The organism is Massilia sp. TSP1-1-2, assembly GCF_049896185.1.
Classification (GTDB): Bacteria; Pseudomonadota; Gammaproteobacteria; order Burkholderiales; family Burkholderiaceae_D; genus Telluria_A.
In genome coordinates this window covers 1-57,671 of record NZ_JAFCTU010000033.1, presented here as the reverse complement: position 1 = coordinate 57,671, position 57,671 = coordinate 1, and the positions used below count along the sequence as shown (strand labels likewise).

Below are 57,671 nucleotides of genomic sequence, written 5' to 3'. Positions count from 1 at the left end.
GATGGTCACGCACGACCCGGAACTGGCGGTCCGTTCGCAGCGCAACGTGCACATCATCGATGGCCAGGTGTCGGATTTGGTGCGCAAGACGCCCACGCTGTTCGATGCGGCTTCGCGTGCGAACGCGTCGGCCACCCACGGTTAAGGAGCGCACATGTTCAAGTATTACTTCATGCTGGGCCTGCGCAGCCTGCGCCGCAACCCGGCACTGACGGCGCTGATGGTGCTCACGCTAGCCATCGGCGTGGCCGCCAGCGTTTCGACGCTGACGATTCTGCACGTGATGTCGGGCGACCCGATTCCGCACAAAAGCGAGCGTCTGTTCGTGCCGCAGTTCGACGTTGGTCCGCTCAAGGGATACATCCCGGGCGAAGAAGCGGGCGACCGCCAGATGACTTATCCGGACGCGGTCAACCTGCTCAGGGCCAAGGTCGGCGAGCGGCGCACGGCAATGTTCGGCATCTCGGCGCCAATCGAACCGCAGCGCAAGGACCTGGGGGTATTTCCTGCCAATGGCCTGGCGCTCACGCGCGACTTTTTCGCCATGTTCGACGTGCCCTTCCTGCACGGCCAGGCATGGAGCGAAGACGACGATGCGGCAGGCGTCAATGTGGTCGTACTGAGCCGCCAGATCGCGGGCAAGCTGTTCGGCCAGGCTAATCCGGTCGGGCAGCGCATCATCATGCTGGGGCAGCCGTTCCAGGTGGCCGGCGTGCTCAATGACTTTGCGCCCCTGCCGCACTACTACCGCCTGATCGGCGGCGAGGGTAATTTCGGCAATGACGAAGACGTCTACATCCCTTTCGCCACAGCGGCGCGCCTGAAATCGAGCCCCCAGGGCAGCATGAATTGTTCTGCCACCCCGGGGCCAGGCTATGAAGGCTTGCTCGCCTCCGAGTGCACCTTCATCCAGTTCTGGTTCGAGACCAAAACCGCGCGCGAGCGCACCGAGCTCCAGGCTTATCTCGCCAACTACTCGGCCGACCAGCGCAAGCTCGGGCGTCATCAGCGGGCGGTCGCGCCATCGCTGTACGACGTGAACGAATGGCTGGTCTTCATGAAAGTGGTCGGCAACGACAACAAGCTGTCGGCCTGGCTCGCCTCCGGCTTTCTGGTCCTGTGCCTGGTCAATACCGTTGGCCTGCTGCTGGCCAAATTCTCGGTGCGCGCGGCCGAAGTTGGCATCCGCCGCGCGCTGGGCGCCTCGCGTCAGCACATCTTTCGCCAGTTCCTGGTCGAGACGGCGGTCATCGGCCTGGCCGGCGGCATCCTTGGCCTGCTGCTGGCCATCGCCGCGCTGGCCCTGATTTCCATGCAATCGAGCGAGATGGGCAGCGTCGCGCACATGGACTGGGTCATGCTCGGCTTTACCTTCGTGCTGTCGGTGGGCGCCGCGGTAGTAGCGGGCCTCTTGCCCACGTGGCGCGCATGCCAGGTCACGCCGGCCATGCAACTCAAATCGCAATAACAGCGCAATAACAGCGCAATAACAGCGCACTCACTGCGCGATAACGAATCCGAAAGCGACGATCCTCATGAATCCCATTCTCTCCGCGCTCATGCGCAACAAGACAGGCGCCGTGCTGGTGGCCATCCAGGTGGCCATCAGCATGGCAATCCTGGCCAATGCCCTGCACATCGTCAACCTGCGCCAGGCCGTCATGGCACGCCCGAGCGGCATCGCCGACGAAAGCTCCGTGTTCTATGTCAGCACGCGTTACCTGACACGGGAGACGGCCGAGTATGACCGCGCCCTCCAGTTACGCGAAACGGCCCGGCTGCGCGCGATCCCGGGCGTGGCATCGGTGGCAACGACCAACCAGATGCCACTGTCGAACCAGGCCCGCCGCAGCAGCGTCTCGGTCGACCGCAAGCAACTTAACGAGAGTGCCGGCGCATGGATCTACCAGACCGGCGACTCGCTGGTGGCCACCTGGCAGCTCAAGCTGGTCGCAGGGCGCGATTTCAAGCCCGACGACGTGCTCGAGCTCGACAGCCAGGCCAGTCACAACGGCACGCCGAAAACCGTCATCGTCACCAGCGCCCTGGCGGCAAAGCTGTGGCCGGGACCAGGCAGCGCGGTCGGCAAGACGCTGTTCTTCGGCGTCGGGGATGACGCCGAAGAAAGCGAGGTGATCGGCGTAGTCGAGCGCCTGCAAAGCCCCGGGGCACAGATCGACGAGCAAGGCGACTTTTCGCTGATCCAGCCGTTTCGCGGCGTGGGCGGGATCCCGGGCGCCACCTACACGGTGCGTACCGCGCCGGGTGAGCGCGACCGGGTCATGAAGGAGGCCGAGGCGGCGCTGCACAAGGACGCCACCGCGCCGGTGATCCTGTCGGCCAAGACGACCGAAAGCGACCGCAAGCAGCGCTACCGCGCCGACATGGCGCTGTCATGGACGCTGATTGCCGTCAGCGCCCTGCTGCTCGTGATCACCGCCAGCGGCATCGTCGGCATGGCCAGCCTGTGGGTCACGCAGCGGCGCAAGCAGATCGGGGTGCGGCGCGCACTGGGTGCGCGCCGGGCCGACATCCTGCGCTACTTCATCACAGAAAACATCATGATCACCGCCGCGGGCGTGGCCAGCGGCGCGGTGCTGGCGATCGGCTTGAACCAGCTGCTGGTGACCAAGCTGGAGATGGCCAAGCTGCCGCTTGGGTATTTGCTGGCCGGGACCGGCGTGTTTTTCGCGCTCGGCGTGATTGCCGTGTACGGGCCGGCGTGGCGCGCGGCCAGCATCTCGCCGGCCTTGGCGACCCGCAGCGCGTAACGCCTGGCGCCGTGGCATACTCGCGCTTTGTCTTTACCCGAGAGAATCGATGAGCATCAACGTCAGCCTGCGGGCCGTCACCGCCGACAATTTCGACCAACTGACCAAGCTGCCCTTGCTCGATCACCAGATCGACTTCCTCGACAGTAACGCCTACTCGATCGCCGAAGCGAGCTTTTATCCGCACTACCACACGCGCGCGATCTACGACGGCGAGCAGGCGGTCGGTTTCCTGATGTTCGTTTCGCTGGCCGAGGAAGGCGATCCCGGCGAGTATTCGATTTATCGCTTCATGGTCGACCATCGGCGCCAGGGCCTGGGCCTGGGCCGGCGCGCGCTCGCGCTGCTGCTGGACGAAATCAAGGCCCTGCCGGGCGCGGCCGGCGTGTGGATCTGCTATTCACCGGTCAACCCCACGGCCAGGGCCTTTTACGCCAGCGCCGGCTTCGTCGAAACGGAGCTCGACGAGAACGGCGAAATGTGGGCCTACATTGCGTTCGGCACTGCCGCGCTGGTATCCTGAGCCATGCCCACCGTCCTGATCATCGACGACAACGTCGCCATCACCATCGCCCTTGAAGTGCTGTTCTCGCTGCACGAGATCGACGCCTTGCGCGCCGCCTCGCCCGAAGAAGGCCTGGCCCTGCTCGAACGCAGCAGCGTTGACCTGGTCATCCAAGACATGAACTTCTCGGCCGACACCACCTCCGGCGAAGAAGGCAAGGCACTGTTTCGCGAGATCCGGCGCCGCCACCCGGACCTGCCGGTCATTTTGCTGACCGCCTGGACCCACCTCGACGCGGCAGTAGACTTGATCAAGTCGGGCGCGGCCGACTACCTGTCCAAGCCCTGGAACGACAACCGCCTGATCGCCACCGTCACCAACCTGATCGAGCTGGGCCAGGCCAACCGCGCCTTGCTGCAGCACGCCCAGCGCGAACTGTCCCAGCGGCGCCAGCGGCGCGATCTCGAACAAGGCTTCGACCTGCGCGGCATGGTCTGGCAAGACGCGGCCATGGAGCGCGTGCTGCACCTGGCCTGCCAGGTTGCGCGGGCCGACGTGGCGGTGCTGATCAGCGGCCCGAACGGCACCGGCAAGGAACGCATCGCCGAAATCATCCAGGCCAATTCGGCGGTGCGCGGCGGCCCCTTCGTGGTGCTCAATTGCGGCGCGCTGCCGGCCGAACTGATCGAAGCCGAACTGTTCGGCGCCGAAGCGGGCGCCTACACCGGCGCCTCGCGCGCGCGCGAAGGCAAGTTCGAGGCGGCCGACGGCGGCACCCTGTTCCTCGACGAAATCGGCAACCTGCCGCTGGCCGGGCAAATGAAGCTGCTGCGGGTGCTCGAGACCGGGCGCTTCGAGCGGCTCGGCTCGAACAAGGAGCGCCAGGTCAAGGTGCGCGTAATTAGCGCCACCAATGCCGACCTGGGCGCCATGATCCGCGCCGGCACCTTTCGCGAAGACCTGTTCTACCGCCTTAACGTGATCGAACTGCGCCTGCCGGCGCTGGCCGCGCGCCCTGACGACATTCTGCCGCTGGCGGCCAGTTTTCTCCCCAAGGGCAAGCGCCTCGAGCCGTGCGCGCAGGCGACGCTGCTGGCGCATGCCTGGCCAGGCAATGTGCGCGAACTTAAAAACGTGATGGCGCGCGCTTGCCTGCTGGCCCCCGGAGACGCCATCAAGGCCGCCGATCTGGGCCTGGCGCAGCTGGTGCTGCCGGCCCTTGAGGTGGAACCGGACCGCGACTGCGTGGCGCAGGCACTGGCGCGCGCCAACGGCGTGGTGGCGCAGGCGGCGGCCGAACTTGGCCTGTCGCGCCAGGCGCTGTACCGGCGCATGGAACGCCTGGGCATTGCGCGGCCGTGATGCAAGCCAGGTCGCGCTTTCGCCTGACGCTGGCCACGCGCTGGTCGGCCCTGGTGGGCACGCTGCTGGGCGTGGGCGTCGGCCTCACACTGGCGCTTGACTACCTGCTGCCCGGCCAGCCGCTGCTGGTCGCAAGCGTCTGCATGGCGTGCGTGGTGCCGCTGGCCGTCATCACGATGCGCGCGCAACTGCGGCCTATTTTGTCGCTGTTTCGCGCGCTCGAAGGCACGGTCACCAGCTACCAGGACGGCGACTTTTCGTTCGGCCTGCACTGGCCGCACAACGATGAAGTGGCGGACTTGGTCGACGTCCACAATGCGCTTGGCAACGTGCTGCGCGAGCAGCGCCTGGCGCTGGTGCAGCGCGAACTGCTGCTTGACACGATGGTCCAGAACACGCCGGTGGCCATGCTGCTGGTGGGCGACGCGCCGAGCGCGAATGCCATCGTGTTTGCCAACCTGGCCGCGCGCCAGCTGCTGGGCCAGGGCCGCAAGCTCGAAGGCCATCACCTGGCCGATATTCTGAAGACGGCGGCGCCCGCGCTGGTGGACGCGCTCGCGCGCGGCGGCGACGGTTTGTTTACCGCCGGCGAGCGCGAAGACGAAGAGGTGTACCACCTGGCGCGCCGCACCTTTACGCTCAACGGGCGCAAGCACGAGCTGCTGCTGCTGCGCCAGCTGACCCAGGAATTGCGGCGCCAGGAAGTGCAAACCTGGAAAAAAGTGATCCGCGTGATCAGCCATGAGCTGAACAATTCGCTGGCGCCGCTCACCTCCCTTGCGCACTCGGGTGCGGAACTGGTGCGGCGCGGCCAGACCGCGCGCCTGCCACAAATCCTGGAAACCATCGGGGAACGCACGCGCCACCTCGAAACCTTCATCCTGGGCTACGCGCGCTTTGCCAAGCTGCCCACGCCGCAGGTCGAGGCGTGCGCGCTGGACAGCTTTGTCGGGCGCCTGGCGGCCGAAGTGCGCTTCAAGCTCGTTGGCAGCCTGCCCGCGGACCCGGCCTGGTTCGACCCGGGGCAAATCGAGCAGGCGCTGCTCAACCTGCTCAAGAACGCGCACGAATCGGGTTCTTCGCCGGACCAGGTGGAGCTGCACGTAAAGTCGGGCCAGGGCCTGCTGCGCATTGAAGTACTGGACCGCGGCCAGGGCATGAACGACGCGGTGCTGGCCAACGCGCTGGTGCCCTTCTATTCGACCAAGCGCACTGGCACCGGTCTGGGCCTGGCGCTGGCGCGCGAAATCGCCGAAGCGCACGGCGGGCGCATCACGCTGGGCAACCGCGAAGGCGGCGGGCTGGCGGTGGCGCTGATCCTGCCATTGATGGTGCCGGACGCGGGCCTGTAAAATTGGGGTCATGCTCCCTACCCTACCCGCCAGCCGGTTCGACGCCCCCGGCCACCCTCCCGCCACCACCACCGAATATGAAGGCGTGCGTTCGCTGCACCTTGGCACTTCGTGGGTGCAGGGCGCCATGCGCTTGTCGCGGCCCGACTTTATCGAACTCGAATACGTCCAGATGATGATGATGTGGATGCTGTTCCTGGACACGCCGCGCCATATCGTTCAGCTGGGCCTTGGCAGCGCGGCGCTGACCAAGTTCAGCTATCACCGCTTTCCCCAGGCGCGGGTGACGGTGGCTGAACTCAATCCGAACGTGATCGCCATTTGCCACGCGCTGTTTGGCCTGCCGCCCAACGACGCGCGGCTGGACGTGCGCGAGATGGATGCGATGGCCTTCGTATGCGACCCGGCCAACCACAATACGGTCGACGTGCTGCAGGTTGACCTGTACGACGAACAGGCGCGCGGCCCGGTGCTCGATTCGCCCGAGTTTTACCAGGCCTGCCTCGATTGCCTCACGCCCGACGGCATCATGACAGCCAATGTTTTCGGCGACTTTGGCAACTACGACAAGAACCTGCAGAACATGGAGCTAGTGTTCGATGCGGTGGTATGGCTGCCCGAAGTGCATGACGCGAACATCGTCGTCGTCGCATTCAAAAAGTCGCCGCAGATCGATTTCAGCGTGCTGTACGAGCGCGCCGGCCAGATCAAAAAAAGCATGAACCTGCCGGCCAAGAAATGGGTGACGGGCCTGAAGTCCTGGATGGGCGACCAGCGCTAGAGCGCTAGTTAAGCGTCCAGCTATAGGAAAACGATAGCAGCGACTTTTCGGGCAAGCCGTTGGTGATGGCGGGCGTGAACGCGCATTGCGCCATGCCGTCGAGCGCCGCCCGGTCAAGTTCGGCGGAACCGCTGCTCTTGACGACCTTCTTTTCGCGCACGCTGCCGTCGACGTCGATCAGCAATGTCATGTGGACAGTCCCCTGCTCGCCATTGGCCAACGCGGCCCCCGGATAGGCGAAGCGCGCGCACGGCTTGCGTGACGCTGGCGCGGACGCGGCCGCGGCGCTCGCCAAAGGCGACGAGGCGCTTTTCCAGACGTGGGTGAACACCACCGACGTTTCGATGGGGATCCCGTTCCTGATTTTGGGAGTGAATGTGCACTTGCCGGCGGCGGCGATGGTCGCTTGGTCAAGGTTGGCAAAGCCGCTCGACGCGGTGAGCTTGGCGCCGATCACTTTGCCTTCAAGGCCCACGCGCAGCAGCACCGTGGTGGTGCCGCTCCTGCCCCGGCCAAGGGCGCTGGTGGGAAGGGCCGGGGTGCAAGCGTCGCCCGGCGCGGCAAGCGCGCCCGCCAGCGCGGTCGCGTGCGTGACCGGTTCTGCCATTGCAGCCTGGTCGCCCCGCGTCATGACGGCAAATTCGCCCACCTGCGCGCTTGGTGACATGGCCATGTAAGTAGTGAAGAGCGCGATGCCGTTGACTGACCCGCCCTTGTCCAGCATGGCGGGAGGGGCCGCTGCAAAGGCAGGCAAAGCGGCGCACAGCAGGAGAGCGAACGGAAAACGGAAAGTCAAAGGCATGGCTGTTGGCGTAAACACGCCCATCACGAGAGACGGCAAGTGTAACCCGCGTGCTGGCCTGTGCCGATGCGAATCCACTTGACCGTGCGGCGCGCATACCGGATTATCGTCACAGTTCATCAACGGAGGCACACACACATGAAACGAATGATCCTGGCCGCCATGCTGGCCACAAGCCTGGCAGGCGCGGTACATGCCAAGGGCGCAGACGGCGCCGACGACGCCCTCAAGGCGGCGATCGCCAGCAAGGACCGCACGCCGGCCAACATGATGCGCGACGGCGCGCGCCATCCCTACGAAACGCTGACCTTCTTTGGCATCAAGCCGACCATGACGGTGGTCGAGCTGAGCCCTGGCGGCGGCTGGTACACCGAAATCCTCGCCCCCTACCTTCGCGATCACGGCAAACTCATTGCAGCGGGCGAATCGCCCACGTCAACTGACGACGGCGCCAAGCGCGCAGCGGCCAGGCTGACAGAAAAATTCAGCGCCAACCCGGCCATGTACGGCAAGGTGCAGCGCGGCGTGTTTGAAGTGCCCACCACCTACAACTTTGCCGCGCCGGGCAGCGTCGACCTGGTCGTCACGTTCCGCAACATCCATAACTGGACTGGCGAAGGTGACGCCAAGGTCAAGCAAATCTTCAAGAGCGTGCACACGGCACTCAAGCCGGGTGGCGTGTTCGGCGTGGTCGACCATCGCGCGCCCGCCGGCAAGCCGGTCAAGCCAGACAGCGGCTACCTGCACGAGGCGCAAGTGATCAAGATGATCGAGGCGGCCGGCTTCAAGCTGGTGGCCAAGTCCGAGATCAACGCCAACCCGAAAGACACGGCCGACCATAACAAGGGCGTGTGGTCGCTGCCGCCAGTACTGGCCAACAAAGACGTCGACCGCGACAAATACCTCGCCATCGGCGAGAGCGACCGCATGACGCTCAAGTTCGTGAAAAAGTAAGCACTCCAGGCCCCGCAAGGGGCCTTTTTTTATGCGCCGGCGCCTCTGCAAGTTGCGCGCAGCGTGTATATTTGCGCTACCGCCCGCGCCTGCGGGTATCCTCCTGAAAATCGAACATGACAACTCTGCGTATCGTCGCCGTGCTTTCACTTGCTGCGTGCAGCTTTTTGACCGGCAGCCAGGCCGCGGCCCAAGAAGCAGTCAAGGAAAGCGCGGTCCCGGCACCGGCGCCGGCCATTCCTGCCAACCTCGAAAACTCGGTCGTGAAGGTCTTCTCGACGCTGCGCCGCCCCGATCCGTTCAAACCATGGAGCAAGGCGTCGCCGGCCGACGTGACCGGATCCGGGGTCGTCATAGAAGGGCGCCGCATCCTCACCAACGCGCACGTGGTCGGCTACGCGAGCCAGGTGCAGGTGCAGGCCAACGAAGCGGGCGACAAAGTCTCGGCCACGGTGGTGGCGGTGGCGCGCGACATGGACCTGGCGCTGCTCAAGCTGGACGACGACACCTTCTTCAACAGCCATGCACCGGTGGCGCGCGCCAGCGTGCTGCCCAATGTGCGCGACCAGGTTTTTGCGTATGGCTACCCGACCGGCGGCACCTCGCTCTCGATCACCAAGGGCATTGTCTCGCGCATCGAATTTGTCAACTACAGCATGGACACGGCGGGGCTACGGATCCAGATCGACGCCGCCATCAATTCGGGCAACAGCGGCGGGCCGGCGATTGCCGGCGACAAGATGGTGGGCCTGGCATTTGGCGCGGCGACCAATGCGCAAAACATCGGCTACATCATTCCCAACGAAGAAGTGGAGCTGTTCCTGCGCGACGTGGCCGACGGGCGCTACGACGGCAAGCCGGCGCTGCTAGACGAAACGCAGACGCTGGAAAACCCGGTGCTGCGCACCTTCCTGAAACTCGACAAGTCGGTCACCGGCGCCGTGGTGCAAAGCCCCGGCCAGGATGACCCGGCCTATCCGCTCAAGGAGTGGGACGTCATCACCCGCATCGGCAACTCGGCCATCGACAACCAGTCGATGGTCAACCTGGGCACCAACCTGCGGGTGCGCTTCCAGTACCGCGTGCAGCAGCTGGCCAAGAACGGCAAGGTGCCGCTGACGATCATCCGCGATGGCAAGCCGATGGACGTGCAGGTGCCGGTATTGACCGGGCGCCAGCTCTTGATCCCGGACCTGAACGGCGGCTATCCGTCGTACTTTATCTATGGCCCGATCGTGTTTTCGCGCGCCACGTCGGACTTCCTCAATTTCATGACGGGCAATGCGAATGCGCTCAATGCCTACGGCTGGGTGGCCAGTCCCCTCGTCACGCGCCGCGGCGACCAGCCGACCAAAGAGCGCGAAGAGCTGGTCGTGGTCAGTTCGCCGTTTTTCCCGCACAAGCTGGTGACCGGCTACAGCAACCGATTCGGCTCGGTGATCTACTCGGTCAACAAGGTGCCGGTACGCAGCCTGGCGCACCTGGTGACGCTGCTGCGCGACGCCAAGGATGAACTGCTGGTGATCCACTTCGACCAGCGCGGCGGCGAGAACATGGTCGTGCGGCGCAAGGACATGCAGGAGGCGACCGACGGCGTGTTGTCCGATAACGGCATCCGCCTGCAGGGGACGAAAGACATGATGGCTATCTGGGACAAAAAGAAGTAATGCCGATCCGGGGCCTGAGCCACGTCACGCTGATCGTCAGTGACGTGGAGCGCGCTGCGCGGTTGTGGCGTGACGCGCTGGGCGCTACCGAAGTCTACGACAGCGGCAAGCAACCATATTCGCTGTCGGAAGAAAAATTCTTCGTGCTGGGCGACGTGTGGGTGGCGCTGATGAAAGGGGAACCCGTGGCGCGTTCGTACCGGCACGTGGCGTTTGCGGCCGACGCCGGCGACATGGTGGAGTATGAACGCAAGCTGCGCGCGCTGGATGTGGAGATCCGCCCTGCCCGGGCACGTGTGAAAGGCGAAGGGATTTCGCTGTACTTCTATGATTACGATGACAATTTGCTTGAGCTGCACAGCGGGACGCTGCAGGAGCGGCTGGCGCAGTACGGGAACCAGCAATTCACTTCGGGTGACGGGTGACTAAAAACTAAAGGCCCACGAAAATTATTTTTCTGAGTGACTGCAGTCGCCCCGAAGCGTGCGTTCGGCATGAACAACAAAATCCGAATTCTAACGGGGACTGAACGGCTTGCAACTCGCAAAAAATTGTGAAGTGCCGCAGCATCCGGTCAAGCAGACTCGCGTCTAAGTCAGCGGGCTAAGCTACAGATTTCGATCACAACGACTCTGGCGAGGCGATAGCTACCGCGCACCCAATAACCTTTGGCTCCAATTTTTAGTTTTTTTGCATGAAAATCTCGGCTTGCCGGGTCGAACACCCACATATTTGCCTTTCCATTCTTAGGCAATATGCCGGGTGTTGTGTCCATCATCACGCGACCATCCTCATCGAGGATTTCTGGCCAAATCATGTGGATACCCTCAACAGTAGGACTCTCCCCGTCGTACAGGAAGTCAACACGCATTCCTTGCCCCGGCTTCGACAATCTCAGCTCGTCACATGGATCCAGCGTATACGCAACAATGAAATCTGGGGCGCGACATAGCCGATTTCCGAAGGGCTCATGTTTGATCATATTGGAATGGCAACTCTGATTTATTTTCCATGCACTCACTTGTGCTCGGCTGAGTGGCCGGTTCTGGCCGACCTTGGCCTGACGCTACGCACTTCTAAGTTGGGTCGAGGTCCGTGGGAAACTTGCTCGCTTCCAGCCATTCCACTTCGTCCAACCCCTCGATTTTCTCGCGGCGATGCCATGCCCGGTTCAGATGCGAAAAAACATGCCCGAGATCGATACGTAGATTTACCTCATCAAAGTTGGCATCGCTGTTCATGTTAGCGATTATTGAAGTCAGGTGTTCCTGCGCATCTTCAAGCTCGTACATGAGTGCCGACTGTTGCGGCCCATGAATGCCATTTTGTGACCGCAGTTCGGACAGTTGTGAGCGAGCTCTGACTCCGCCAGATGCGCGCTGCCCGTTGCCGAGTTGCTTGTCGCCGGCCACTTGAAAGAGATTTGGCAGTCGAAGCATGCAAAGTTGTGGAGGAACTGCGTCATTAAATGCCTAACGTGTTATCGATCGTAAAACGAAGGGTTACCCGAGGTCATATCTCATAAAGTTCCCTCCTTGAGCGAATCCTCCGCAGCTCTCCGCCGCCAATGACCTGGCCGACTGCTGCCGATTGTACTCGACGTTGCAAGATAGCCTTGCACCTTGGCCGCCGCCGCAAAGCGGACCTATCCAATAGTGAATATGGCGGCAAATCGCCCGTCCGCCAACAGGAAAATAGGATTTTCTTCTCTGGCCGGCCAGTGCGACAACGACTGGAGATGAAGCAGAAAACCAGCCAAATCCTTTGGATTCGTCTCGAGTGGCTTCCATGGCAGTCGCTGCGCCCGTCGCGCCCCTGCATCCATCATGTCCTCTGCTGTCAGCTCGCGACCTGCACCAGTAGACGGTCACTGAGTTCATAGTACCCGTCAATCGACCAAAGGACTGGTTACTTGGTGACTGGCCAAGGACGCCACACCGGCCCAGATCGACATGCAGTACGAGGAACACTAGCGCCGAAAATGCCAGGAAAACAACACTTTTTCTGATGTGCTTACAAAGATTTATTAAAGAGCTACTATTTGTGACGATCCGGGATTGCCTAAATAACGGAGGGCGTCACCCATGGTGTTCAACTCGCTTACCTTCGTGGTCTTCCTGGCCATCGTGCTCGCGCTGCACGCGCTGCCGCTGGGCTGGACCACCCGCAAGATCAATCTGCTCATTGCCAGCTATCTGTTCTACGCGGCGTGGAATCCGCCCTTCGTGGTGCTGCTGTGGATCTCCACCATCGTCGACTGGTACGCGGCCCACAAGCTCGTGCATGCCGCGCGGCCCGCAGCGCGGCGCGCGTGGATGCTGCTGTCGGTGGTCGTCAACCTGGGCATGCTGTTCTACTTCAAGTACGGCCACTTTCTGATGGACAATTTCGTCGCCGTCATGGGAACGGTGGGCGTCACTTACCAGGCGCCGGCTTTCGACATCGTGCTCCCAGTCGGCATTTCCTTCTACACCTTCGCCACGCTCTCTTACACGCTCGACGTCTACCTGCGGCGTGCGGCGCCGGCCCAGAGCTTCCTCGACTACGCGCTGTTCGTCACCTTCTTTCCGCACCTGGTGGCCGGGCCCATCATGCGGCCGACCGAGCTGGTGCCGCAATTTGCCGAACCGCGCCGAGCGACCCGCGCCATGCTCGGTTTCGGGCTGGCCTTGATGACAATCGGCATGTTCGAAAAAGTCGTGCTGGCCGACAGCTTCCTCGGGCCGGCCGCCGAGCGTCTGTTCGAGGCCAAGGCGCCGCCCGGCATGCTCGACGCCTGGATGGGCACGCTCGCCTTTTCCGGCCAGATCTTTTGCGACTTCGCCGGCTACTCCACTACCGCCATCGGTGTGGCCATGTGCCTGGGCTTTGCAATGCCGGACAATTTCCGCTTCCCCTACGCGGCCGTGGGCTTCTCGGACTTTTGGCGGCGCTGGCATATCACGCTCTCATCATGGCTGCGTGACTATCTCTACATTCCGCTGGGCGGCAGCCGCCATGGCGAAGCGCGCACGTATCTGGCGCTGATGGCCACGATGCTGCTCGGTGGCCTTTGGCATGGCGCGAGCTGGACCTTTGTGGCCTGGGGCGGCCTGCACGGCCTCTACCTGGGCGCCGAACGCTTCCTGCGCGGGCGCTTCGGCAGTTGGCGACCAGGCCCGGCGGCCCTGTTCGCCCTGGCGCTGCTGACCTACGCGCTGGTGAACGTGACCTGGGTGTTTTTCCGCGCCCACACCTTCGGCGGCGCGTGGACCATCCTGAACGGCATGGCGGGCATGAACGACAAGGCCGGCCCGCTGCTACCGACGGCGCAGCTGGTGACCACGGGCGCGATTGTCGGTTCGATCTTTCTCGTGCACTGGGCCATGCGCGGCACGACGCTGGAAAATGTCCTGACGCGCGTGCCGGCGCCCATCATCGCACTGGGCTGGGGCCTGATGGCCTTTGCCATCATCATCGCGCAAGGAGCAGGCAATGCCTTCATCTACTTTCAGTTCTGACCGCCCCGGTCTCGTGATCCGCCAGACCGCTTCCGACCGGCCTGGCGTGGCCCAGCCGGTGGCGGAGCGCGACGTGCCGGCTCGGCCTTGGCTGCCGCTGTGCGCCTGCGCCTTCGCGTTCATGGCGGGCCTGGTGTGCCTATGGGAAGCGCAGTGGCGCAATTACGGGGCATTGACAGGCTACTATGCCAATGACGACAGCCAGTGGGCCGCCCAGCGGCGCCGCATCAATCAGGGCGAGGGCGGGGGCACAGTGCTGATCGGTTCCTCGCGCGTGCTGTTCGACGTGCAGCTCGACGTGTGGCAGCAGAGCACGGGCGTGCGCCCGATCCAGCTCGCGCTCGAAGGCACAAGCAGCGTGCTCGCGCTCGAAGACCTGGCCGCCGACCCCGATTTCACGGGCCGGCTTTTGGTGGGCGTGGCGCCGGACCTGTTTTTTTCCGGCTTTGGCTATCGCACCGCGGCCATCAGGAGCTACCACAAGGAGGGACCGTCGCGGCGCATCGGTCACTGGCTCAGCCAGCGCCTGGTCGAGCCGTATTTCGCTTTTTACGACCAGGACTTCGCGCTTGACAAAGTCGTTGCCCGTCTCGACTGGCCGCAGCGGCCCGGAATGAAAGGCCCGCGGCCCGTGCGCAAGCTGTCCGTGATGGAAGCGGACCGCAATACCCATTTGTGGCCCAAGGTCGTCGACGATCCGGCATACCGGGCAATGGCGCAGTCGATCTGGGCCTCGCGCGTGAATGGTCCACCCCCGCCAATAATCGACACGCCCGCCAAGGCGGCGGCGCTGGGCGAAAAGCAGATTGCGCGCGCCGTAGCGGCCGTCAAAACCTTGCGCGCGCACGGCGTGCGTATCGTTTTTGTGCGCCCACCATCGGGCGGCGATTACTACGCCTTCGAACAGCGTGCTTTTCCGCGCGACCGTACCTGGGACGAGCTCTTGCGCCGCACAGGCATGCCCGGAATTCATTTTGAGGATTATCCGCAGTTGCAGGAAACCGACATTCCCGAGTGGTCGCACCTGTCGCATGCGGCGGCCAAACGCTATACGGCGGCGTTGGCGCCGCTGGTGACAAAGGCTTGGGACGGGCAGTAGAGACCGGAGCCAATGGTGTCACGGGTGGGTGGGTGAGGTAGAAAATACTGTTGGCGTCGATTCATGCTGTTTCCAAAGCTACTTGTCCGCTCTCGGCTCCTCCACAAACGTCATCGGACTAATTCGATCAAGAAACTCACGTAGCGCTGCGGTGAGATGCCCTACTGTGAGCTGCTAAATAGCCAGCATGCATCCAAGAAGAAAAATAGACGGGATTCCTGTGCCCTATTTTGCACGTTGGCTTATCGCGCTAATTCCGGTGGAAAAGCGAGGGGAAGAATCACCCCCACCGTGGCCAAAAGCGCAAAAAAGCGCCGCAGGCCACGCTTCCCCACTGCGTTACGGCGCCTTCCTGACCGGCGTAAACGTCAGATCGGCAAAGTCAAAACTGAAGTCGATCTCCGACGACACCGGCGCCATCTTCATGCGCTCGATGCTGCCATCCGGGTTCAGCGAGAACGACACATACGCATCGGCATTAAAGTGCCGGTCCTTCCAGCGCACGATGAACGTATCGTGCTGGAAGTGCTCCAGCTCCCCGGTCAGGTCAGGCGTCTTTGTAAAGTTCATCACACGCTTGTTACCGACGTGTTTGATAGACACCTTGCCGTACCACTGGTCTTCATACTCGCCGTCATACGACGCCAGCGGCAGCGAGGGCGACGACTTCGCCGCGCGCGTGGTCGTGGCCTTGGCCTGCGCCGCCTTGTCCTTGGCGCGCGCCTCGTCTTCCACTTCGTCGATCAGCTTGATCCAGTCGCTGGGCGCTGCGCCAAGGTAGTGATCCAATATCCGGTACTGCAGCGACGTCATCGCGCCGCCGCTTTCGGCGTTGGTCAGGATCGCGATGCCCAGCTTTTCTTCCGGGACCATCAACACCCGCGAATAAAAGCCCAGCAGCGCGCCGCCATGCAGGGCCACCTTGCGGCCCTTGTAGTCGCGCAGCTGCACGCCCAGCCCATAGCTGAAGAAGTTCGGCCTGGTGGCGGCCAGCTTGGAGTTGCCCTCGCCAATCTTGATCGGCGTGTGCGGCGTGAAGATTTCGTTGCCCTGCTTGGCGCTGAACAGGCGCAGCTCCTTGCCCGCCGCATCCTTGCCGAGCGCGCCATTGTTGAGCATGACCGTCATCCAGCGCGCGATGTCCTCGGCGTTGGTGTTGATGCCCACCGCGCCAACGGCGTTGTCGGCCGGGACGGCCTTGACCACCGAAATCTTCCCGTTAATCTTGCTGTGCGAATGCGCGACGTTCGGGTTGCCCGCGTTCTCGGCCAGGCTGGTGGTGGTGCTGGTCATGCCGACCGGCGCGAGGATGCGCTCGCGCACCGCTTCGCCCCAGGTCTTGCCGGCCTTTTGCGCGATGATCTTGCCGGCGACGATGTACAGCAAATTGTCGTACGCGTAGGCGCTGCGAAAGCTGGTGGCCGGCTTAATGTAGCGCAGCTTGTGGATGATTTCGTCGGTCGTAAATTGCGTGGTCGGCCACCACAGCAGGTCGCCCGCGCCAAGACCGAGGCCGCTGCGGTGCACCAGCAAATCGCGCACCGTCATTTCATGCGTGACGTAGCCGTCGTACATCTGAAAATCCGGCAGGTGCTTGGTCACCGGATCGTCCCAGGCCAGCTTGCCTTCGTCAACCAGCATGGCCAGCGCGGCGGCCGTGAATAGCTTGGAATTGGACGCCACTTCAAACAGCGTCTTGCCGTCTACCGGCGCGCTCACGCCAAGCGTGCGCACGCCAAAGCCGCGCGCGGCGATGACCTTGCCGTCCTTGACGATGGCGATCGCCATGCCGGGCACGTCGAAGGTTTTCATGGAGCGGGCGACGTCAGCGTCGAGGTCGTACGCGGCGGCAGGTGCGGCTACTTGCCCCACTATTGGTGCCACTGTAGCAGCCGGCTCGGCTGCTACGGTAGCGACGCTAAAGGCGAGCAGGATCGCTGCTGCAATGCGGTTCATGGAATGCACGGTCTTATCCTTGTTTGGCCATTTGTTTATCGACGTTTTTCTGCGTGAGCGGGTGGTAGCGCTCGCGCGCTTTCTTGTACACGTCCTCGGCCCAGGCCTTGTCTTCCGGCTTGGCGCGCAGCGCGGTGTAGAGCGGAACGACGAATTTCTGGCGGCCCACGCTCATCAAAAAGGCATTGAGGGGCGAACGAATGTCGCGGTAACCGGCATGAATGGCAGCGCGGTAAAAGCGGAACGCCACTTCATTGTTGCCCGTCTTGCCAAGCCCAAAAGCCTGGTCCAGATCCTTCAACTGGGCGACGGTCGCCTTGTTGTCGATATCGTTCAGGAACTTCATCCACTCGATCGCCTTCCAATTTTTGGTATCGAGCTTGGCGGTCGGCAGTTCTCCCTTAAGCCATGCGGCGCGGGCCGTGTCGAGCGCGGCCAGGCGGCGCGAGTTTTCGCGCCGGGCGCTGGCCGGAATGCCCGGCGCGTACAGCCACTCTTCGAGTTCCGCCTCGCTCATCACCTTGGGATACTTGGTCAGCAGGTTCTTGCGCAGATAGTCGACAAACTGCTCGGTCGTCACGCTCTGGAACGCATGCTGGTCGAACCAGCCGCGCAAAAACGGATCGAACACCGCGCGCCCGGCGCGCTGCTCGAGCGTGCGCAGCAGCCAGGCGCCTTTCGGATAGACCAGGCCTTCGTCGGCATACGCGGTCGACGAGGTATCGGCATCACGCGTGATCAAGGCCTGCTTGGTGGCCGGCACGATGGCGGCCAATGACGCGAGCGCCTCTTCCTGTTCGACCTGCAGGTTCATGGCAGCCACATCCGGCCCGTACAGCGACTCCAGGATGCGCGTGGTGACGTAGGTGGTAAAGCCTTCGTTGAGCCAGAAATGCTTCCACGAGGCGTTGGTCACCAGGTTGCCGGACCAGCTGTGCGCCAGTTCGTGCGCGATCAGGTCAACCAGGCTGCGGTCGCCCGCGATCATGGTGGGCGTGAGAAAAGTCAGGCGCGGGTTTTCCATGCCGCCGATGGGGAACGACGGCGGCAGCACCAGCATGTCGTAGCGCCCCCAGCGATACGGGCCGTACAGCGACTCCGCGGCGGCGATCATTTTTTCGGTGTCGGCAAATTCGTAGGCCGCAGCCTTGATGCGCTTCGGTTCCGCATACACGCCGGTGCGCGGACCGAGCTTGCGCACATCAAGTTCACCAATGCCGATCGCCAGCAGGTAGGACGGAATTGCCTGCGGCATCTTGAAGCGCCAGCCACCCTTGCCGGTCGCCTTGGGATCGTTATCGGCGCTCATCACCACGCGCAAACCTTGCGGCGCATCGATCCGGGCGCTGTAGGTAAAGCGCACCGCCGGCGTATCTTGCACCGGCACCCACGAGCGGGCGTCGATTGATTCGGACTGGCTGAACATGAAAGGACGCTTGCCCGACATAGTCTGCACGGGATTAAGCCACTGCAGTGCGCTCGCGGTGGGCGCGGTGCGGTAATGGATGCGGACCTTGGCCGGCTGGCCTTTCAGGTCGATGTGCAGCGCCTGGCCTTTTTCGGCGTCGAGCTTGTCGAGCGTGTACGTCACGCTGCGCCATGCGCCGTTCGGGCCCTGCGCTTCGATCTTGCTGATCGCCAGCTCGCGCGTGTCCAGGTCGAGCGTGGTGGCCGCTTTGTCGATCCAGGCCAGCGACAGCTCGGCGTAGCCGGCCAGCGTGCGGGTGCCGAAATCGGCCTTCAGGTCCATGTGGAGATCGGTGGTCTTGACCTGGTCGTAGCGGGCGTAGCTGAGCGGGTCGAGCGCAAACGCCAGCGCGCTCCACTGGGTAATCACGACGCACGCTGCGGCGCGCAGGTAGCTTGATTTTTTCATCTTGTCTCCGTTTTTGTCTGCATCTAAGGGCGCTGGCAGAATATCACGCTGTGAACGCCAGCGATAGCACCGCCGGGCGCGTATGTACGTCCATACATACAACACTGCAGACGTAAAAAAACCCACCGCACGCGGTGGGTTTTCACGGAAAACCGCGCGCTTACTGGGTGCTCAAGGTCACGTCGTCCAGCACGAACGAGGTGGCCACGGTCGAGCCTTCAACGCCTTCGAAATACACGCGCACGGTCTGGCCCTTGTAGGCCGACAGGTCGAAACTCTTTTCGACAAAGGTCGCGCCCTTGTTCAGGTTTGAATACGTCGCCAGCGTGGCCAGGACCGCCCCGCTGCTGCTGCGCACCTGGACCTTGAGGGTGTCGAACGCACCCGTGGTGGTGGTCTCGGCGGAGACCACTTTCAGCCAGAACTTGAGCGTGGCGCTGGTGGCCGCCGCCGGAATGGCGACCTGCTGGTAGACGCTGTCGGTGTGCGCCGCGCCATAGCCATTGAGCCAGGCTTTCCAGCTGCCGCCGTGGGCCGCCTGGCCGGCGTCGGTGGTGATCACGCCAGTCGACGCGGTCCACGATGCCGCGCCCGATTCAAAGCCCGGGTTGACGATGCGCTGGACGGCCGCCACGTTCGATACCGTGAAGTTCACCGGCGCCGACAGCGTGCTGTTGTTGGCGGCGTCGTACGCCCTGGCGGTCAGCGCGTGGCTGGCGTTCGACAGGGTGAGCGAGTCGAGCGTCAACGCATACGGCGCGGTGCTGTCCGTACCCTTCAGGACGTTGTCGACATAGAACTCAACTGTGCTGACGCCCACATTGTCGCTGGCGCTGGCCGACAGCGTGATGGCGCCGCTGGAGCCGCTTTCGGCGGCCGTTACCGCTGGCGGCGTGCTGTCCACGGTCGAATTGTTGACACTGAACGCGACCGCTGTCGAGACGCCCACATTGCCGGCGGCATCGTAGGCGCGTGCCACCAAGCTGTGGCTGCCGTTCGCCAGCGTGGTCGAATTGATGCTGGCCGAATACGGCGCCACGTTGCTGCTCGCCTTTAGGACATTGTCCACATAAAACTCGACCATGGTCACGCCCACATTGTCGCTGGCGTTGGCGGAAACAACAATGGTGCCGCTGGTGCCGGACTCGGCAGCCGAGACGGTAGGCTGCACGCTGTCGCCCGCGCCACCCTGAGTGACCCAAACCGGCGCCGACCACAGGATCTTGCCGTCCGACTGGGTGACCTTGGCGTAGTAATAGTGTTCGCCATTGGCCGGGGTGATGGTGGTGCTTGCCGTGCTCGACACTTCGGTCGGCGTACCATTGCGGCCCGGCACGCCCTCGATGATGGAGACCGTCGACACGGTCTGGCCGGCGGTATTGGCATAGTTGGCCACTAGGTTCAGCGCGCCGCTGTTGGCAAAGCGCTCGCCCATGACGTGGCCGTTGGCGGTGAGCACCAGTTGCGAATTCTTGTCCATCGAGGCGAACACGCGGCGCGCCTTGACGGCGGCGACAAAGCTATCCTGGGTCAGCGGGGTGCCGGTGGGAATCAGGATACCAGTGCGGTTGGTGTACGACGCACCCCAGTTGGCGCAGTGATTGTCCTGGTTGGTCGAAAACGCAACGTGAAAGCCCGATTCGAGCGCCTTTTGGCAGGCAGCTTCAAAATTGCTGCGGCCGGTTTCCGTTTCGGTGGTATTGACCGAGAACGCCGACGTATTGAGCACTTCGCACAGCGCCATGGCCTGGTCGCCATCGGCGGAATAGCCGAGCGGCACGCCGCCCACGAGGAACTGGCCGCTGGTTGACGGATGGTTGAACTGGCCGACATAGCCGCGCTGGCGCATCATTGTATACAGGCCGGCGTAGTCGGTCTTTTCGGTCAGGATGTCGGCAATCAGCTGGCCGCTGCTGTTGTATTCCCAGCCCAGCAAATCGCTCGAATTGAAGATATTCAGGTGGCCGCCGTTGTTGATCACGCCCCATTCCATACCGTACACGGCCAGAAAGTTGGGGTTGGCGGCATTGAAGTCCGCCGCCGCCGTCAGGCCCGACTGGTAGAGCGCCTTGGCGGTGGCCGGGTTGGCGGAGGTATTGGTGCCGGACGAACCATCGAACATGTGGTTGTGCTCGGACGTCATCAACATGTCCAGACCGCGGCCCTTGGCGTAGGCAAACGCGTCGCTCGGGCCGAACGGGGCCGACAGCGGCGCTTGCGAACCGGAACAGGAGCCGACAGGGCCGCCGCCATCGCTGTGGTTGGTCTGACTGTGCAGGTTGGCAAGATACACGGTGTACGGCAACGAACCGGTGGCCGGAGCCATCGTCTGGACCGACAACTGGTCTTGCGTCTTGGCGGCGGTGCGCGCCGGCTTGCTGGTGTTCAAAGCCTGAAAGGCGGGCATGGCCGGGGCAGCGGTCTTGCCGACCGACAGTTCCCAGGTTTGCTCGATGACGTCGGCGCCACCGGCAGCCAGCGCGGCATCGATGCCTGCGGCCGACTTGTCGGCCTTGCCGGCAAGCGGCGCGTCGTTGGCTACGGCTTGCATGCGGACCTGATAGGTACCGTCCGGGTTGCTGATCGGGTCGGCACGGCCATTCCATTTGACATCGACCTTGACGGCATTCTTGAACAGGCGCTGCACGCCATTCCAGCGCTGCACCACGTGGCCGTTGGGGCCGACCAGCTCGACGCGCCAGCTGATGTCTTGCGCGGTGGTGACGTACGGATAGTCGAATTCCAGCGTGAAGGCGCGCGCTTCGTTCTGCGCGGCAGCTTTGTAAGGCACATGCAAGGTTGCTTCAAATTCACGGTGATCGAGTTCGGATGCGAATGCGGCGTTTCCGGCCGTCAGTGCAAGAAAAATGGCAAGGTGAGGCAAGAGCTTTTTGGTGTTCTGACGCATTGAATTTCCTCGAGGACGTTTATGAAACAACACTGTTATTGTCCCAACTATGCATGACGGGAATATGACCTACAAATTCGATTAAGCTTTCTTATTAATATGTAATTGATATAAGTTAAACAAAGCTGAACGTTACTTTCTGCCGGGGAATTTCCCTGCTGGGGAGCAGGATCTGAATATCCCATTTGCACGCAAATCTGCTCGCGGAAATTCATCAAATAAATTTGCGGGGGTGTGGCGGATATGATGAAAATGTCCATTACTGGACATTTTCATCAAGATTTGACGGTTTTAAACAGTTGGCCGGCGCACCTGCAGCGCGACCTGGTGGGTCCGTTCATCGTCCTGCATGACGATCACCATGCCTGCCTGGGCCACGCCATCGATCAGCATGGCGTCGGTATCGCCCGCCGTGACCGTGATCGCATACACCGAGCGGCGGTAGCGGTAGTCCAGCTTGAAGCCCGGCCAGTCGGCCGGCAGCTGCGGCGCCAGCGTCAGGCGCTCTGCGGCCAGGCTTACGCCCAGCAGCGACTCGATCATCAGGCGATACATCCAGCCCGAGGAACCGGTGTACCAGGTCCAGCCGCCGCGCCCGATGTGGGGCGACACTGCATACACGTCGGCCGCCACCACGTACGGTTCCACCTTGTACAGGGCGCAATCGCGCGGGTTCAAGCCGTGGTTGACCGGATTGATCATGCGCAGCAGTTCCCAGGCGCGCTCGGTGTCGCCCATCTTGGCAAACGCCATGGCCGTCCAGATGGCAGCATGCGTGTACTGGCCGCCGTTCTCGCGCACGCCGGGCACGTAGCCGCGGATGTAGCCGGGATTGAGCACGCCGTCGTCAAACGGCGGATCGAGCAGTTGCACCAGGCCGTAGTCGCGCTTGACCAGGCGCGCGTCGACCGCGGCCATGGCTTGCGCGGTGCGCACCTTGTCGGCCGCGCCCGAGATTACGCCCCAGCTTTGCGAGATCGAATCGATCTGACATTCATCGTTGGTGTGGGACCCAAGCGGCGTGCCGTCGTCAAAATACGCGCGCCGGTACCACTGGCCGTCCCACGCATGCGCTTCGACGTTGGCGGCCAGCTTGACCGCTTCTGCGCGGCAGGTGGCAGCAAACGCATGGTCGCCGTGCACCACGGCCACTTCGGAAAAACGCTGCAGCACTTCGTAGAGGAAGAAGGCCAGCCACACGCTTTCGCCCTTGCCTTCGTTGCCGACGCGGTCCATGCCGTCGTTCCAGTCGCAGGTGCCGATCAAGGGCAAGCCATGCTCGCCAAAGCGCAGGCCGCGCTTGATGGCGCGCACGCAGTGCTCGTACAGGTCGCCGGTCTGGCCTGAGCGGTGCGGCATGTCGTAATACGACTCTTCTTCCTGGTTCAGCATGCGCCCTTCAAGGAACGGGGCCGGCTCGGTGAGTACGCTGCGGTCCCCCGTGCCGATGACGTAGCGGTGGGTTGCCAGCGGCAGCCACAAAAAGTCGTCGGAGCAGTGGGTGCGCACGCCGCGGTCCTGCGGCGGGTGCCACCAGTGCTGCACGTCGCCTTCCACGAACTGGTGGCCGGCGCACAGGATCAGGTGCTCGCGCAGCAAGTGCGGTTCGGTGTGGATCATCGCCATCGCGTCTTGCAGCTGGTCGCGAAAGCCAAACGCGCCGCCGGACTGGTAGTAGCCGCTGCGCGCCCACAAGCGGCAGGCGATGGTCTGGTACATCAGCCAGCCATTGGCCAGCACGTCCATCGACGGGTCCGGCGTCTGGACGCGGACCGCGCCCAGCGTGTGGTCCCAATGTGCGCGCACCTTGGCAAAGGCCGCGTTGGCCGCGGCGCTGCCGCTGTACTGCGAGATGATGCCGGTGGCGTCCGCATTCCTGCGCCCGCCCACACCCAGCATGAACACCAGTTCGCGTTCTTCGCCTGGCTGCAGTTCGACCACTACCTGGATCGCCGCGCACGGATCGAGCGCGGCGCCAAGCTTGCCCGACAAGCGTGCGCGCCCCATCGCCGCCGGATTGGCCAGCGTGCGGTTGCGCCCGATGAATTCGGTGCGGTCAGCCGTCACAGTGCGCCCTTGCCCCTCGACGTGGAAAAAGCCCACGCGGCCCGAAAACTCGGTGTTGTAAGCGTTGCGCGCAAACAGCGCGCCACTGACCGGATCGAGTTCGGTCGTCACGTGCATCGACGACTTGGCGCGCAGGTCGCCCAGCACCCATTCCACGTAGCCCGTGGCCGACAGGCGGCGCGGCACGGTGCTGTCGTTGCGCAGCTTGATGACCGAATACTTGATCGATGCGTCCAGCGCGACAAAGGTGGTCAGCTCACTGTAAATGCCTTGCTGCGCATGCTCGAAGATGCTGTAGCCAAAGCCATGGCGCGACACGTACTCGCCGCTGGCCTGCACCGGCAGCGCAGTCGGCGACCAAAAGACGCCGGTCTGCTCGTCGCGGATGTAAAACGACTCGCCGCTGCGGTCCGACACCGGATCGTTGTCCCAGGGCGTGAGGCGGAATTCATGCGCGTTCTCGGCCCAGGTGTAGGCCTGCCCGCTTTCGGAAATCACGCTGCCGAAGTTGGGATTGGCCAGCACATTGACCCATGGTGCGGGCGTACGGTGCTGCGCGTCGGTGCGGATCACGTATTCGCGCCCGTCCGCCGTAAAGCCACCCGTGCCGTTGTGCAAAATGAGTTCGCGCTGCGGCTGCGGTATGCCGGCGCGTAGCTGGTAAGGCTCCTTGCGTTCTTCCGCCATCAGCAAGGCCAGCTTGGGCGTGACCGGCGTGGCGCGCTTGACCTGGTCGGCCAGCGTGCCGGCGCTGTCGGACAGGATCGCGCGCGCCACCGACTGCATCAGCACCCGGTCTTCGTTCGAAATCTGGTCGAGCATGCGGACAAAAATGCCGCCCGGGCGGTCGATCGCCTGGGCGTCGATGCCGGAGGCGATCAGGCCCATGATCTGCTCTTGCAGCAGCTGACGGTAGCCGGACTGGTCTTCGTACCAGATCACCAGATCGACCACCAGCCCTTTCAGGCGCCAGTAAGCGTGCGCCTGCACCATCTGGCGCGCCAGTTCAATATTGGCCGGGTCCTTGATCTGCATGAGCACGATCGGCAGGTCGCCCGAAATGGCGTAGGCCCACAGGCCCGACTGGCCGCGCTGGTTGCGGCTCAGGATCGAGGCGTCGGCCCGCAGCGCAGAATTCGGATAGATCACGGTGCTGGCCAGGCGGCTGTACAGCTGCGCATCCGATTCGCTGGCGTTCAGCTGGCGCAGCACGACCTGGCTGTGGGTCCAGGCCAGTTCGAACACGCGGTCGGCCAGGTGGCGGTCCTGGTATTTGTCGATCAGGTGCAGCGCCGCCTCGCGCGTTTCAGTCATGCCGGTGACAACGTCGAGCGTGACGGTTTCGTCGGGCTTGAGCGTCACCTTGTAGCGGATCGCGACGATCGGGTCGAGCACGGAGCCTTCCATGCCGCCCAGCGGATCGGCTTCCTGCATCGCCAGAGGAGCAACGGTGCTGTTGGCGCGGCCGATGAATTCGGCGCGACTGGTCTCAAACGAGACGTCGACCAGCGCGCCGTCATGCACCGTCATGAGGTTCAGCAGCCACGGCATCTGCTCGTCCTTGGCGCGCGGGCGGCGGGTGCACAGGATGGCGTTCTCGTTGCGCAGTATTTCGGTCTGCACGAACAACTTCTGGAACGCCGGATGGGCGGCGTCGGCTGCAGCGGGCGCCATCACCACTTCGGCGTAGCTGGTAAATTCAATGGTGCGCGTGACGGACGACTTGTTGGTGATGCGCGTGCGGCGCATCTCGATATCGTCTTCGGGCGAGACCACGATCTCGGTATGCAAGTCGATGCCGCGGTCGTGGCGGCGAAATTCCGCCCGTCCTTCCGAGAAAATGACTTCGTATTTTTTTGGCTCGACCATGGTGGGCTGGTAGGTCGTTGACCAGTACTGGCCACTGTCCACATCGCGCACGTAGCAGAAGGTGCCCCAGTTGTCGCAGGTGGCGTCTTCGCGCCAGCGCGTCACGGCCAGGTCTTTCCAGCGGCTGTAGCTGCCGCCGGCGCTAGTGATCATCACGTGGTAGCGCCCGTTCGAGAGCAGCTGCACTTCCGGCTGCACCGTGGTGGTCTGGGTGATGACCCGCATCGGCATGGCGGTCGGCGCCACGGCCGGTGCGCGGATCGCGGCCAGTTCTGCCGTGTTGGAATAAAACGCGCCGGCGCGCGGAACGCGCTCCTGCAGCACCAGCATGGTGGCCTGGAACAGCGGGTCGGACTCGAAGCGCTTTTGCATCGGTCGGTCGTGCAGCAGGTAGCTGATCGCGAGCAGGCCCATGCCCTGGTGGTGGGCCATGAACGAGCGCACGACGGCAAAATTCTGGCCGCGCGGCAGGCGCGTGCTGGTGTAGTCGATCGCCTCGAAGAAGCCGTACTTGCCCATGAAGCCCAGGTCGGCCATACGCTGCAAATTCTCGACCGCCGCTTCCGGCTTGACCATCAGGCTCATCATGGTGGCGTAAGGCGCGATGACGACATCGTCGCCGAGGCCGCGCTTCATGCCGGTGCCGGGCACGCCAAAGGCGCGGTACTGGTAGTTCATGCCGGTGTCCACCGCGTTGTAGCCGGACTCCGAAATCCCCCACGGGATGTCGCGCTGCTTGGCGTAATCGATCTGCGCGTTGACCACGGCGTGGTAGGTCTGGTCGAGCAGCGTGTTGTCGTAGGTCGGCATGACCAGCAGCGGCATTAGGTACTCGAACATCGAGCCGCTCCAGGACAGCAGCAATTGCTCGCCGCTGACGATGCACAGCTGGCGGCCCAGCGCAAACCAGTGCTCCTGCGGGAACTGGCCCTGGGCGATGCCGACAAAACTGCACAGGCGAATTTCCGACGCCAGCAGGTCGTAGCTGGCGCCGTCCAGGCGCCGGTCCGACACGTTGTAGCCGATCGCCAGCAAGTCGGTCGAATGGTTGTACAGGAAGCGGAAGTCCATATTGGCAAAAGCGCGCGCCTCCTCGGCCAGGCGGGCGATCTGCTCCATGCGGCGCTGCGCGCGCTCGCTGCCGCGCCCGACCAGCTCGGCCAGCACTTGCTGGCGTTCGCGTTCGCTCGGCGCCAGGTCGGTGCTGGGACTGCTGGTCAGCGCAAAGCCGGCCAGTTGGCGCAGCGTCGGAATGCGCGACAGACTCGAATCGAAGACGGCGTCCTGCGTCGCATCCATCCAGGGTGTCAGCTCCATCAGTTCGTCGAGCGTGCTGCTGCCTTGCACGGCAAGCTTGGCGGCCCACCATTGCAGGCTCGGGTCGAGCACGCCGGCCAGCGCGGCCAGCACGGCGTCGGCCGCGGCGCAAATGCGCTTCAAGGCGGCGATGATGCCAGGCAGGGCGTCGATCGCGCCCAGCTGCAGCGGCGCGAGCGCGAGCTGCAGCGCGCCCAGCGCCGCCTTGACGGGAGCGGGCGCGTCCTTGGCGTGCTCCTGCACCACGCGCAGCGTGATCTGCAAGCCTTCGATGGTTTGGCGGCTCACGACCGGCTGGTCGGCCAGACTGGTCAAGCCGGGCGCCAGCGTGAGCAAGTGGCCCGCCAGGTTGCCGCTGTCGACCGCCGACACATACTTGGGATGCAGCGGCGCCAGCGAGACGGTGTCGTACCAGTTATAGAAGTGCCCCAGGTGCCGCTCCATGCGCGCCATGGTGCGGAAGGTGTCGTCGCAGCGCTGCAGCACCTGGCCGGCGGTGATGAAGCCGAAGTCCCAGGCGGTCAGGTTGGCCAGCAGCGACATGCCGATATTGGTGGGCGAAGTGCGGTGGGCAACCACCCTGACCGGATGCTCCTGCATATTGTCGGGCGCGAGCCAGTTGTCTTCGGGGCCGGCAAAGGTCTCGAAAAAGCTCCAGGTCTTGCGCGCCAGCGTTTGCAGGAACACGGTCTGAGTCGCGGCCAATTCGGCGCTGGCGCGTTCGATCGGCAGGCTGATCCACCAGGCGATCACGGGCGAGACAAACCACAGCAGCAGTATTGGTGCGGCCACCGGCAGCGCTTCGGCGCGCAAGTAGCCGAGCACCAGCGCAACAGTGACGGCCAGCGCGGGAGCGAACCACATGCTGCGCCAGTTGGACGCCATATCGGTGGAAGATCGGTTCAGGCTGGAGGCGCGCCACTCGAGCAGCTTGCGGCGCGAAACCAGCATGCGGTACAGAGCGCGGGCGATGGCGTCCAGGCTGAAGAACGCTTCGTAGGGTAAAAAGGCGAGCGTGAGCGTCGAGTGACCCAACATCAGGCGCGTGCTTTTCATCGAGGTCGAGAAATGCTGGCGCCACAGGACGTCATGCGGTTTCTCGACCAAGTCCCAGATGGCGCTGATCATGTTCGGCAGGAAGATCACGGCAATCACGGCCACGGTCCAGAACCAGGGCTTGGGCATCAGGGCCCAGCACATCAGCAGCATGGCGGTCAGCACGGCCGGGATCACGCTGCGGCGCAAGTTGTCGAGCAGCTTCCAGCGCGACAGCGCGCTCAAGGGATTTTTCTCGCGCTTGCCGTGCGCGTTGGGCACCGTCGGCAGGAGCCAGGCGGCGATCTGCCAGTCGCCGCGGGTCCAGCGGTGGCGCCGGCTCACGTCGTCGCTGTAGCGGGCCGGATATTCTTCGTACAGCTGGGCGTCGCTGAGCAGGCCGGCGCGCAGGTAGCAGCCTTCGAGCAGGTCGTGGCTGAGAATCTGGTTGTCGGGCAGACGCTCGCCCAGCACGGCCTCGAAGGTGTCGATGTCGTAGATGCCCTTGCCGACGAACGAGCCTTCGTAGAACACGTCCTGGTAGACGTCGGAAACGGTACGGGTGTAGGGGTCGATGCCCGGCTCGCCGCCGCACAGCTGCTCGTAGCGCGACGCGTTTTCGCCCGGCAAAGCGCACGCCACGCGCGGCTGCAGAATGCCGTAGCCTTCGATGACGCGGCGCTCCTTGCTGTCGATCTGCGGGCGGTTCAGCGGGTGCACCATGGTCGCGATGAACTTGCGCGCGGCGTCGCGCGGCAGCTGGGTGTCGGTGTCGAGCGTGATCACGTAGCGCACATTGGACAGGCCGTGGGTGTCGCCCACCACCGCCGCAAAGCGGTCGCGCGCGCCGCCGCGCAAAAAGGCGTTCAGGTCGGCCAGCTTGCCGCGCTTGCGCTCGACGCCGATCCAGGCGCCTTCGCGCTCGTTCCAGCGGCGCGGACGGTGCAGCAGCAGGAACGGTTCGTGGCGCTGCACTTCGATGCGCGCTTCGCCTTCCTCGGAGACGGCTTCCTGCTTGAGGACCTGGCCGTATTTTTCGTTCAGTTCCAAGATAGCGTTGCTGGCGGCGGCGACCAGTTCGGCGTCGCCCGGCATGTGCTCCTTGTCGCCGTCGGCGAAATCGGTCAGCAGGCAAAAGCGCAGGTTCGGATCCCGGTTGGCCAGGTAGCGAACTTCAAGCGCCTCGGCCAGCGAGGCGATGTTGTCCAGGCTGTAGATCAGCGTGGGCACCACCACGATCGAGCGCGCGTCCGACGAAATGCCGTCCTTGAAGTCCATGCGCGGCAGCGGGTGCGGGCGCGTGAGCTGGGTGGCCATCAGGTTGACCAGCGCCAGCGCCAGCTGGCTCGAACCGATCACCGCAAACAGCCCCACCAGCACCAGCAGCAGACCGTCGACGTCGGACAGCTGCGCATGGCGCACGGCGCTGGCGGTAAACAACGCCGTAAAAACAATGATCGCGCCCAGGTAGCTTGAGACGGGCGAATTGCGCGCGTTGCGCTGCATCGCTTCGCCCGCGCCGTAGCGCGCCTGCAAGCGGTGCTCGAGTGTCGGCAAGCCCTTGCCGACCAGGTAGTAGCCCACGTGGCGGGTGCGTTCATCCAGGCCGCCGGCGGCCAGGTCGCGGTTTTCCAGCGCCAGCGCGAGCGCGTGTTCGGCCACCTGCACTTCAGTAAAGGTGCACTGCTTGGCCAGTTTTTCGATGACGTGGCGGTAGTTGTCGCGGGTGGCAAAATCCATCTTGCTGTAGGTGCCGTGCGGGTCCATGCGCAAGGTCTGCTCGACCACGCTCATGGTCTCGACGAACTCTTGCCAGTCCATGGTGCTCAAGAAGCGCAGACTGCCGATGCTGTTGCTGATCGAGACCTGGTCGGCGGCCTGCTGACCGATTTCGGCCGTGATTTGCTGCTCGATGGTCAGTCCCGCTTCGGCCAGGCGCATGGTCACCCATTGCAGCGCCAGCGTCAGCGACGGACCCTGGCCTTGCAGGCGGCGCGCCAGCTCGGCGACAAAGCCGCTGTTCATCGGCTGGCCGGAACGGGCCATGTCGGCAACCAGCAATATCAGATCGCTCGGGTTTTTTTCGGCCGTTTCCGTCATCTGGTCGGCCCAGGTGTTGGCGCGGTCGCGCTGGGTGCGGTTGTCGTACACGCGCGCGGCCACGCGGCGCAGGTTTTCGATCAGCGCCAGGCGCAGCATGATGGGGATGGCCCACAGTTCGCCCAGCTTGAGGGTGGCGCTGTCCTGGTAGGCGTCGACAAAGCGCGTCAGGCTTTCCGGGTCCACGCGCCCGTCGCCGTGCGAAATGATTTCAAGGGCCAGCTGGTACACGCGCGGCGTGCCGTCGGCATCTTCATTGGCCAGGCGCGGCAGCTCCTTGCTGTAATTTTTGGGCAGGTGGCGGCGCGCGGTACGGATCTGCTCTTCGATCAGGTAAAAGTTATCGAGCAGCCATTCGGAGGCGGGCGTGATCTGGCGACCGGTCTTGATCGCCGCCGTCAGTTCGTGGCAGGTTTCGGAAATGACGATCGCGTTTTCGGACAGGCGCGCGAGCAGCTTGTCAGGGCCGCTCTTGGTGCTCAATACATGACGGCTGGCCAGGTGTTTGCCGTGCGCTGCCATTTGGGCCGCACTGAACAATTCCGAGCGTAGGGGGAATTCGTCGGCTTGATCTTCGCCATCGAGCGCAGCGTTGCGCCAGGAATAGAGCGTGTCAGCCAGTATAATTTTTTCTTCGTTCAACAGGGACCTCGCGTGGGCGTGCGTAGCCAAGACGCTGAACAGACAGCGCGTTGCGACCGGGTCGGACGGCTGTTTCCATAATAAAACGAGTGGTCCACGCCTACTGTGCGCCAACGTACACAGCGGGACGCTAATGGCCTGAACCAGCGGAGATCGGCGCAATTAACGCCAGATTGACTGGAATTAGATGCAATGCGGAAATAAAACGGGTGCGCCAGCCACCATTTTTATCGCAGCAATGTTAAAGATTTGAAATTGATATAATGAAATATTCGATATCAGATGCATAAATTTCATTTCCGTGAGAGACTTCAGTTGCGCGCAGAAACTGCACTCCGGGTTTGATCTAGCGCAATATCTGACGGAAACGCGGGTCTAAGCTGGAACTTCCGACGGACCTTTCTTCGAGGAAAATCATGTCACACCACAGATTACCAAGATACAAACAAGTTCAACGGAGCCGGACCGCCATCATGGTCCTGACCATCGCCATCGTGCTGGCCATCGGCGCCGGTCTTGAAGCGAGCGCCGTGCGCCATCAGTCGACGGGCATCGCCACCCACAGTCGCTAACGCTGGCGGCAAAAAAACGGCCTGCCTTCAAGGGCAAACCGCCAAAGGGATGATCGCTGTCGCGAATCTGGTCGCATTCAGGCAGCGACGGCCAGCTCCTCAGGTGCACCCTCAAACTCCAGTACGCCCGCAACATGCCAGGCGTTCTCGTATCCCAGCCGATGCAGACACGCGGCCGCCCGAGCACTGCGAGCGCCGCTGCGGCAGAAAAACACCAGCGGCCGTGGCACTGCTCCTAACCATCCGGGCAAATGATCGGCCAGGCGCGACAGCGGGACGCTGTGGGTCAACCGTCCCTGCAACGAGCCGCAGCGCGAGGCCAGATGTTCGTACGGCTCGCGCACGTCGACCAGCACCGCGTCGGCATGCGCGAGCATGAATGCCGGCAGCGCTGCCGCGTCGAGCGTGCGCTGTACGGCACCCGGTGGCGCGGCGCGCGCCCTGAGCGTGGTGCACGGCAGCTCGTCGCCATCGTTTGACATGCACAAGATCGTGCCCGGCCCCACCAGCGACGCCAACTGTGGCGGGACCGCCGGCCCGATAAACGCAAAGTCGACATCGGCCGGGGCCAACACGCCGTCCCTGGCGCGCTGGCCGAGCAGGTAGATGGCGCCATCTTGCCGCGCAACGCGCACCAGCATGCGCGCGCCCAGACCAAGGGTCTGACTGATGCCCGGCCAGCCCGGCGCGTCGTGGCCGGCGGCGCCATCGCCGCTGCCTTCCAGCAGTGCGAGCAACGCGGCGCGGCCCGGGGCGCCTGATGCGTGCGCCACATGCCCGCAGGTGTCGAGTACGGCGCGCACCTGGTATTGGTGGCCGCCGATGAAGTCGGCGATGCGCGAGGCCAGCGGCTCCAGCGCATCAATGACGATGCAGCTGCGGCTTGCCGCGTCAAGCACCAGCCAGGTGCAGGCGCCGTCCACGCCCAGTTGCATGATGCCGTCGGGAGGCTCGACCGGCATGGCCGACGCGCCCGGAGCGCTGGCCCTGAGCGCTGCGCCGCAACGGGCGATGCGCGCGCAGGCGGCGTCAATAAACCCCTGGTCGGCCATGAGACCGAACGACAGGCGCACCGCCGCTGCGCACTGCCAGTGCGGCAAGTGCATCGCCTCGAGCACGTAGCTTGGCGCGGCCTTCGCCGAGGAACAGGCCGAACCGCCGCTGGCGCGCAGGCCGGCCGCGTCGAACAGGTCCAGCAGCTCCTTGCTCGCCAAGCCGGGAACCGAAAAGTTGAGCGTGGTCGGCAAAGCACCGGCAAACGGCGCGTTGAACACCACACCAGGCAGCGCCGCGCGCAAGGCGCCAGCGAGGCGCTCGCGGAACTGCGACAGCTGCGAATGCGAGCGAAAGGTGGCGCCGTCGCCAAGTGCCTCGAGCACTGCGCCCAGAGCGGCTATGCCGGCCATGTTTTCGGTCCCGGCGCGCAGGCCGCCCTCCTGGCCGCCGCCGCACATCAAGGCCGTATAGGGCGCGCCGGCGCGCACGTACAGCATGCCGATGCCCTTGGGCGCATGCAGCTTGTGACCCGAAAAGGGCGCGTAGTCGATCCGCGTGGCCGCCAGCGACAGCGCCATTTTTCCCAGCGCCTGCACGCTGTCGACCAGCCACAAGGCGGGACCGGCAGCGGCGCCCAGCACCGCGCCGATGCCGTCGAGGTCGGACACGACACCGGTCTCGTTGTTGGCGGCCATGGTGCAGACCATCGCCGCGCGCGGCGCCAGCTGGCCAAGGAGCGCGAGATCATGGCGCCCGTCCTGGTCCACGGGGAGCGCGACTAGTTCGAGCCCGGTGCCCAGCAAGCGGTTCCAGTGGGCCAGGCTCTCGGGTACGGCCTTGTGTTCGGTGGCGCCGTAGACCAGCAGCTCGCCCGCATACTCGCCGCGCAGGCGCCGTTCGCGCACCGCGCACAGCGCCGAGAGCACCGCGCTCTGGATGCCTTCGGTCGCGCCGCTGGTAAAACACAGGCGGCCCGCGCCCACGCCAAGCAGCGCGCAGGCGCGCGCGCGGACCGCGTCGAGCAGCTCTTTTGCGCGCAGCCCGGTGGCGTGGGTGCTGCTGGGGTTTCCAAAGCCTTCGCGCATGGCCATGGCGGCGGCGGCGATGGCCGCAGGCAGCACTGGCGAAGTGGCGTTGGCGTCAAGGTAGATTTCGGTATTCATGGCGGCGAGGTGAGCAGTGGTAACGAATATGATATCGCCTTGTCGGGGACAAGATATGCCAAATGTTCCACATCAGGACTATACTTGAGCATGCTTATGCCATCTTTTGCGGAATTAAAGAATGAATCAACTTGACAAGTTTGATTGTGCAATCCTGGCCGCATTGCAAATCGACGGCACGCTCTCCGTTGCGGCCCTGAGCGAACGCGTCGGGTTGTCGAGTACGCCGTGCTGGAAGCGCCTCAAGCGGCTGGAAGAAGACGGCTACATTGACACCCGCGTGGCCATCGTCAACCGCCAGAAAGTAGGCTTGCCGGTCACCGTTTTCGTCAGCGTCACGACGCCGGAACACGATGAAAAATGGCTCAACCGTTTTGCCGCAGCCGTCATCGCGCTGCCCGAGGTGCAGGAATTCCACCGCATGAGCGGCAGCGTGGACTACCTGCTCAAGGTGGTCACCACCGACATCGGCGGCTACGACCGTTTTTACAAAAAGCTGATCAAGACGGCGCACCTGTCGGGCGTGTCGTCAGCTTTCTCGATGGAACAGATCAAGTTCACTACCGCGCTGCCGCTGGAACTGATTTCGCACGGCCTGACGACTTGAAATCGTGCGATGATTGCCGCTTCTTTTATCGGAGAACATTTGTATGCTGTCGAATAAGAACGTATTGACGCTGGCGACAGCCGCCCTGCTCGCCGCAGTCGTGGCCGACGCGCTCGCCGCGCAGGAGCAAGTGGTCAAGATTGGCGTGAGCGGGCCGCTGTCGGGCACCAACGCCTTTGCCGGCAAGGACAACGAGAACGGCGTGCGCCTGGCCGTTGACGAACTCAATGCCAAAAAAATGACCATCGGCGGTAAAGGCATCAAGTTCGAAGTGGTCTCCGAAGACGACCAGGGAGACCCGAAAGCCGGCGTGAGCGTGGCGCAAAAATTTGCCGACGCCGGCGTGCGCTTCGTTGTGGGGCCGTACAACTCGGGCGTGGCGATTCCCGCCTCGCGCATCTACAACGATGCCGGCATCATCATGTCGACCGTGGGCACCAATCCCAAGGTCACCCAGAGCGGCTACAAGAATGTATTTCGGATTGTCGCCAGCGACAACCAGCTCGGCTCCTCGATGGCCGACTATGCCGCCAAACAGTTAAAGGTAAAAACCATCGGCGTGGTGGATGATCGCACGGCTTTTGGCCAGGGCGTGGCCGACGAATTCGTCAAGCAGGCGAAGAAATCGGGACTCACCGTGGCGGGGCGCGAATTCACGACCGACAAGGCGACCGATTTTGCCGCCATCCTGACCGCGCTCAAGGCCAAAAAAGTGGACGCGATTTTCTTCGGCGGCTATGCGCCGCAGGCCGGCCCGATGGCGCGCCAGATGCGCGCGCTCGGCCTGCAAAACGTCAAGCTGCTGGGCGGCGACACGCTGTGCAGCCCGGAGATGGCCAAGCTCGGGGGCGACGCCGTGGGCGAGAACGTGCTGTGCGCGCAGGGCGGCGCAATCCTCGACAAGCAAGCTGCGGGACCGGCTTTCCAGAAGCGCTACAAGGCGCGTTTCAAACAGGCGCCGGACGTGTACGCGGCCTCGTTCTATGACCAGGCGATGTTCATCGCCCAGGCCATGAAGTCGGCCAACTCGCTCGACCCGTCGGTGGTGGGCGCGGCCATGCACGCGAGCAGCTACCAGGGCGTGGTGGGGATGTATGCGTATGACGCGGCCGGGAACATGCTCAAGTCGGCCGTGACGGTGTACACCTTCAAGAATGGCGCGCCGGTGGCGCTGGCAACGTACTGATAGCTGCCGCCACTGCGTACACGGCGAAGTTTCAGCATGCATGGAACCACTTGCCATCCGAGGAGCCTGCACTTGCACCACATCGTCCTCGCGAACGCGGGGACCCATAGAACTAACGCGTCGTGTTCCTCTTGAATTGATCTGCTTACTATAACTAATTGATTTAAAAGGAATGATTGGCATCCGCTCTATAGGTCCCCGCGTGCGCGAGGACGATGTGGCTCGGCGGCGCCGTCGCCTCCTTTGCGACGGTCACGAACCTGAAGCTCATCAAATTTTAATTGCGCATGCTAGTTGCGCCCACACTCATTGACGGAATCAAAAATGAAAAAAAGCCTCACCCTGACCGCACTGTGCGCCGCCCTGGCCTTCACTTTCGTCCCGGCTGCCGCCATGGCGCAGCCGCCCACCGCCGGCAAGGTCTCCGGCGTTGTCTCCGCCAAGGCGCGCAAGCAGCTCGACCTGATCGCCGACCAGTACTACGACGCCAAGGCGCGCAGCGAGCCGGTGTCTGCCACGGAGAACGGCGACACTCGCTTCGACGACCAGGTCGGCCTGGCGATCGCGCCCAAGATGCGCGCGCGCCAGTTTGCGCTGTACCGCGGTTACCTCAAGCGCCTGCAGGCGATTGACCGCATGGAGCTGGACCTGGGCGCCCAGACCAACTACGACATCCTCGACTTTGAACTCAAGTCCGCCCTATCCTTCGAGCACATTCCCGAACACCTGCTGCCGCTCAACCAGATGGACAGCGTGCCGCTGACGCTGGCGAACTACGCCAGCGGTGAAGCGGCGCAGCGCCTCACCACGGTGAAGGAATACAGGGCTTACCTGAACCGGCTGAACCAGCTGCCGGCATGGACCGACCAGGCCATCGTCAACATGCGCGAGGGGATCAAGACCGGGATCGTGCTGCAAAAAGCGCCGGCGCTGTCGATGCTGCCGCAGTTCCAGAAACTGGTCAGCCCCACGCCGGAAGCGAGCATCTTCTACACAGCCATCAAGAAGATGCCCGCCGCTTTTTCCGCCAGGGACAAGGCTGAACTGACCCGCGCCTACCGCGCCACGATTGCCAACAAGCTCACGCCGGCATTGAAGCGTTTGTCGAGCTTCCTGGAAAAAGAATACCTGCCGGCGACGCGCACCAGCACCGGCTGGAGCGAGCTGCCCGGCGGACGTGAATGGTACCAGCTGGCGGTGGCGGCCCAGACCACCACCAGCCTCACGCCCGACCAGATCCACGAGATCGGCCTGAAGGAAGTGGCGCGCATTCAGGACCAGTATGCGATCGTCGGCCCGAAGATGGGCTACACGGGGCCGGCAGCCGAACTGCCGGGCTGGGTGGCCAAGCAGGATAAGTACCGCCCGTTCAAGTCGGAAAAGGAGATCATCGACGTCTACCGCAAGCTTGACGCGACCTTGCGCACCAAGCTGCCGGCCATGTTCACCTTGATGCCAAAAGCGCCGCTGGACCTGCGCCTGGAGCCTGAACTCACGCGCGAGACGGCGTCGGACCACTACACGGCGCCTGCCGCCGACGGCTCGCGTCCCGGCGTGTTCTGGTCGGTGGTGAACGATCCCACCAAGTACGGCAGCACCGGCATGGTCACGCTGTTCCTGCACGAAGGCCAGCCGGGGCATCACTTTCACATCGCGCTGCTGCAGGAAATGAACCTGCCGAACTTTCGCAAGTTCGGCGGGAACAATGCCTTTACCGAAGGCTGGGCGCTGTATGCGGAAACGCTGGGCAAGGAGATGGGCCTGTTCGACAAGCCGGAGGATTATTTCGGCCACCTGAACGACGAGATGCTGCGCGCCGCGCGCCTGGTGGTCGATACCGGCATTCACAGCAAGGGCTGGTCGCGCGAAAAGGCGATCCAGTACATGCGCGACACCTTGGGCGACTCGGAGGAAGTCACGCGCAGTGCCGTGGAGCGCTACATGGTGTGGCCGGGGCAGGCGCTGGGCTACAAGATCGGCGCGATGAAAATTGCGCAATTGCGCAAGCGGGCCGAGACCGCGCTGGGGGCCAAATTCAGCCTGCCGAAGTTCCATGAGGTGGTGCTGCAGGATGGGACGATGCCGCTGGCGCTGCTGGAGGCCAAGGTGGATCGGTGGATTGAAAAGACGCGCTAACGGCTCGCTTGGCGCAATGCGCGGTCGCTGTTCTCGCGGGGGCGTCTAGCCCCTGCGGTTATTGTTGACCGTAGATCCAGCACCTGGTCATCGTACGCCGCATCAATCGACATGGCTGGCGCCGCTGGAGGCGAGGTGGATGTTGGATTGAGAAGACGCGCTAACTGGCAACCTGGCGGAATGCGCGCTTCGCGCTTTTCCGCCCTACGGTTATCGCGGACCGTAGAACCAGCATAGTCGCAGTCTTGTAGGGCGGAAAAGCGCGAAGCGGGCATTGCGCCAACGCCCGCGTTACAGCACAGACAACACCGGATAGCGCCGCCACTCCGGTTCTACATACCGTTCGCAGTTGGCCAATATAAAATCAAGCACGGCCGCCTGGCTGGCAAGCAGTTCAGGATGCGCCGCCTTCCACGCATCGAACTTCACGCGCAATGCCGGCTCTTCGCGCAGCAGTTCGACCGCGTGATCTTCAAACACATAGTCCGAATACGCTTCCTTTTTCTCGAGCACGCTGTTGAAAAACCCCCAGCGGAAAAAACTGTCATGCCCTTGCGGCTCCAGCGTCTCGATCGCATAGCGCGCCCGGTCCTGGTCAAGATCGATCCACCAGTCGCCGGCGCGCAGCAGCAGCGGCGCCGTGCGTTTTTCGAGCTGCACGTCGTCATGGAACATATGGCCCTCGTACGCGTCAGGCCGCGAAGCGACTGACGTGACGTGGTAATACTGCACTTCGCGCACTTCGTCTGCCTCGATCCGCCGCATCGCCACCCCATTCCACAGCAGCCGCTCGACCGCTTCGCGCCAGGCCTGCGGCACCACGTAGGCGCGCGGCGTGGCGACGACGATGTCGGCCACGAAGTTGTCGTAGTAGGCGATATCGCGCTCCCACGGCGCGTCGCGGTCGTACGACAGGCGCTGGTACTGCCCCAGCTCACTGGCGCTGTACCGGGCTGCATAGCCGCTGAAGCGAAAACTCGATGGCCGGCTCTCGTCCATCGCCCAGTGCAGCGGCCACTCGCGCCGCGCGCGAGCCTCCTGGCGCGCGGCGCGCCGCAGCTGCATGATTGCGCCGGCGTTGGCCACCGTGAAGTCGAGCGCCGTTTCCACCAGCGCGCGCATGGACGCATACCGGTCGGCGAACGGTTTCAACATATGCGTCTCGGGCATGAAGCCGATCGTATGGTGCAGCGCTGCGAAGCCGGTCGAAAAGCGCGCGGTCTCCAAAAATTCAGCGATGCCGTGCTCCGGGCTGTCCTTGACCGGATTGACGTACGGGCAGGTCGGCCAGCCGCGGCGCGCCATCTCGGCGAACATGTGCGGCAGCATGGTCTGTTTCAGGAACGCGCCCAGTGCGCCGCCCAGCTTGTCGGTCTGGGTGTGAATCAGCGTCATGGTGTACGGGTAGTCGGCGCCGTTGGAGGTGTGGGTGTCGACCATCACGTCCGGGTCCCATGCGGCAAACAGCTTGTTGAACACTTGCGCGTTCAAGGTGTCGCACTTGACGAAGTCGCGGTTCAGGTCCAGGTGGCGCGCATTGCCGCGAAAGCCGAACTGCTCCGGCCCGTCCTGGTTCACGCGCGAGGTGTTGGCGCGGTTGACGCTGCCGTCCACGTTGTACAGCGGGACGAACAGGAACACCGTCTTGCCCAGCGCGGCCAGGCGCGCCGGATCGACGCAAAAGTCGCGCACCAGCGCCATGCAGGCGTCGATGCCTTCCGGTTCGCCCGGATGGATGCCGTTATTGTTAAAAAAGACGGGCCGCCCCTCCGCCCTGATCTGCTCGCGGTCGAACACGCCATCGGCGCTCACCACGCCGGCGTGGATCGGCAAGCCGGCGTCGGACATGCCGATCACGGAAAAACCGAGCACGCGCGGGAAGCGCTGGGCCAGGTCCTGGTACCACGCGATGCACTCGGCCCAGGTGGTGCTCTGGTTCTTGTTGCCCTGTTCGTAGGGCGTCTGCAGGTCAATCGTCATGGCGTCGATTCGGTTAAATGTCTTGGTGGGTAGGCAGCGCAATCGAGATCACGGTGCCGCGCTCCGGCTCCGAACTAAATTCGATCTTGCCGTTCAAGGCGTACACGCGCTCGCGCATGCCGATGATGCCGATGCCCGACGACGTGCTGCGGGTTGAAAAGCCGCTGCCGTCGTCGTCGATCTCGATGTGCAGCATGCCTTCGGCGTTGGAGAGCATCAGCGACACTTGCGCATGCGTGGCGCCGGCGTGCTTAAGCACATTGGACAGCGCTTCCTGGATGATGCGGTAGGCGGAAATGGCCAGCTCGTTGCCAAGCTGCGTAAAGTCGCCCTCGGAATGGAACTCGAAACGGCACTCGGGATGGCTGGCGTCGTAGTGGCGGATCATTTCTTCAACCGCGCCGTGCAGGCCAAGCATGTCCAGCACTTCCGGACGCAGGCGGCGTACCAGGCGCCGGCCGCTCGCATACAGGTCGAGCGTCAGCTTGGTGATGGCCTGCGACTTGCGCTTGATTTCTTCGATGTGGACATTGGTGTCGAGCTTGTCGGCCAGGTGCAGGATGCTTTGCGACTCCAGGCGCGCGGCGATCAGCGAAGCGTTGAGCTCGTCGTGAATTTCGATGGCGATGCTCTTGCGCTCGTCCTCGACGATCGAGTTCACCTTTTGAATCAGCTTGCGCTTGTCGGCGTCGGCGCGCAGCGCTTCATTGCGCGATTCGACCAGGTCCTTGGTGCGCTCGGCAACTTTGTTTTCGAGTTCTTCGCGCGACAGGCCCAGCGCCACCGACATCTCGGTGATTGACTCCTGCAGCTCGCCCACTTCGCCGCCGGTGGTCACGGCTAGCGCCACGCGGTAGTTACCGCCGCGGATCTCGCGTAGCGCGCCGATCGAGGAGTTGAGCGGGATGGTCAGGCTGCGCGCCAAAAAGTACGCCAGCGCGCCGGAGACGGCCAGCGCCAGCGCCGCCATCGCCAATTCGATCTGGAAGCGGCGCGCCTGCTTGTCGAGCATGTTCGACGGCGACATCGTCACCCGCACGTAACCCACCAGTTCGGTGGGAAAGGTGGGCGGCTTGGTGTCGCTCGAACCCGACACATGGGGCACGCCGTTGTCCGAGAACAGGTTGATCCACGTGACCTGCTTCATGATCGGCGCTTCGTAGTAGCGGTTCTCGGCGTCGACGGCGGCCTGTGAGGCGACCGTGATGGCGATCTTCTGGCCGGCGTCGACAACGTCGATGCGATAAATGCTTTTGTCGGACTGGACCAGGCCGTTGATGGTCAGGCGCAGGTCGGCCAGGTTGCCCGAGATGACGTTGTATTCGCTCGTTTCGGCCAGCGCCTTGGCCAGGATGCGCCCGCGTTCGGCCAGCTCCTCGGCCACCTGGGCGCGGTGCGAGTACCACGAGTAGCCCATGAAGGACGTGAACAGGAAAGCCACCGGCAGCATGGTGATGAAGGCCATGCGGGTGCCGATGCTCCAGCTTTGCCAGAAGCGCAGTTTTTTCATTGTCGTTTGACTTGAGGTTCGCGCCCGAATTTGCGTGCTTCGTCGGTCACATTCACTTGCAGCGAGCGCGCCACGCCCTGGTTGATGGCGGTGCGAAAGTAGCGCGGAAACTGGGGCGGCCCCAGTTCGCCCGTGGTGACAAAGTCGCTGGCCAGGTCCGCCACATGGGCGTTGATATGCTCGATGTTCGAGTACGTGGTGGCCAGCGCGCCCGCGCGCACCATGTCGGCCGAAAAGCCGATCACGGCCTGGTTGTGGCGATAGGTCGAGAGCAGGATGTTGCGAAAATTCTCGGCCGAATACACGGTGCGGTCGGGCATGGCCAGCAGCACCTGGGCCTGGCCCACGCGGTTGAGCGCAAAGTTGATGTCGTCGCCGTCCGAATAGTCTTCCACTTCCACCGCGGCGGCGCCGCCGAGCACGGGTTTGAGAAACCCGGTTTCATGGCTGACGATGGCGGCCACCCGCACCGGGCGCCGGTACAGCAGCGCAATGAGGCGCAACTGGTCGGCCGGCGCCGGCTCGGCGTAGATGGCGGTCATCGACATCAGACGCGGGGTGGGCAGGTCGGACGTCACCGAGCGCCACACCTGGCTGGAAGTAAAGGCGGCAATCACGACGCAATCGCACTTGCGGGTAATCACGTTGCGCAGCGCGACCGGGCCGATGGTGATGTAGACCATGCGCCGCTTTTGCGCGAGCTCGGTGCGAAAGCCGCCAAAGACCGGCACCAGGCGCTTGTACAGGTCGTCGGTGATGCGGCGCGTGACGGACGAATCGTCGCCGGTGACGATCTGGAAGCGAAAGCCCTGCACGTCGCCGGCGCCGGCCGCACCGCTCCAGAGCAGGCTGGCCCCGGCCAGGGCAAGCGCCAGCAGGCCCCGCGCGCGACTGGCTCCTGCCACTAGGGCTCGATCAGGCCGTGCTTGACGGCCAGCTTGGTGATGTATGCCTGGCGGTGCACGCCGAGCTTTTCCTTGACCGACTGGCTGATGTTGCTGATGGTCTTGGTCGACAGGTTGAGCTTTTCGGCGATCTCGGCGTTGGTCAAGCCTTCGGCCATCAGTTTGAAGATTTCCAGGCCGCGCTGGTCGAGCTGCGACTGGGGCGAAGCGTCGCCGCGCACCGACAGGTTGGCGAGGCGCTCGGCAATTTGGGGCAGAAAATACAGCTTGCCTTCGGCCGCATGGCGCACCGCCGTGGCCAGGTCGGCCGGATCGCAATCCTTGGTGACAAAGGCGCGCGCGCCCAGGCGGTAGGTTTCCTTGATCAGGCTATCCTGGTCGAACTGGCTGAGAAAGATGATCTTTGCGGCAGGGAACTTTTTAAGGATGGCTTCGGCGGCGTCCAGGCCCGTCAGTTCAGTGCCGAAGCGAATGTCGAGCACCAGCACGTCTGGCTGCAGCTCGGCGTACATGGCTGCGGCCTCTTCCGGCGTTTTGGCCTGCCCTACCACGTCCATCCCCACGCCGGCGAGCGACATGGCAAAGCCCGTCATGACAATGGGGTGGTCATCTGCCAGCATGACGCGGATCGATTTTTGCTCAGTGTGCACTTTTGATACTCCTGTGATTACGGCTGCGCTCGCCTTCCTCTGATTACTATTGAATGGCATCAATGTGTGGGAGCGGACGGAATAGGCGAAACGCCAACGCGATTATTTCACACATTGGGGCCTGAAGCGAGCGCCCCGCCCCGCAACGACCGCTGGTACCGGTACCAGGCAGCAAGGCTTGCACAACTGGCGATGCCGATGCTGTTGGCGGCAATACCAACAATAAGCACTAAAATTGCTAGTAACTAGCAATATAAAATTCATTGAACCGATGCAAATCAGCTGGCACAGGCGCGTAGCGAACCTCCGCGCAGGCAGTCTGAACATGGTTCGATCAGCCCTGCCGGGCGCCGGCAGGGTAGCGGAGCACAGGACGGCAAAAAACAACAAGAAATAAAAATGCCATTAAATGGCTTTTGTTTTGCTATGTAATAGCATATATTTTATCCAGAGCGTAGAAAAAACCTCACCACCAACCAGGAGATTGCCATGCATGCCACGTCCAGCTACGAAATTGGCGGAAATAAAGTTGCCAAGATTGCCATCGTCACCTTGCTCCACGCAGGCGCCGCCCTCGCCTTGCTCAGCATGCGCATTGCAACGCCGCCGCACGACGGGGAAGGTGCCATTATCATCCTGGACCCGGCTCCCAAGGTCATCCCGCCCGTGCTCGAGCCTGTCGAAGCGCCCGCACCGCACGCGGTGCCCCAAATCTACGTTCCGACCACCGTCATCGATACCTTCCCAACCGAAGCGCCCATACTGACAACGACGCCCATCAAGCCGACTGCCTCGGTGGTGTTCAACGAGGGCGAGCATGAAACGTTCGAGCGCGTGCCAGCGATCCCCGCCAAGCCGGTCGAAAAGCAAGTCTTCCGCGCGGCCCAGAGCGGCAATTGCGCGGTGCCCAACTACCCGGCCGCCTCGGCCCGCAACGGCGACTCCGGCACCGTCGGCCTGGCTTTGCTGATTGCCGCCGACGGCCATGTGGCCGACGCCAAGGTGACCAGTACCAGCGGTTTTCGCGAACTCGACCGCGCGGCAGTGGCTGCCTTGAGCCTGTGCACGTTCAAGCCGGCCACGAGCAACGGCGTGCCCGAATCGGCATGGGGCAAGATCGCGTACGTGTGGACGCTGGACCAATAAGGGGCGCGTGCCCGGCAATGTCGTACTTGCCGGGCCGCAGTTGCGCTGGGCGCGGTGACGGCCTGGGTTACACTGTCGCTTGGCTTTCTCAAGGGCAGGTCGATGTTTCGCATGCGCCGTTTTTTGCTTGTGCTCGGTTTCCTGCCGGCGCTCTTCGCCGGCCCCGCCGCGGGCGCCCAACTGCTGCGGGTGGTGACGCCAAGCCTGCATCACGCCTGGGCAGCACACGCTATCTATTTCCCGCGCCTGCTGCGCCTGGCCCTGGAAAAAACGCGTTCCGAAGGCCCGTTCCAGATCGTCGAGATTGACCAGCAGCTGACCCGCCCGCGCCAGGCCGCGGAAATCAAGAACAATGGCATCATCAACCTGATGTGGGACGGCTCGAACCGCCAGCGCGAAACCGACCTGTACGCGGTGCCCGTATCGCTGCTGCGCCACCTGAACGATTACCGCGTTTTCCTGATCCGAGCCGAAAACCAGCCGCGCTTTTCCGCCGTGCTGACACTAGACCAATTGCGCATGCTGAAAGCGGGCGCCGGCGTGAACTGGCCGTCGACCGAGGTACTGCGCGCAAACAAATTGCCGGTAGTCACCTCGATTGCTTACGAATACCTGTTTCCAATGCTGCGCGCCAAGCGCTTCGACTACATGCCGCGCGGCGTCTATGAAGCGGACAATGAGCAGCGCGTGCGCAGCGCCGACAACCTGGCCGTCGAGCAAACCATTTTCCTGCACTATCGCATCGCATTTTATTTTTTCGTCAGCCGCGAAAATGCCGCGCTCGGGCAGCGGGTCGAGCGCGGCTTGCGCCTCGCGATCAAGGACGGCAGCTTCGACAAGCTGTTCAACAGCATCCCGGCCTTTCGCCAGGCGCAGGCGGAAATCGACGCGCGCAAGCGGCGCATTTTCGAACTGACGTACCCTGAACATTAACGCGGACTTACAACGCTTACAGCGCGGTAACAACTTTCCAAAACACATCGTGTTAGCGTTCAGATATCTTTCAACGACCGTGACTGGAATGCATGCCACTACCGCCCGCCCCTGCTTTGAACCTCCTGTTGGCCAGCCTGAATGCCGCGGCGCGCACGCGCCTGTTTCCGCACCTGGTGTTGGTCGAATTGGCAGCAGGCGAGATTGTTTTTGCGAGCGGCACGCAACAGGTGCAGGTGTATTTTCCGGTGACGGCCACGATTTTGCTGAGCTACCAGCCTGGCAACGGCACGGCCACCGAGATCTCGCTGGTGGGCAATGAAGGCGTGATTGGGATCCCGCTGTTCCTGCAGGAAAAGGTGTCGCCTTGCAGCGCGGTGGTATGCGATGCCGGCTTTGCGTACCAGATCAGCGCCGCCGTGCTGACCGGCGAATTGAATCGGCCTGGTCCGGCGCTGCGCCTGATCCTGGCCTACGCGCGCGGCCTGAGCGCGCAGATGGCGCAAACCGCGCACTGCGACATGCATAGCATTGCCGTCGACCGTTCATGCGCCACGTGCAGCCACGCGGCGCGCTGCCCAAAGACGGATTAGCTTTGACGAGCTGTCATACGGAAAAATGCGTCGTGTGGCCAAAGCCTTTGGCGTAGTCAAGAATCGACAGGCTGTGCGGCACGATGCGGATGTAAAGCATGCCCGGCCAGGGCACCGTGCCGGTATTGGCGACAAACTTGGCGTACTGCGGAAAGCGCGCCAGCAACAACTCGCCCGCGCGGCGCACCTGCGCCTGCTCGCTGACGATCTCGGCGACGGCATCGATGGCCATGCCCTGTATTTCGCTCCAGTCCTGGTACGGCGCATTGACGGTGAGCGCAACGCGCGCATCGGCGCCGATGTTGTGGGCTTTTTGGCTGTCGATGCCGATCGCGGCGTACATGACCAGCTCGTCGCTGGCGAAGCTGACCGTGGTCGCGTGCGGGGCGCCGTCACTGCGCAGCGAGGCGAGCGTCAAGTCCCTGGCCCTGGCCAGTATGCGCAGCGCCAAGGTGCGATGGTGCGAATCGAGTGGTGTCATGGCGGTCCCTTGTGTTTTGTTGCGCGCGGACACGGCGCCGCACACGCCAACTCATCGTAGCACTTCTCCAGGCGCAAGTATGTGCGTTGGGCGCCATAGCGGGGCAACTACTGTCGGGAGTGCATGGAAGTTGACCGGGGCGCGTCGATCAGCGGCGCCACGACAGCGGCAAGGTGCGACGCAAGGTCGCGCGTTCCGCCAGGAATGACATGCAATGCCGACGAAGGCAGCGGGGACGCCAGGCGCTGCCCCACTGCAACCGGGCTGATCGGATCAGCATCGCCCCACAGCAGCAAGACCCTGGTGCAGATGGCGCCCGGCCTGGCGCTCAAGTCCTGGCGGTCGGTGGAAGAAACAGCAGCCGGGCCGGAACGGGCAGGGAGAGGCCGCGGGAATAGTGCATGCACATTGCTTGCACTACACCGGGTCCGCGCGCAATGATGCGATGACGTCGTGAGCCAGCGCCCGCGCTTCAGGCGAGTCGTAATAGGCCGACAGCTGCACATAGCCGGTGGGGGCAATGACGAAGGCGTTCACGGAGCGGCCGCCCGAGTCGCTGCGCTCGGCGTCATCTTCGGCCAGCTCGTAGCTCAAACGGGCGATGGCGCCGCTGCGCTCGATATTTTCCTCGCTGCGCGCGGCGCTGGCGTCGGCCAGCAAACGCTCCAGGACGGCGTCGACCTTGACCTGGCCTTCACCATGCCAGACGTTGATCCAGAACGTCAGCTCGGGACGCCACAAGACCAGGCTGCCGTCTTCAATGCGGCGGTTGAACTGCTCGGGCAGTGCGACGCGCCAGCCTTGCGTGAGCACGTAGTCGCCGGTAACGACGGGGAAATCGGGATGCAGATCGGTCGACATTACGGCTATTCCTGGGCGGATTGGAGAGAGAACAATTATCGCCCAACTTTGCGCTGCCTGCCGGGCGCTAAGCCTTGACCAAGGCCGCGCGGCTGGCCTTGCTGAGCGAGCCCAGCGCGCGTTCATAGGACCAGGCCACCAGCTCGGCCAGGTAAGCTGCCGGCAGCACGGTGTGATCGACGATCGTTACCCAATGGAAGCGTCCCATATAGCGCGCAGGCTTGATGCCCGTGATGTCGGTCAGCTCAAGAAAACGTTCGGGCGCGACGCGTATGCTGAAGCGCCACATTTCGGGGTCGCTGGTTTTAAAGTAGGCAAACTTTTTGTCGCCGACGCAATACACCAGAATATTGCTGGGGTGCGCGTCCAGCGCGTGCTGGACGCCGGGAAAATCCTGGCACATTTGTTTCAGGGTCTTCACGCTCATGTCTTGTCCTTGATGGCTTCGGTGCAGCGCTGATCGCAATGCAAACGTCATACCGGCAGTGTCCGCTCCCGTGAATGCGCGCTAGCAGTTTGCATGGGAGCGCGGCCTTGCCACCAATTCCTTGAAGCCCGTTTGTGTATCGACTTCGCGCGTCAGCGACCATGCCGGCAACAGGATCAGGACAGCTTCCAGCGTTGTCCTGATAATGTTCCCATCGCAAACATGGCCGCCGCTGACGCGCCCAGCGCTGTCCGAAACGGTCATGTGCAAATGCGCGCCGTCTGCCGTGATACTGCCGGCAATACTGACGATTTCCAAGGGACCGGCAATAAGGGTTTCGTTTTCCTGGCCGGCAAAACGCAACCGCGCAGCAACCAGGCTGCCAATGCCGGAAATGACAAATGCCGATGGCTGGTCTTTCCCGCAGCCGACAGCTTCGAGCGCACCCCGCAGGTCGTCGCCTGGCTTGAGACGTACCGGTAAAAATTCCTTAGCGTTGGTTGGCGGCGTCATCATCGCTCCCGTCAGACATGCTGGTCGATCAGAATGTGATTGCCATCCGGATCGACCAGCATGAAGCTCGCCGGCCCCGAGCTCGCTTCGTCCGCCTCACTGAGCAATTGAACGCCTTCTGCCTTGAGAGCGCGCTGCAGATCGCGCACATCGGTGAACTCGGCAAGCGTGTTGGCGTGGCTGTCCCAGCCTGGATTGAAGGTCATGATGTTGTTCTCAAACATGCCCTGAAACAGACCGATGACCGTGCTGCCATTCTTTAGAATGAGCCAATTTTTCTGTTGGTCACCACCCCAGACGGTAAAGCCGCATTTTTCGTAAAAGGCGCGCGATACGGCAATATCTTTCACCGCGAGACTGATCGAGAAGTTACCAAGTTTCATCATGAATCCCTTTTCACAGTTGACGGCAGCGGCGCTGGCTCAAGGCATGCGTGCCCCATGCTAGCAGAAGTGACACATCGGGCAAAAGAGGGAATCGAAAGTACCGCTGATAGTTGTTGACCAATCGTTCAATAACCATCAAGATGGCGCCATGACCCGCTTTCATGGAGCGGCCGGATCTTCCCTTGTCTTCTCGCCCTCATCTTGTTCAATCTCTTGAAAACACCTTATGGCCAGACCCAGAAATTTTGAAGAAGATGTGGTCGTGGCACAGGCCGCGGACGTATTTGGCCGCCTTGGATTTAACGCCGCGTCGATCGAGGATTTGGTAACAGCGACGGGCTTGCAACGAGGCAGTTTGTACAAAGCCTTCGGGTCCAAGCAAAACCTGTTCCGATTGGCGCTTGCAGGCGCGCTAACGCCGGGATGGAGCAAACGCGCGGCATCGATCGACCTCTTGATTATCGCGCTCAAGGAATTGGCCCCGGGCGACGGGCCCGTCACCGATTTGTGTCGTGCAGCCGTGTCGGAGTCGGGCGACGCGACGGCCTGCCTGCTCGGGGCGCGACTTTTAGAACATCTTGACAGCAAAGGAACACCCCATGCCAACGCTTGAGTTGAACAAAGACGAACTGATCGTGCACTTGAAATTATGGGAAGCGCTTGCCTCACTGCAGAGAACAATCCGCATCCCCTTGAAAAACGTGCGGGGAGCGACCGACGACGAAGGCTTTCGCGGCCTGGCGCTCGGTTTGCGATCGCCGGGAACGGGTTTCCCGGGGCTCATCGACGCGGGGATGTATCGCAAGAACGGGGACCGGCAATTTGTCTTTTGGACCCGCGGCACCCATCCCGTTGTCATTGAACTGGCGAACGAGAAGTGGGATCGGATCATCCTCGGCGCCCACGACGCGCGCGCCATGGCGGCGCAGATCAACGCCGCAGTCGTTCAGCGCTGATGCACTTGGTGTTTGAGAATGCCCCTACTTGGCGCGTTTCAACGCCGCCAATTCGGTATCGATACGTTTTGCCTCCGCAACTTTGCCTTGCTTCGTATAAATCTTGCCCAGGCCAGTTAACCCGGCCATCAAATAAGGCACGTTTTTTGTCCCGCCCTGACGCCACAGAAGCGCCACTTTGTTGAAGTTCGACTCAGCGCCTGAAAGATTTCCTTGTCGCACTTGCACCTCGGCCAGGGGCAACAGGTAATCGCTCAACATGTCGCGGTCGGCGTCCGCTCGCTGCTCTTCGCGCGCAGCCAGCGCTGCGTAGTATTCGCCAGCCTCGGTCAGCCTGCCTTGTGCGGCGAACAGGTAGGCCAGTTCGGCTTGCGCTTCGAGCGCGTCGGGATGATCGGGGCCCAGTTCGCTTTCCACATTCGCGTAAGCGATTTGCTGGAACTGAACCGCCTCTTTCATCTCGCCTTTTTTTCGGGCGAGAATACCAAGCTCGCGCGCCAGCCTGGCTGCGAGCGTGGACTTGCTCGCCTTGTCCCAGGTTAACATTGCATTGGCCTTGCGGTACAGCGGTTCCGCTTCGGCAAGCCGCCCCTGGCTTTGATAAAGTTCGCCCGCGTCGGCCAGGGCGTAGACGCTGTCACGCTGCTGGGCCTCGATCGCCCGGCTGGCTTTTGCCAGTTCGCCCTTGCGCGCCGCAGTTGCCAAGGCCGGCTGACTGGCAGGATCGGCCTGCAGAACCGTCAAGGCTTGCGTCAGTTCTGCCATTTTGGCGTCGGCCGCTTGCACGCGCTGCAAGGCCTTGGCAAGGGCAGCATCGATCTGACCCGACTTGTACAAGGCAGCCACGCTATCGACCGCAGCAGCTTGCGGCGCGGAGCTCTTGGCCACGCCGTCCGCGCCAACAATGGTGTTGGCACGATCACGCAGTTTGTCGCCTTCCTGCAATTGGTTTTGGGCATACAGCGCAGCCGCAGCTTCGTACAAGGCCGTGGCCACGGCACGCGGCGGCGGCTTGGCGCCCTTGTCCAGGTGCGCCATCGCGTCGCGCGCGTACTGCTCTGCCTGCTTAAAATCCTTGTTGCGGAACGCCATGTCGCTCATTTCCAGGTAGAGCTCGGGCAAGCGGGCGCCAAGCGTTGGATCGGCACGCAGCACGTCGGCGATGCGGCGGTAGAGCGCCAGGCGCTCGGGCAGGCGCCGCTGCAGGCGATACAGGATAGCCAATTCGTGCATGATGCGTACTGTCAGAATATCGCCATCGCCCAGCGCTTTGCGTGCAATCTCCAGCGCGGTGCTGAATAACTCTTCCGCCGCCGGGCAATTGGTCTGCGCCTGCTGCTGTTGCGCATGAACGTAGGCGCGCGCGGCAATGGCTGCCGACGGCGTCTCCCGTTGCCAGATCGTGGCGACCACGTGCGCCGTGCTGGTCGCCTCACGCTGGCGATAGCCTGCGAACTGGCTTAACGACAGCGAGTGGATAGCGTCCACATTGGCAAGGTCAGGCGTCATGCCGCCGTTACGCAAGACGGCCTCGGTCTGCGCTGCCAAGGCAAGCTGTTCGCTGCTCAGCTTGATCGCCCTCGTCGCATCGCACTGGACGGCGCCAAAAGCCTGGGGGGCCGCGCTCAAGGCGAGCAAGGGAAGGACGAGCTTGAAGAGTAGGCTGCGCATTATTCGAGTGTAAAAACGTAAGAGATAAAAGCAAACGCCGGGACCGCGCGGCCATCGATGGTAGCGGGACGGAACTTGCAGGTGCTGAACCCGGCGAACGCCGATTTGTCCAACTCACGAAAGCCGCTGCTGCGGGCAATCGTGTTATCGATGATCAAGCCACTCGCTGCAATCTTAAAGCGCAGCACCACCGTGCCGGTTTCTTCGTTGCGCAGCGAAGATTTTGGATAGACCGGCCGGTCGCACAGATCCATGGACACCGTCTGCGCGGCTTGTTCCACCCTTGCAAAACGGGGAATGAATGGCTTGGCGTCGATGCCCACTGCCAACTTGGCAGTGGGTTGGACCTCGGCCACAACCGGGATGCTCACGCACGCGAAGAACGCGGCCAGCGCTGCCTTGGCTATTGATATTTTCATCATTTTATTATATCTCGGCGGCAAGGCTGGAGGATGTCATTGCTGAGATTTGCCCTCACGGACAACTTACTGGGCGCGCTACTGATAACTTACTGGCCGTCGGGCGGCTGCCATAACTCGACTTTGTTGCCGTCCGGGTCGATGACCCAATCCACCCAAGTTAAGACATTTCAACAGTTTTTCTGAGTCATCTTCTTGTGTGGTTTTACGCCGGGCTTCCTGGGCTTCGAACGATTCTCTCGATGGCGATAGGTCTTCCCGGCAATTAGCCGCAGCAGGTCGCGCAGCAGCGTTCCAACCTTTCTGCCGATTTTCCCACCGAGCAGAAGTATGGGCATCAGCGGCTTGAGCGCGGTGTGGGCGTAGGCATGGTTAATGCGTTTGTTCTCGGGTAAATCGGCGTCGGCGTGTGCAGTTATCGAGACCAGCGCTTGAAGGTTGTCGCAAAGGATTTTGGCGGCAACGTCCTGCACTACTGCCTGCTGACTCAAGCCGGTGACGTGTTCGAGATTGAGGCGGTGCTTGAGCCGATTGAACGCTTCCTCGATGCCCCATCGCTTGTGGTAGAGCTCGCCGAAGCAGTCGGCTGGAAAGAGTTTGTCGTCGAACAGATTGGTCATCAGCACGCGATGCTCGCCATTGGGCAAGACGTGACGGACCAAGCGTACGCGCTGTGCCTTGCGCGGGCATTCGTAGTCCAGCGCATCTTGTTTGTTCGGCGCACGCAGCATAACGATGCGCTCTTTGGCCGCGGAGTGCACGAACTCGCGCACGCAGGTGTAGCCGCCGTCGTTAGTGTCGACGCGCATGCAGAATTTGATGGCCCGCTGGTTCAGTACGGCGACCAGCCAGCTGGCGGGATAGCCGCGGTCAAGCAGCAGCAGATCATCGGGGGAAAGGCGGTCGAGGTGTTCGATCAGAAACTGGCGTTCGCCACACTCGTGGATACCGTGCAGGGAGGCGGCGAGCATCAGGTCGGGACCCGGCAGAAACAGACCGAACAGGATTTGATCGGCAAGGGCAGCGCGCTTGACATGGCTAGCGCGCAGTCCAAAACGCATGGTCGAGCCATCGGCGGCGACCAGGCGCAGGCCGCGCCAGCGCGGCACAAAGCCATCCTGCTCGGCGCGTGCAATCAGCCAGTCGTTGAGTCCCGGAATAGCAACCAGAGACAGCTTGGCGCGCGCCTGCGCGAAGGCCTGCTCGGATACCTCGTGGACCAGCTGCGCCTGCAGACGCAGATGCGCAAAAAAGGTGTCCAGTTCGGCCTGAACGCTCATGCGCATGCCGGTCAGCATGATAGCGACCAAGGTCGCCAGCGGCAGCTTGCGGCAGCGGGAAAACGCTGTGGGGTGATCCGGATGGCGGGCATCGCGGAGAAATTCTGTTGAGCATAGGCGCGCGGCGAAATCTTGGAACAGCGTGGTCAGAACGGACATGGCAGGCAGGATAGTAAAAATCCATGCTGGACGCCGCGATTTTAAGGTGATGTCAAGTGTTATTGTGAAAACATTGATAATAATTTACTGAAATGCACGCCAACTGCTAACTTGGGTGGATTGGTGCTTGACCCCGTGCCACTCCTTTGACCGCGTGCCGTTTTTAGAAATCAGATTCATTACGGATGTCATTCTCATCAATTCTGCAACACCATTTAACATGGCGAGACCAGTCATCGCTAACATTCAGTTCCAGGCGACCACTCGCCACAAGATCGTCGCGATTGCCAATTTCATCCAGATCCTCCATAAACACGGTTACCTCCATCCCTTCGTAAAGCACTACGAGCTCACCATTGGTATCGCGTTTGGTATCATCTGCGGAAAACAATACCAAATTACCTTCAACCATTTCATTAAAATCAACACAGAATTTTTTTGAGTTCATGGAATTCCTCGCTCGATTTTTGGCACGGGATTTGGCACGGTCGGCGTAAATAATTTTTCAAGTTGCTTAGGGGTCAATCCAGAAATTGTTGCGTGGTTCGGATTGCGCTTCGTACCATCCGCAACTATTTTCCCTCCGGCAGCGCGGATATCACCGGCAGTCGTCACGCCTACTGCACCATTCTTAAATGGTTGGGCAAGCTCAAATAGACCTGCTCCATTTTTAGACTGAGTCGATATCCCGCCCACAGTTCCATCGAGACCAAAAATAACACCCGATGCTGTCTTGAAACTTTCTGCGCTGCATAGGCCGCCCCGACAGACCAGAGCAGCATCCTCAAGGCGGCCGGCGTTGGTAAGGAGTGATTTCACAATACCAACAGCTCCCGCACCTAACTTAAGCCCGGTTCCTCCAGGAGCGCCGACCTCTGTCAGGGCAAAGTTAAGGCTTCTGGCTTGCTCTCCATGCCAGCCCTGATCCGGTGGCGGGGTGTTATAAGCTACCGCAGGCGGCGACGCATTGGAACAACTCCACAGCGTGTCTTCACGGCCATCGGGATCAACATACTTAAAGGGATTATTGCTCGCGTATGCGTACCGGTTGAAACTGCCGCCCGTGTTCGCATCAGTGGTCACCGGATCAATGCTCAAGAAGCGCGACGCAATAGGGTCATAGTACCGCTGCTGCATATAAACAAGACCCGTCTCAGCATCATTCACATGCCCGGTAAAGCCCGCGGTCGGTGTCGTTCCCGCTGCCGTATAGCCGTAGGGCTCATAGCGCGTACGGCTGAGAACATTTCTCGCGGCATCAGTGCGGGCGACCGGACTTCCCAAGCCATCCGTATGGTCGTACTGGGTGCCATTACCACTTACCTCGGCAAGTACGTGGTTGTGCATATAGATATATTTGGTGCCGATATTACCAGTAGGTCCTGCATACAACATTTGCCCGCCTTGGCTGTAAACCTGCACTAGGTTCAGGCCATCAATTCCCACTACGCTAACCCGATGGCCCAGGCCGTCATAGGCATAGGTACCCTTGCCGGCGGCGCTCGTCATGCGGTTTCCCTGGTCGAAAACATAGGTCTGGCCGCCGCGTTGGATGATATTTCCCTGGCTGTCGTAGGCGTAGCTAAAATTGAAAGCAGCTGGGCCGCTAGTCGTGCTCATCAAGCGGTTTGTCGCCGGATCTGGATAGTTCATCGTCAGCGTGCGCGCTGTCGCACCACCAGTGATCGTCGACGAAGTCAGGTTGTCGAGCGTGTCGTAGGTATAGGCCGCGTTGCCCCAAAGGTTAGGCGCCGATACGCTGGCAAGGCGATCAAGCCCGTCGTATGCCATCGAACGATTGGTAACGGTTTGTGCCCTATCCTCGATGCCTGCCACATTGCTATTAGCGTCGTACGAATAGAAATCGGAGAGGACGCCCGTATCGTTTGCCGAGTTCGGTAAGCCACGTGTATTTTGAGTTAGCGAGTGTGCTACCCCGTTTCCATAGTTGAAGCTGGCAATGGCGCCATTTGGATGGTAGGCAATGCTGTTCGCGTAGATGCCGACTTGGCTTGGCTGGCCCAGGGCGTTGGGCGCATAGTTCAGTGTCAGGTTGTCGACTGGGTACCGCAGTTGCGACAGTGATCCATTCGCATCGTAGCTGCGCGCGATATCGTAAACAGCGCCGCCATAATTAAGCCGCTCAAGTACATTGAGCCTGCGTTTGTTGAATGAATTGGTCCACAGCGCGCCATTCGAACTAATGGTTTCCAACAGGCCGTCGGGGGTGTAAGTGCGGGCGATCGATGGACTGCCATCGCTATAGGTCGTAGTGCGCAAGCGATTCAGCGCGTCGTAGCCAAAAGCAATCTTGGTCGCTGCCCCAACGCTGGCCGTGTCGCAGCTTGCCAGTGACGTGAGCGCGTTCCCGCTGGAGCGCCAGACCACGTTATTGGCGCCATCATAATCCTGCACCGTAGCGCCTGTTTCCGGTTCGACCGTTTTGCACAAGCGCTGGTTGGCATCATAGACGTAGCTGCGCGTGAGGCTCTTACCCAAACCGCTGCGATTGATCGATGTCGTCTTACCATACGCGTCCCGAGCGATGTCAACTGTCACCCCTTCCGGCGCATCAATATGTCGAATGGCCGCTTCGTTCGGCTCGTCGTAAGCCTGGAAACTGGTCGTTGTCGAAAAATTGCGTGGATTCGTGACCGTTTTTCGGAATCCGCTGATATAGCTGATCGTGGTGTTTAAGGGGCCTAGTTCGCTGCCAGCGCTGATGGAGTTGCCACGACCAAGTGAATCATAACTAGTGGACGTGCCGACAGGACTGGTATTGACGTCGGTGATGTCACGCTGGGGATAGGATTCGAACGTGGTTTTGCCATTGAAATCAAAACGGCGCAGGACTGCACTGCCCGTCGCGCCAGGATTGGCAGCATCGAAAGTGCGCGTTAGCAGCGGGCGCCACAGGGCATCGTAATAATTCACTACGCGTGCATTGCCTGTCGAGACGGTTTGCTTCCAGTGCCCAGTTGCGATCCCCATTTCGCTCGACGCCACCTGCTCAAACAATAGGTTGGTGGAATTCCAAGCCGTTGTATCAGCACCTGGATACGTGACGAGCTTCAGCCGGCCCATTGCATCGTAATCGTAGCTGGTCGTGTAACCGTTCTGGTCAGTGGTGCTGCTGATGCTACCAATGTTGTTGACCAGCGCGCTCTCGCTTACGCCAGTCGGATAGGCCACCGACTGCGCCAACCCCCGCTTGTAGCTTCCGAAGGTCGTGCTTTTGCTGTTGCCATCGGCCCGCGAAGCAAGGGTGCCGTCGGTATTGTAGGCACGTGTCTCGTCGACGTGACCAAAATAACTCGTGGAAAGCAGGTTTGCGTTGCTTGGGTCAAAGGTGTTGCCCACCATCACATTGCTGCCGCTAATGGCCGGCCCGGTGATGGAGGCTATCTGACCCAATATCCACTTAGCGTTGTGGTCGAAATAGGTAGTCGCTTCTGTACGGCTGTCGCCGAGCGTACTCGCGCGCGTCACCGTTACCGGCCTCGCCATGGTGTCAAAGCTGTTAACTGTCCAGCTAAAGTCGACACCCTGCTGGGTCGTGGTACGCATATTCTGCGGGATCAGGCGGCTACTTAGCTCAGCATCACCTCGCTTCTGGTCGCTGGTGCCCATCGCCACTGGCCAAGGTCCGCTTGACTGGTATTGCGTCCCTGTGCTGCTCAAGACGTTACCGCTGGCATCACTCACCGTGGTTGTCTGCAACTGTCCTTCATTCTGGTTGTAGAGGGTACCAAACGTAGTGCGGGTAATGTTGCCCGCCGGGTCCGTAACGGTCACCTGTTTGGTAGCGGTGCAGGTAGTGCAGGGAAACCAGTTGCTGACGGGCGCAGGGTAAGTCGTGTTCCATGCCAGCGTACCTAACCCGGGTCCACGCAGGACTTTCTTGGTCAATGCAGCGGTCGCAAAGTAATTGGGGTAATAGGAATATTCGTTAATAGTCGCGGGCGCCCTGCAGTCCCGCCAGACACCTTCTCTGCCGTGAATGGTTGGGGTCAGCGTAAATTCAGCAATTGCGCCCGACGGATGCGTCATGGCGCCGCTAATGGGGTTGTCGAACACGCTGCCTGGTGTTTCGCAGCGCGGCGTATCCCAATACTGAATGCCTTGCCGCAGAGTCGCCGCTGCTTGCAGCTGCCACATTGAATTATCTGGCAAGCGCACCGTTACAAGTGTGGTCAGCCCGCCAACGGTGCTGTACGTGTACGTCCACGTGCGGGTGCCGTCGTAGACGCTGGCAACGAGATCCGTATTAGGTACATACGTCATCGTAATGACACGACCATCACTAGCGGTAATGGACTGCAATTGCCAAGGGCGAAGTGAGTTATATTTGTAGGTAACGGTGTTGCCATAGCGATCAGTGACCACTGTTGGCAATATCCAGATCTCCTTGCGTTGTAAAATATAGCCATCTGCGTAGAGCGTAGGTACCGGCGCTTGCTTTCGCTGAACCTTTGCAACGTCACCCTGAATAGCAGGCTCTGACTTTGAATTGTTTTTTTCCCCTGAATCGCCTCCAACCGCCGCAGCAAACTGTGGCGCCGCCGTACCTTTTTCGAGAGGGTCGACCACGCGATCGACGAGCCAATCGAAGCGGTAGCGCGTGCCATCAGGCGCCGCAGCCATGAATCCTTCGCCGAAAGCGTAGTAATTGCTTGGGTCGGCGTTAGCTAGTGTTGGCAGACAGCTGAACGCCCACAAGCCTGTAGTCACGACGGGATAAGTCTCGGGACCCGGAGGGACATTGGGGTTGGTCGTGCGCCGCAGCAGTTCCTGGGTCCCCGCACCCGGCACAGTCAGGAAACTACCGTGCCAAAATTCGGTGGGGTTCCATGAGCCCCCTTGGTACGATACCCCAGGTGGCTTGCCAAACCGGTTGCAGCGTGCTCCTGTACCGTCGCTAGATTTCCAACCACCTCCAGAAAAAATGCCGTGTAGGTGTGGAATCGCTAAGTCCCAGTTGCCGAATAATGCATTTTGCTGTTGAAAGTCACCAGTGGCCATTGTCCGGCCCACCGATACGGAAAGCGCATTATTTCCTGGTAAGCTCACGTCCGTTTGGTTGAACGACAGGGTGCCGGTGTACAGGTTGACTTGGTCCCCGAACAAATTGGGTCCAAGCACACCGACAGCGCGAGGCGCGCGGACCAATTTTCCCTGCTCGTCGTAGTTGCTGGAGCCGTAAGCAGAACCCATACAAAGGGCCACGCCAAATCCGGCGAACATCAGACGCGACAAACAACGCCAGGCACGAGGCTTAAAAGGAGAGGACAGGGACATCTGGACTTTCGATGAAATTCTGCTGACGCAGGGAAGTATGGGTGCCCTGGAGTTCGTTTCTCGTCCCCGGGCACTGCTGCAAGATTTTGGTCAAAGCAAACCAAACGTATTGGATGCTTATGGCCTTCTAGAAACTATTGCACAATATGAATGGATTTGCAATAAAAGAAATAGTACTAAAAATCGCGCACCCAAACGCGTGCCTAGCCTGGATGTTTCATAAACTGCCACTGCGTCTCCCGCTGGCCGACGCGGGGCCTCATCGGCAGCGATTGCAATG

General features: G+C 62.1%; 43 protein-coding genes and 1 pseudogene (1 of these 44 running past the window's edge). 21 read left to right on the top strand and 23 right to left on the bottom strand.

Translation table 11 applies throughout. The annotated features are described in order from the left end of the window. From ACP7BV_RS22250 to ACP7BV_RS22220, 7 genes are all read left to right on the top strand, one after another. Positions 1–145: the final stretch of an ABC transporter ATP-binding protein gene (locus ACP7BV_RS22250; RefSeq protein WP_426106894.1), read on the top strand. 584 nt of this gene lie to the left of the window's left edge; the window shows 145 of its 729 coding nt (coding positions 585–729); its start codon lies off the left edge, out of view; its stop codon occupies positions 143–145. A 9-nt stretch (positions 146–154) separates the two neighbouring features. After that, a complete protein-coding gene (locus ACP7BV_RS22245) occupies positions 155–1,468 on the top strand; it encodes an ABC transporter permease (RefSeq protein WP_426106893.1) in 1,314 nt (437 codons plus the stop codon). A gap of 67 nt (positions 1,469–1,535) precedes the next feature. Then, positions 1,536–2,771: an ABC transporter permease gene (locus tag ACP7BV_RS22240; RefSeq protein WP_426106892.1), complete on the top strand. Its 1,236-nt coding sequence runs from the start codon at positions 1,536–1,538 to the stop codon at positions 2,769–2,771. A gap of 49 nt (positions 2,772–2,820) precedes the next feature. After that, positions 2,821–3,294, top strand: a complete 474-nt coding sequence (locus ACP7BV_RS22235; protein WP_426106891.1) for a GNAT family N-acetyltransferase — start codon at positions 2,821–2,823, stop codon at positions 3,292–3,294. Positions 3,295–3,297: 3 nt separating this feature from the next. Then, positions 3,298–4,638 (top strand): sigma-54-dependent transcriptional regulator, encoded by a 1,341-nt coding sequence (locus ACP7BV_RS22230; RefSeq protein ID WP_426106890.1) that lies wholly within the window; start codon positions 3,298–3,300, stop codon positions 4,636–4,638. Then, complete coding sequence (locus ACP7BV_RS22225) at positions 4,638–5,990, top strand: sensor histidine kinase (RefSeq protein ID WP_426106908.1); 1,353 nt, start codon at positions 4,638–4,640, stop codon at positions 5,988–5,990. Before ACP7BV_RS22230 ends, ACP7BV_RS22225 begins: the two co-directional genes overlap by 1 nt. A gap of 10 nt (positions 5,991–6,000) precedes the next feature. Then, on the top strand, positions 6,001–6,771 hold the full coding sequence (locus ACP7BV_RS22220; RefSeq protein WP_426106888.1) for a spermidine synthase: 771 nt from the start codon (positions 6,001–6,003) through the stop codon (positions 6,769–6,771). A 4-nt stretch (positions 6,772–6,775) separates the two neighbouring features. Here the strand turns inward: ACP7BV_RS22220 and ACP7BV_RS22215 are convergent, their stop codons facing one another. Next, on the bottom strand, positions 6,776–7,573 hold the full coding sequence (locus ACP7BV_RS22215; RefSeq protein ID WP_426106887.1) for an energy transducer TonB: 798 nt from the start codon (positions 7,571–7,573) through the stop codon (positions 6,776–6,778). Positions 7,574–7,711: 138 nt separating this feature from the next. Between ACP7BV_RS22215 and ACP7BV_RS22210 the strand changes: the two genes are divergently transcribed. The 4 genes and pseudogenes from ACP7BV_RS22210 to fosX all read left to right on the top strand — a co-directional run bounded on the left by ACP7BV_RS22210 (position 7,712) and on the right by fosX (position 10,619). Continuing rightward, positions 7,712–8,527 (top strand): class I SAM-dependent methyltransferase, encoded by an 816-nt coding sequence (locus tag ACP7BV_RS22210; protein ID WP_426106885.1) that lies wholly within the window; start codon positions 7,712–7,714, stop codon positions 8,525–8,527. Between the two features lie 116 nt (positions 8,528–8,643). Beyond that, positions 8,644–9,312 (top strand): annotated as a pseudogene (locus ACP7BV_RS22205) (trypsin-like peptidase domain-containing protein); the annotation flags it as partial. A 252-nt stretch (positions 9,313–9,564) separates the two neighbouring features. Continuing rightward, a complete protein-coding gene (locus tag ACP7BV_RS22200; RefSeq protein ID WP_426106907.1) occupies positions 9,565–10,194 on the top strand; it encodes a PDZ domain-containing protein in 630 nt (209 codons plus the stop codon). Continuing rightward, positions 10,194–10,619: a FosX/FosE/FosI family fosfomycin resistance hydrolase gene (gene fosX, locus ACP7BV_RS22195; RefSeq protein WP_426106884.1), complete on the top strand. Its 426-nt coding sequence runs from the start codon at positions 10,194–10,196 to the stop codon at positions 10,617–10,619. The genes ACP7BV_RS22200 and fosX overlap by 1 nt, the downstream gene beginning before the upstream one ends. A gap of 170 nt (positions 10,620–10,789) precedes the next feature. Here fosX and ACP7BV_RS22190 read toward each other — a convergent pair whose 3' ends face one another. Then, positions 10,790–11,011, bottom strand: coding sequence for a hypothetical protein (locus tag ACP7BV_RS22190; protein WP_426106883.1), 222 nt, complete (start codon positions 11,009–11,011; stop codon positions 10,790–10,792). A 259-nt stretch (positions 11,012–11,270) separates the two neighbouring features. Beyond that, on the bottom strand, positions 11,271–11,633 hold the full coding sequence (locus ACP7BV_RS22185) for a hypothetical protein (RefSeq protein ID WP_426106882.1): 363 nt from the start codon (positions 11,631–11,633) through the stop codon (positions 11,271–11,273). A 645-nt stretch (positions 11,634–12,278) separates the two neighbouring features. Between ACP7BV_RS22185 and ACP7BV_RS22180 the strand changes: the two genes are divergently transcribed. Continuing rightward, positions 12,279–13,694, top strand: coding sequence for an MBOAT family O-acyltransferase (locus ACP7BV_RS22180; RefSeq protein WP_426106880.1), 1,416 nt, complete (start codon positions 12,279–12,281; stop codon positions 13,692–13,694). Beyond that, positions 13,669–14,793 (top strand): hypothetical protein, encoded by a 1,125-nt coding sequence (locus ACP7BV_RS22175; RefSeq protein ID WP_426106879.1) that lies wholly within the window; start codon positions 13,669–13,671, stop codon positions 14,791–14,793. Before ACP7BV_RS22180 ends, ACP7BV_RS22175 begins: the two co-directional genes overlap by 26 nt. A gap of 339 nt (positions 14,794–15,132) precedes the next feature. Here the strand turns inward: ACP7BV_RS22175 and ACP7BV_RS22170 are convergent, their stop codons facing one another. The 5 genes from ACP7BV_RS22170 to ACP7BV_RS22150 form a co-directional block, all read right to left on the bottom strand. Beyond that, complete coding sequence (locus ACP7BV_RS22170; protein ID WP_426106905.1) at positions 15,133–16,749, bottom strand: serine hydrolase; 1,617 nt, start codon at positions 16,747–16,749, stop codon at positions 15,133–15,135. A 13-nt stretch (positions 16,750–16,762) separates the two neighbouring features. Beyond that, positions 16,763–18,625, bottom strand: a complete 1,863-nt coding sequence (locus tag ACP7BV_RS22165) for a M1 family metallopeptidase (RefSeq protein WP_426106877.1) — start codon at positions 18,623–18,625, stop codon at positions 16,763–16,765. Between the two features lie 160 nt (positions 18,626–18,785). Continuing rightward, positions 18,786–21,533, bottom strand: coding sequence for a CehA/McbA family metallohydrolase (locus ACP7BV_RS22160; protein WP_426106876.1), 2,748 nt, complete (start codon positions 21,531–21,533; stop codon positions 18,786–18,788). Positions 21,534–21,824: 291 nt separating this feature from the next. Then, entirely contained in the window at positions 21,825–30,563 is an 8,739-nt protein-coding gene (locus ACP7BV_RS22155; RefSeq protein ID WP_426106875.1) for a GH36-type glycosyl hydrolase domain-containing protein, read from the bottom strand. A 649-nt stretch (positions 30,564–31,212) separates the two neighbouring features. Further along, on the bottom strand, positions 31,213–33,294 hold the full coding sequence (locus ACP7BV_RS22150) for an aminotransferase class V-fold PLP-dependent enzyme (RefSeq protein WP_426106874.1): 2,082 nt from the start codon (positions 33,292–33,294) through the stop codon (positions 31,213–31,215). Positions 33,295–33,415: 121 nt separating this feature from the next. Here ACP7BV_RS22150 and ACP7BV_RS22145 point away from each other — a divergent pair, with 121 nt between their 5' ends. From ACP7BV_RS22145 to ACP7BV_RS22135, 3 genes are all read left to right on the top strand, one after another. Then, positions 33,416–33,901 carry an Lrp/AsnC family transcriptional regulator gene (locus ACP7BV_RS22145; RefSeq protein WP_426106873.1) on the top strand — a complete coding sequence of 162 codons (486 nt, stop codon included), beginning with the start codon at positions 33,416–33,418 and terminating at the stop codon, positions 33,899–33,901. A 43-nt stretch (positions 33,902–33,944) separates the two neighbouring features. Continuing rightward, complete coding sequence (locus ACP7BV_RS22140; protein WP_426106872.1) at positions 33,945–35,087, top strand: branched-chain amino acid ABC transporter substrate-binding protein; 1,143 nt, start codon at positions 33,945–33,947, stop codon at positions 35,085–35,087. 324 nt (positions 35,088–35,411) lie between these two features. Then, positions 35,412–37,223, top strand: coding sequence for a DUF885 domain-containing protein (locus tag ACP7BV_RS22135; protein WP_426106870.1), 1,812 nt, complete (start codon positions 35,412–35,414; stop codon positions 37,221–37,223). A 291-nt stretch (positions 37,224–37,514) separates the two neighbouring features. On the opposite strand, the gene ACP7BV_RS22130 is transcribed toward ACP7BV_RS22135, so the two are convergent. Genes ACP7BV_RS22130 through ACP7BV_RS22115 form a run of 4 tightly spaced genes read right to left on the bottom strand, consistent with a single transcriptional unit; the run spans position 37,515 to position 42,268 of the window. Continuing rightward, entirely contained in the window at positions 37,515–39,203 is a 1,689-nt protein-coding gene (locus ACP7BV_RS22130; protein ID WP_426106869.1) for a M14 family zinc carboxypeptidase, read from the bottom strand. A 13-nt stretch (positions 39,204–39,216) separates the two neighbouring features. After that, positions 39,217–40,713 carry a HAMP domain-containing sensor histidine kinase gene (locus tag ACP7BV_RS22125; protein WP_426106868.1) on the bottom strand — a complete coding sequence of 499 codons (1,497 nt, stop codon included), beginning with the start codon at positions 40,711–40,713 and terminating at the stop codon, positions 39,217–39,219. Continuing rightward, positions 40,710–41,618: a hypothetical protein gene (locus tag ACP7BV_RS22120; RefSeq protein WP_426106866.1), complete on the bottom strand. Its 909-nt coding sequence runs from the start codon at positions 41,616–41,618 to the stop codon at positions 40,710–40,712. Before ACP7BV_RS22120 ends, ACP7BV_RS22125 begins: the two co-directional genes overlap by 4 nt. Beyond that, positions 41,618–42,268: a response regulator gene (locus tag ACP7BV_RS22115; protein WP_426106865.1), complete on the bottom strand. Its 651-nt coding sequence runs from the start codon at positions 42,266–42,268 to the stop codon at positions 41,618–41,620. Before ACP7BV_RS22115 ends, ACP7BV_RS22120 begins: the two co-directional genes overlap by 1 nt. 489 nt (positions 42,269–42,757) lie before the next feature. On the opposite strand from ACP7BV_RS22115, the gene ACP7BV_RS22110 reads away from it, so the two are divergent. From ACP7BV_RS22110 to ACP7BV_RS22100, 3 genes are all read left to right on the top strand, one after another. Next, positions 42,758–43,414: an energy transducer TonB gene (locus ACP7BV_RS22110; RefSeq protein ID WP_426106863.1), complete on the top strand. Its 657-nt coding sequence runs from the start codon at positions 42,758–42,760 to the stop codon at positions 43,412–43,414. A gap of 111 nt (positions 43,415–43,525) precedes the next feature. Then, positions 43,526–44,347, top strand: coding sequence for a hypothetical protein (locus ACP7BV_RS22105; RefSeq protein WP_426106861.1), 822 nt, complete (start codon positions 43,526–43,528; stop codon positions 44,345–44,347). Positions 44,348–44,439: 92 nt separating this feature from the next. Then, positions 44,440–44,940 carry a hypothetical protein gene (locus ACP7BV_RS22100; protein WP_426106860.1) on the top strand — a complete coding sequence of 167 codons (501 nt, stop codon included), beginning with the start codon at positions 44,440–44,442 and terminating at the stop codon, positions 44,938–44,940. 13 nt (positions 44,941–44,953) lie between these two features. Here the strand turns inward: ACP7BV_RS22100 and ACP7BV_RS22095 are convergent, their stop codons facing one another. The 6 genes from ACP7BV_RS22095 to ACP7BV_RS22070 form a co-directional block, all read right to left on the bottom strand. Then, the gene (locus ACP7BV_RS22095) at positions 44,954–45,421 is read right to left on the bottom strand and encodes a pyridoxamine 5'-phosphate oxidase family protein (RefSeq protein ID WP_426106859.1); all 468 of its coding nucleotides are present in this window, start codon (positions 45,419–45,421) and stop codon (positions 44,954–44,956) included. A gap of 107 nt (positions 45,422–45,528) precedes the next feature. After that, positions 45,529–45,828 (bottom strand): alpha/beta fold hydrolase, encoded by a 300-nt coding sequence (locus tag ACP7BV_RS22090; protein ID WP_426106858.1) that lies wholly within the window; start codon positions 45,826–45,828, stop codon positions 45,529–45,531. Between the two features lie 10 nt (positions 45,829–45,838). Then, entirely contained in the window at positions 45,839–46,282 is a 444-nt protein-coding gene (locus ACP7BV_RS22085) for a hypothetical protein (protein WP_426106857.1), read from the bottom strand. 67 nt (positions 46,283–46,349) lie between these two features. Then, the gene (locus tag ACP7BV_RS22080) at positions 46,350–46,709 is read right to left on the bottom strand and encodes an MmcQ/YjbR family DNA-binding protein (protein WP_426106856.1); all 360 of its coding nucleotides are present in this window, start codon (positions 46,707–46,709) and stop codon (positions 46,350–46,352) included. A gap of 81 nt (positions 46,710–46,790) precedes the next feature. After that, a complete protein-coding gene (locus ACP7BV_RS22075) occupies positions 46,791–47,222 on the bottom strand; it encodes a PPC domain-containing DNA-binding protein (RefSeq protein ID WP_426106854.1) in 432 nt (143 codons plus the stop codon). 11 nt (positions 47,223–47,233) lie between these two features. Then, positions 47,234–47,608: a VOC family protein gene (locus ACP7BV_RS22070; RefSeq protein WP_426106852.1), complete on the bottom strand. Its 375-nt coding sequence runs from the start codon at positions 47,606–47,608 to the stop codon at positions 47,234–47,236. A 226-nt stretch (positions 47,609–47,834) separates the two neighbouring features. Between ACP7BV_RS22070 and ACP7BV_RS22065 the strand changes: the two genes are divergently transcribed. Next, positions 47,835–48,221: a TetR/AcrR family transcriptional regulator gene (locus ACP7BV_RS22065; RefSeq protein ID WP_426106851.1), complete on the top strand. Its 387-nt coding sequence runs from the start codon at positions 47,835–47,837 to the stop codon at positions 48,219–48,221. After that, the gene (locus tag ACP7BV_RS22060; RefSeq protein ID WP_426106850.1) at positions 48,208–48,564 is read left to right on the top strand and encodes a hypothetical protein; all 357 of its coding nucleotides are present in this window, start codon (positions 48,208–48,210) and stop codon (positions 48,562–48,564) included. The genes ACP7BV_RS22065 and ACP7BV_RS22060 overlap by 14 nt, the downstream gene beginning before the upstream one ends. A 24-nt stretch (positions 48,565–48,588) precedes the next feature. On the opposite strand, the gene ACP7BV_RS22055 is transcribed toward ACP7BV_RS22060, so the two are convergent. From ACP7BV_RS22055 to ACP7BV_RS22035, 5 genes are all read right to left on the bottom strand, one after another. Next, the gene (locus tag ACP7BV_RS22055; RefSeq protein ID WP_426106848.1) at positions 48,589–50,235 is read right to left on the bottom strand and encodes a tetratricopeptide repeat protein; all 1,647 of its coding nucleotides are present in this window, start codon (positions 50,233–50,235) and stop codon (positions 48,589–48,591) included. Continuing rightward, the gene (locus ACP7BV_RS22050; RefSeq protein ID WP_426106846.1) at positions 50,235–50,606 is read right to left on the bottom strand and encodes an energy transducer TonB; all 372 of its coding nucleotides are present in this window, start codon (positions 50,604–50,606) and stop codon (positions 50,235–50,237) included. The genes ACP7BV_RS22055 and ACP7BV_RS22050 overlap by 1 nt, the downstream gene beginning before the upstream one ends. Before the next feature lie 218 nt (positions 50,607–50,824). After that, positions 50,825–52,093 (bottom strand): IS4 family transposase, encoded by a 1,269-nt coding sequence (locus ACP7BV_RS22045; protein WP_426106844.1) that lies wholly within the window; start codon positions 52,091–52,093, stop codon positions 50,825–50,827. A gap of 163 nt (positions 52,094–52,256) precedes the next feature. After that, positions 52,257–52,541: a hypothetical protein gene (locus tag ACP7BV_RS22040; RefSeq protein ID WP_426106842.1), complete on the bottom strand. Its 285-nt coding sequence runs from the start codon at positions 52,539–52,541 to the stop codon at positions 52,257–52,259. Next, complete coding sequence (locus ACP7BV_RS22035; protein ID WP_426106840.1) at positions 52,538–57,391, bottom strand: RHS repeat-associated core domain-containing protein; 4,854 nt, start codon at positions 57,389–57,391, stop codon at positions 52,538–52,540. Before ACP7BV_RS22035 ends, ACP7BV_RS22040 begins: the two co-directional genes overlap by 4 nt. Positions 57,392–57,671 lie beyond the last annotated feature (280 nt).

Coding starts and splice junctions, on each gene's coding strand:
- ACP7BV_RS22245 (WP_426106893.1), top strand. CDS start 155: ATGTTCAAGTATTACTTCATGCTGGGCCTGCGCAGCCTGCGCCGCAAC.
- ACP7BV_RS22240 (WP_426106892.1), top strand. CDS start 1,536: ATGAATCCCATTCTCTCCGCGCTCATGCGCAACAAGACAGGCGCCGTG.
- ACP7BV_RS22235 (WP_426106891.1), top strand. CDS start 2,821: ATGAGCATCAACGTCAGCCTGCGGGCCGTCACCGCCGACAATTTCGAC.
- ACP7BV_RS22230 (WP_426106890.1), top strand. CDS start 3,298: ATGCCCACCGTCCTGATCATCGACGACAACGTCGCCATCACCATCGCC.
- ACP7BV_RS22225 (WP_426106908.1), top strand. CDS start 4,638: ATGCAAGCCAGGTCGCGCTTTCGCCTGACGCTGGCCACGCGCTGGTCG.
- ACP7BV_RS22220 (WP_426106888.1), top strand. CDS start 6,001: ATGCTCCCTACCCTACCCGCCAGCCGGTTCGACGCCCCCGGCCACCCT.
- ACP7BV_RS22215 (WP_426106887.1), bottom strand. CDS start 7,573: ATGCCTTTGACTTTCCGTTTTCCGTTCGCTCTCCTGCTGTGCGCCGCT.
- ACP7BV_RS22210 (WP_426106885.1), top strand. CDS start 7,712: ATGAAACGAATGATCCTGGCCGCCATGCTGGCCACAAGCCTGGCAGGC.
- ACP7BV_RS22200 (WP_426106907.1), top strand. CDS start 9,565: ATGGTCAACCTGGGCACCAACCTGCGGGTGCGCTTCCAGTACCGCGTG.
- fosX (WP_426106884.1), top strand. CDS start 10,194: ATGCCGATCCGGGGCCTGAGCCACGTCACGCTGATCGTCAGTGACGTG.
- ACP7BV_RS22190 (WP_426106883.1), bottom strand. CDS start 11,011: ATGATTTGGCCAGAAATCCTCGATGAGGATGGTCGCGTGATGATGGAC.
- ACP7BV_RS22185 (WP_426106882.1), bottom strand. CDS start 11,633: ATGCTTCGACTGCCAAATCTCTTTCAAGTGGCCGGCGACAAGCAACTC.
- ACP7BV_RS22180 (WP_426106880.1), top strand. CDS start 12,279: ATGGTGTTCAACTCGCTTACCTTCGTGGTCTTCCTGGCCATCGTGCTC.
- ACP7BV_RS22175 (WP_426106879.1), top strand. CDS start 13,669: ATGCCTTCATCTACTTTCAGTTCTGACCGCCCCGGTCTCGTGATCCGC.
- ACP7BV_RS22170 (WP_426106905.1), bottom strand. CDS start 16,749: ATGAACCGCATTGCAGCAGCGATCCTGCTCGCCTTTAGCGTCGCTACC.
- ACP7BV_RS22165 (WP_426106877.1), bottom strand. CDS start 18,625: ATGAAAAAATCAAGCTACCTGCGCGCCGCAGCGTGCGTCGTGATTACC.
- ACP7BV_RS22160 (WP_426106876.1), bottom strand. CDS start 21,533: ATGCGTCAGAACACCAAAAAGCTCTTGCCTCACCTTGCCATTTTTCTT.
- ACP7BV_RS22150 (WP_426106874.1), bottom strand. CDS start 33,294: ATGAATACCGAAATCTACCTTGACGCCAACGCCACTTCGCCAGTGCTG.
- ACP7BV_RS22145 (WP_426106873.1), top strand. CDS start 33,416: ATGAATCAACTTGACAAGTTTGATTGTGCAATCCTGGCCGCATTGCAA.
- ACP7BV_RS22140 (WP_426106872.1), top strand. CDS start 33,945: ATGCTGTCGAATAAGAACGTATTGACGCTGGCGACAGCCGCCCTGCTC.
- ACP7BV_RS22135 (WP_426106870.1), top strand. CDS start 35,412: ATGAAAAAAAGCCTCACCCTGACCGCACTGTGCGCCGCCCTGGCCTTC.
- ACP7BV_RS22130 (WP_426106869.1), bottom strand. CDS start 39,203: ATGACGATTGACCTGCAGACGCCCTACGAACAGGGCAACAAGAACCAG.
- ACP7BV_RS22125 (WP_426106868.1), bottom strand. CDS start 40,713: ATGAAAAAACTGCGCTTCTGGCAAAGCTGGAGCATCGGCACCCGCATG.
- ACP7BV_RS22110 (WP_426106863.1), top strand. CDS start 42,758: ATGCATGCCACGTCCAGCTACGAAATTGGCGGAAATAAAGTTGCCAAG.
- ACP7BV_RS22105 (WP_426106861.1), top strand. CDS start 43,526: ATGCGCCGTTTTTTGCTTGTGCTCGGTTTCCTGCCGGCGCTCTTCGCC.
- ACP7BV_RS22100 (WP_426106860.1), top strand. CDS start 44,440: ATGCCACTACCGCCCGCCCCTGCTTTGAACCTCCTGTTGGCCAGCCTG.
- ACP7BV_RS22095 (WP_426106859.1), bottom strand. CDS start 45,421: ATGACACCACTCGATTCGCACCATCGCACCTTGGCGCTGCGCATACTG.
- ACP7BV_RS22085 (WP_426106857.1), bottom strand. CDS start 46,282: ATGTCGACCGATCTGCATCCCGATTTCCCCGTCGTTACCGGCGACTAC.
- ACP7BV_RS22080 (WP_426106856.1), bottom strand. CDS start 46,709: ATGAGCGTGAAGACCCTGAAACAAATGTGCCAGGATTTTCCCGGCGTC.
- ACP7BV_RS22075 (WP_426106854.1), bottom strand. CDS start 47,222: ATGACGCCGCCAACCAACGCTAAGGAATTTTTACCGGTACGTCTCAAG.
- ACP7BV_RS22070 (WP_426106852.1), bottom strand. CDS start 47,608: ATGATGAAACTTGGTAACTTCTCGATCAGTCTCGCGGTGAAAGATATT.
- ACP7BV_RS22065 (WP_426106851.1), top strand. CDS start 47,835: ATGGCCAGACCCAGAAATTTTGAAGAAGATGTGGTCGTGGCACAGGCC.
- ACP7BV_RS22060 (WP_426106850.1), top strand. CDS start 48,208: ATGCCAACGCTTGAGTTGAACAAAGACGAACTGATCGTGCACTTGAAA.
- ACP7BV_RS22055 (WP_426106848.1), bottom strand. CDS start 50,235: ATGCGCAGCCTACTCTTCAAGCTCGTCCTTCCCTTGCTCGCCTTGAGC.
- ACP7BV_RS22045 (WP_426106844.1), bottom strand. CDS start 52,093: ATGTCCGTTCTGACCACGCTGTTCCAAGATTTCGCCGCGCGCCTATGC.
- ACP7BV_RS22040 (WP_426106842.1), bottom strand. CDS start 52,541: ATGAACTCAAAAAAATTCTGTGTTGATTTTAATGAAATGGTTGAAGGT.
- ACP7BV_RS22035 (WP_426106840.1), bottom strand. CDS start 57,391: ATGTCCCTGTCCTCTCCTTTTAAGCCTCGTGCCTGGCGTTGTTTGTCG.